Annotated in this window: 51 protein-coding genes, 1 tRNA gene and 1 riboswitch (2 of these 53 running past the window's edge); of the genes, 24 read left to right on the top strand and 28 right to left on the bottom strand. The window is 58.9% G+C overall.

From position 1 onward, the window contains the following. The 3 genes from POR16_RS05650 to POR16_RS05640 form a co-directional block, all read right to left on the bottom strand. Window positions 1-403, bottom strand: partial view of an MFS transporter gene (locus POR16_RS05650; RefSeq protein ID WP_005889276.1) — the beginning only. 938 nt of this gene lie to the left of the window's left edge; only the first 403 of its 1,341 coding nucleotides appear in the window; the start codon lies at window positions 401-403; the stop codon falls past the left edge of the window. A 27-nt stretch (window positions 404-430) separates the two neighbouring features. Then, window positions 431-1,312 (bottom strand): polysaccharide deacetylase family protein, encoded by an 882-nt coding sequence (locus POR16_RS05645; RefSeq protein WP_002554892.1) that lies wholly within the window; start codon window positions 1,310-1,312, stop codon window positions 431-433. 82 nt (window positions 1,313-1,394) lie between these two features. Then, window positions 1,395-2,768 carry an amidase gene (locus POR16_RS05640; protein WP_005889275.1) on the bottom strand — a complete coding sequence of 458 codons (1,374 nt, stop codon included), beginning with the start codon at window positions 2,766-2,768 and terminating at the stop codon, window positions 1,395-1,397. 344 nt (window positions 2,769-3,112) lie between these two features. Between POR16_RS05640 and POR16_RS05635 the strand changes: the two genes are divergently transcribed. After that, window positions 3,113-4,105, top strand: a complete 993-nt coding sequence (locus POR16_RS05635) for a GntR family transcriptional regulator (protein WP_032618786.1) — start codon at window positions 3,113-3,115, stop codon at window positions 4,103-4,105. A gap of 161 nt (window positions 4,106-4,266) precedes the next feature. Here POR16_RS05635 and POR16_RS05625 read toward each other — a convergent pair whose 3' ends face one another. Genes POR16_RS05625 through POR16_RS05610 form a run of 4 tightly spaced genes read right to left on the bottom strand, consistent with a single transcriptional unit; the run spans window position 4,267 to window position 8,581 of the window. Beyond that, window positions 4,267-4,689, bottom strand: a complete 423-nt coding sequence (locus POR16_RS05625) for a group I truncated hemoglobin (RefSeq protein WP_005889272.1) — start codon at window positions 4,687-4,689, stop codon at window positions 4,267-4,269. Further along, window positions 4,689-5,552 (bottom strand): DUF3034 family protein, encoded by an 864-nt coding sequence (locus tag POR16_RS05620; RefSeq protein ID WP_042932162.1) that lies wholly within the window; start codon window positions 5,550-5,552, stop codon window positions 4,689-4,691. Before POR16_RS05620 ends, POR16_RS05625 begins: the two co-directional genes overlap by 1 nt. A gap of 3 nt (window positions 5,553-5,555) precedes the next feature. After that, complete coding sequence (locus POR16_RS05615) at window positions 5,556-7,910, bottom strand: bifunctional diguanylate cyclase/phosphodiesterase (RefSeq protein WP_005889269.1); 2,355 nt, start codon at window positions 7,908-7,910, stop codon at window positions 5,556-5,558. Further along, on the bottom strand, window positions 7,907-8,581 hold the full coding sequence (locus POR16_RS05610; RefSeq protein WP_005889267.1) for a methylamine utilization protein: 675 nt from the start codon (window positions 8,579-8,581) through the stop codon (window positions 7,907-7,909). Before POR16_RS05610 ends, POR16_RS05615 begins: the two co-directional genes overlap by 4 nt. 181 nt (window positions 8,582-8,762) lie before the next feature. Here POR16_RS05610 and lon point away from each other — a divergent pair, with 181 nt between their 5' ends. From lon to cmoB, 4 genes are all read left to right on the top strand, one after another. Continuing rightward, window positions 8,763-11,180 carry an endopeptidase La gene (lon, locus tag POR16_RS05605; RefSeq protein WP_005889265.1) on the top strand — a complete coding sequence of 806 codons (2,418 nt, stop codon included), beginning with the start codon at window positions 8,763-8,765 and terminating at the stop codon, window positions 11,178-11,180. Between the two features lie 168 nt (window positions 11,181-11,348). Next, window positions 11,349-11,741 carry a protease inhibitor I42 family protein gene (locus POR16_RS05600; RefSeq protein WP_005889261.1) on the top strand — a complete coding sequence of 131 codons (393 nt, stop codon included), beginning with the start codon at window positions 11,349-11,351 and terminating at the stop codon, window positions 11,739-11,741. A 100-nt stretch (window positions 11,742-11,841) separates the two neighbouring features. Then, on the top strand, window positions 11,842-12,585 hold the full coding sequence (gene cmoA, locus POR16_RS05595; protein WP_005889259.1) for a carboxy-S-adenosyl-L-methionine synthase CmoA: 744 nt from the start codon (window positions 11,842-11,844) through the stop codon (window positions 12,583-12,585). Continuing rightward, a complete protein-coding gene (gene cmoB / locus POR16_RS05590; protein ID WP_005889257.1) occupies window positions 12,582-13,541 on the top strand; it encodes a tRNA 5-methoxyuridine(34)/uridine 5-oxyacetic acid(34) synthase CmoB in 960 nt (319 codons plus the stop codon). The genes cmoA and cmoB overlap by 4 nt, the downstream gene beginning before the upstream one ends. 8 nt (window positions 13,542-13,549) lie before the next feature. Here the strand turns inward: cmoB and pdxJ are convergent, their stop codons facing one another. From pdxJ to rpoE, 11 genes are all read right to left on the bottom strand, one after another. Continuing rightward, window positions 13,550-14,290, bottom strand: coding sequence for a pyridoxine 5'-phosphate synthase (gene pdxJ, locus POR16_RS05585; RefSeq protein WP_005889255.1), 741 nt, complete (start codon window positions 14,288-14,290; stop codon window positions 13,550-13,552). A gap of 85 nt (window positions 14,291-14,375) precedes the next feature. Beyond that, a complete protein-coding gene (gene recO, locus POR16_RS05580; protein WP_005889253.1) occupies window positions 14,376-15,059 on the bottom strand; it encodes a DNA repair protein RecO in 684 nt (227 codons plus the stop codon). A 59-nt stretch (window positions 15,060-15,118) separates the two neighbouring features. After that, a complete protein-coding gene (era, locus tag POR16_RS05575) occupies window positions 15,119-16,021 on the bottom strand; it encodes a GTPase Era (protein WP_005889251.1) in 903 nt (300 codons plus the stop codon). Beyond that, complete coding sequence (gene rnc, locus POR16_RS05570; protein ID WP_005620106.1) at window positions 16,014-16,703, bottom strand: ribonuclease III; 690 nt, start codon at window positions 16,701-16,703, stop codon at window positions 16,014-16,016. Before rnc ends, era begins: the two co-directional genes overlap by 8 nt. Further along, window positions 16,700-17,077, bottom strand: a complete 378-nt coding sequence (locus POR16_RS05565) for a DUF4845 domain-containing protein (RefSeq protein WP_005889246.1) — start codon at window positions 17,075-17,077, stop codon at window positions 16,700-16,702. The genes rnc and POR16_RS05565 overlap by 4 nt, the downstream gene beginning before the upstream one ends. A gap of 109 nt (window positions 17,078-17,186) precedes the next feature. After that, window positions 17,187-18,041: a signal peptidase I gene (gene lepB, locus POR16_RS05560; protein WP_005889244.1), complete on the bottom strand. Its 855-nt coding sequence runs from the start codon at window positions 18,039-18,041 to the stop codon at window positions 17,187-17,189. A gap of 9 nt (window positions 18,042-18,050) precedes the next feature. Further along, on the bottom strand, window positions 18,051-19,847 hold the full coding sequence (lepA, locus tag POR16_RS05555; protein ID WP_024671681.1) for a translation elongation factor 4: 1,797 nt from the start codon (window positions 19,845-19,847) through the stop codon (window positions 18,051-18,053). A gap of 171 nt (window positions 19,848-20,018) precedes the next feature. Continuing rightward, window positions 20,019-21,443: a DegQ family serine endoprotease gene (locus tag POR16_RS05550; RefSeq protein WP_234778656.1), complete on the bottom strand. Its 1,425-nt coding sequence runs from the start codon at window positions 21,441-21,443 to the stop codon at window positions 20,019-20,021. Between the two features lie 292 nt (window positions 21,444-21,735). Then, window positions 21,736-22,695: a MucB/RseB C-terminal domain-containing protein gene (locus POR16_RS05545; protein WP_005889240.1), complete on the bottom strand. Its 960-nt coding sequence runs from the start codon at window positions 22,693-22,695 to the stop codon at window positions 21,736-21,738. Between the two features lie 8 nt (window positions 22,696-22,703). Beyond that, window positions 22,704-23,294 (bottom strand): anti sigma-E factor RseA C-terminal domain-containing protein, encoded by a 591-nt coding sequence (locus POR16_RS05540; RefSeq protein ID WP_005889238.1) that lies wholly within the window; start codon window positions 23,292-23,294, stop codon window positions 22,704-22,706. 33 nt (window positions 23,295-23,327) lie between these two features. Further along, window positions 23,328-23,909, bottom strand: a complete 582-nt coding sequence (gene rpoE, locus POR16_RS05535; protein WP_005889236.1) for an RNA polymerase sigma factor RpoE/AlgU — start codon at window positions 23,907-23,909, stop codon at window positions 23,328-23,330. 496 nt (window positions 23,910-24,405) lie between these two features. Between rpoE and nadB the strand changes: the two genes are divergently transcribed. Beyond that, window positions 24,406-26,022: an L-aspartate oxidase gene (gene nadB / locus POR16_RS05530; RefSeq protein ID WP_005889234.1), complete on the top strand. Its 1,617-nt coding sequence runs from the start codon at window positions 24,406-24,408 to the stop codon at window positions 26,020-26,022. On the opposite strand, the gene POR16_RS05525 is transcribed toward nadB, so the two are convergent. Together POR16_RS05525 and POR16_RS05520 are read right to left on the bottom strand one after the other, a co-directional pair. Continuing rightward, a complete protein-coding gene (locus POR16_RS05525; RefSeq protein ID WP_005889233.1) occupies window positions 25,991-26,455 on the bottom strand; it encodes a protein YgfX in 465 nt (154 codons plus the stop codon). The two genes, nadB and POR16_RS05525, sit on opposite strands and share 32 nt — an antisense overlap. Next, window positions 26,439-26,693 (bottom strand): FAD assembly factor SdhE, encoded by a 255-nt coding sequence (locus POR16_RS05520; RefSeq protein ID WP_005889231.1) that lies wholly within the window; start codon window positions 26,691-26,693, stop codon window positions 26,439-26,441. Before POR16_RS05520 ends, POR16_RS05525 begins: the two co-directional genes overlap by 17 nt. 152 nt (window positions 26,694-26,845) lie before the next feature. On the opposite strand from POR16_RS05520, the gene ygfZ reads away from it, so the two are divergent. Together ygfZ and POR16_RS05510 are read left to right on the top strand one after the other, a co-directional pair. Continuing rightward, entirely contained in the window at window positions 26,846-27,787 is a 942-nt protein-coding gene (gene ygfZ, locus POR16_RS05515; protein ID WP_042932204.1) for a CAF17-like 4Fe-4S cluster assembly/insertion protein YgfZ, read from the top strand. 114 nt (window positions 27,788-27,901) lie between these two features. Beyond that, window positions 27,902-28,723 (top strand): HDOD domain-containing protein, encoded by an 822-nt coding sequence (locus POR16_RS05510; protein WP_005889227.1) that lies wholly within the window; start codon window positions 27,902-27,904, stop codon window positions 28,721-28,723. Window positions 28,724-28,734: 11 nt separating this feature from the next. Here POR16_RS05510 and POR16_RS05505 read toward each other — a convergent pair whose 3' ends face one another. Continuing rightward, window positions 28,735-30,117 carry a sensor histidine kinase gene (locus POR16_RS05505; protein ID WP_005889224.1) on the bottom strand — a complete coding sequence of 461 codons (1,383 nt, stop codon included), beginning with the start codon at window positions 30,115-30,117 and terminating at the stop codon, window positions 28,735-28,737. Next, window positions 30,110-30,781, bottom strand: coding sequence for a response regulator (locus tag POR16_RS05500; protein ID WP_005889222.1), 672 nt, complete (start codon window positions 30,779-30,781; stop codon window positions 30,110-30,112). The genes POR16_RS05505 and POR16_RS05500 overlap by 8 nt, the downstream gene beginning before the upstream one ends. A 468-nt stretch (window positions 30,782-31,249) precedes the next feature. Between POR16_RS05500 and POR16_RS05495 the strand changes: the two genes are divergently transcribed. The 4 genes from POR16_RS05495 to POR16_RS05480 all read left to right on the top strand — a co-directional run bounded on the left by POR16_RS05495 (window position 31,250) and on the right by POR16_RS05480 (window position 35,297). Then, window positions 31,250-32,233, top strand: coding sequence for a Bug family tripartite tricarboxylate transporter substrate binding protein (locus POR16_RS05495; protein WP_172678978.1), 984 nt, complete (start codon window positions 31,250-31,252; stop codon window positions 32,231-32,233). A 62-nt stretch (window positions 32,234-32,295) separates the two neighbouring features. Continuing rightward, window positions 32,296-32,754: a tripartite tricarboxylate transporter TctB family protein gene (locus tag POR16_RS05490; RefSeq protein ID WP_005889220.1), complete on the top strand. Its 459-nt coding sequence runs from the start codon at window positions 32,296-32,298 to the stop codon at window positions 32,752-32,754. A 1-nt stretch (window position 32,755) separates the two neighbouring features. After that, window positions 32,756-34,270: a tripartite tricarboxylate transporter permease gene (locus POR16_RS05485; protein ID WP_005889219.1), complete on the top strand. Its 1,515-nt coding sequence runs from the start codon at window positions 32,756-32,758 to the stop codon at window positions 34,268-34,270. After that, the gene (locus tag POR16_RS05480) at window positions 34,263-35,297 is read left to right on the top strand and encodes an AbrB family transcriptional regulator (RefSeq protein ID WP_005889218.1); all 1,035 of its coding nucleotides are present in this window, start codon (window positions 34,263-34,265) and stop codon (window positions 35,295-35,297) included. Before POR16_RS05485 ends, POR16_RS05480 begins: the two co-directional genes overlap by 8 nt. A gap of 29 nt (window positions 35,298-35,326) precedes the next feature. Here the strand turns inward: POR16_RS05480 and ung are convergent, their stop codons facing one another. After that, the gene (ung, locus tag POR16_RS05475) at window positions 35,327-36,019 is read right to left on the bottom strand and encodes a uracil-DNA glycosylase (protein ID WP_005889217.1); all 693 of its coding nucleotides are present in this window, start codon (window positions 36,017-36,019) and stop codon (window positions 35,327-35,329) included. Window positions 36,020-36,177: 158 nt separating this feature from the next. Next, window positions 36,178-36,579 carry a hypothetical protein gene (locus tag POR16_RS05470; RefSeq protein WP_162010126.1) on the bottom strand — a complete coding sequence of 134 codons (402 nt, stop codon included), beginning with the start codon at window positions 36,577-36,579 and terminating at the stop codon, window positions 36,178-36,180. 489 nt (window positions 36,580-37,068) lie between these two features. Beyond that, a riboswitch (guanidine-I (ykkC/yxkD leader) is annotated at window positions 37,069-37,171 on the top strand. Window positions 37,172-37,234: 63 nt separating this feature from the next. Between POR16_RS05470 and POR16_RS05465 the strand changes: the two genes are divergently transcribed. The 11 genes from POR16_RS05465 (at window position 37,235) to POR16_RS05415 (ending at window position 51,570) form a co-directional block, all read left to right on the top strand. Then, window positions 37,235-38,302: a putative urea ABC transporter substrate-binding protein gene (locus tag POR16_RS05465; protein WP_024671693.1), complete on the top strand. Its 1,068-nt coding sequence runs from the start codon at window positions 37,235-37,237 to the stop codon at window positions 38,300-38,302. Between the two features lie 27 nt (window positions 38,303-38,329). Then, a complete protein-coding gene (locus tag POR16_RS05460; protein ID WP_005889214.1) occupies window positions 38,330-39,145 on the top strand; it encodes an ABC transporter permease in 816 nt (271 codons plus the stop codon). Beyond that, window positions 39,142-39,924 carry an ABC transporter ATP-binding protein gene (locus POR16_RS05455; protein ID WP_005889213.1) on the top strand — a complete coding sequence of 261 codons (783 nt, stop codon included), beginning with the start codon at window positions 39,142-39,144 and terminating at the stop codon, window positions 39,922-39,924. The genes POR16_RS05460 and POR16_RS05455 overlap by 4 nt, the downstream gene beginning before the upstream one ends. Beyond that, window positions 39,921-40,646 carry an urea amidolyase associated protein UAAP1 gene (locus tag POR16_RS05450; RefSeq protein WP_005889212.1) on the top strand — a complete coding sequence of 242 codons (726 nt, stop codon included), beginning with the start codon at window positions 39,921-39,923 and terminating at the stop codon, window positions 40,644-40,646. The genes POR16_RS05455 and POR16_RS05450 overlap by 4 nt, the downstream gene beginning before the upstream one ends. A gap of 11 nt (window positions 40,647-40,657) precedes the next feature. After that, the gene (locus POR16_RS05445; RefSeq protein WP_005889211.1) at window positions 40,658-41,275 is read left to right on the top strand and encodes an urea amidolyase associated protein UAAP2; all 618 of its coding nucleotides are present in this window, start codon (window positions 40,658-40,660) and stop codon (window positions 41,273-41,275) included. 109 nt (window positions 41,276-41,384) lie between these two features. Further along, entirely contained in the window at window positions 41,385-44,984 is a 3,600-nt protein-coding gene (gene uca, locus POR16_RS05440; protein ID WP_122381062.1) for an urea carboxylase, read from the top strand. Between the two features lie 35 nt (window positions 44,985-45,019). Continuing rightward, entirely contained in the window at window positions 45,020-46,834 is a 1,815-nt protein-coding gene (gene atzF / locus POR16_RS05435) for an allophanate hydrolase (RefSeq protein WP_005889208.1), read from the top strand. 132 nt (window positions 46,835-46,966) lie between these two features. After that, on the top strand, window positions 46,967-50,287 hold the full coding sequence (locus POR16_RS05430; RefSeq protein ID WP_122235433.1) for a dermonecrotic toxin domain-containing protein: 3,321 nt from the start codon (window positions 46,967-46,969) through the stop codon (window positions 50,285-50,287). A gap of 41 nt (window positions 50,288-50,328) precedes the next feature. Continuing rightward, window positions 50,329-50,562 carry a cysteine-rich CWC family protein gene (locus tag POR16_RS05425; RefSeq protein ID WP_080268047.1) on the top strand — a complete coding sequence of 78 codons (234 nt, stop codon included), beginning with the start codon at window positions 50,329-50,331 and terminating at the stop codon, window positions 50,560-50,562. 38 nt (window positions 50,563-50,600) lie between these two features. Continuing rightward, window positions 50,601-51,293, top strand: a complete 693-nt coding sequence (locus POR16_RS05420) for a pseudouridine synthase (RefSeq protein WP_005889200.1) — start codon at window positions 50,601-50,603, stop codon at window positions 51,291-51,293. A gap of 203 nt (window positions 51,294-51,496) precedes the next feature. Then, window positions 51,497-51,570, top strand: a tRNA-Gly gene (locus tag POR16_RS05415). 588 nt (window positions 51,571-52,158) lie between these two features. Here the strand turns inward: POR16_RS05415 and POR16_RS05410 are convergent. The 4 genes from POR16_RS05410 to POR16_RS05395 all read right to left on the bottom strand — a co-directional run bounded on the left by POR16_RS05410 (window position 52,159) and on the right by POR16_RS05395 (window position 56,529). After that, window positions 52,159-53,361 (bottom strand): pectate lyase family protein, encoded by a 1,203-nt coding sequence (locus POR16_RS05410; protein WP_234887638.1) that lies wholly within the window; start codon window positions 53,359-53,361, stop codon window positions 52,159-52,161. A 194-nt stretch (window positions 53,362-53,555) separates the two neighbouring features. Further along, window positions 53,556-54,002 carry a GNAT family N-acetyltransferase gene (locus POR16_RS05405; RefSeq protein WP_005889193.1) on the bottom strand — a complete coding sequence of 149 codons (447 nt, stop codon included), beginning with the start codon at window positions 54,000-54,002 and terminating at the stop codon, window positions 53,556-53,558. Between the two features lie 26 nt (window positions 54,003-54,028). Further along, window positions 54,029-55,177, bottom strand: coding sequence for an L-threonine dehydrogenase (yiaY, locus tag POR16_RS05400; RefSeq protein ID WP_005889191.1), 1,149 nt, complete (start codon window positions 55,175-55,177; stop codon window positions 54,029-54,031). Window positions 55,178-55,308: 131 nt separating this feature from the next. Next, window positions 55,309-56,529, bottom strand: a complete 1,221-nt coding sequence (locus POR16_RS05395; RefSeq protein ID WP_005889189.1) for a class I SAM-dependent methyltransferase — start codon at window positions 56,527-56,529, stop codon at window positions 55,309-55,311. A 295-nt stretch (window positions 56,530-56,824) separates the two neighbouring features. On the opposite strand from POR16_RS05395, the gene POR16_RS05390 reads away from it, so the two are divergent. Next, window positions 56,825-57,671, top strand: the 5' portion of a protein-coding gene (locus tag POR16_RS05390) for an alpha-xenorhabdolysin family binary toxin subunit A (RefSeq protein ID WP_024671703.1). Its footprint extends 374 nt past the window's final position; 847 of the gene's 1,221 nt are visible here — the first part of the coding sequence; it begins with the start codon at window positions 56,825-56,827; its stop codon lies off the right edge, out of view.

The following is a 57,671-nucleotide window of genomic DNA, read 5'->3' as shown; positions in this document are numbered from 1 at the left end:
CGTTGACTGTTTCTTCCGCATACCCCAGACCGCCCAGCGAGCGGATCAGGATCAGCGGCGATTTGCCCCACGCCCCACCGATAGCCGTGAGCGCCGAGCAGATTGCCGAACCGCTCACGGTGAAAATGATACCCACGCGCCGTCCCAGGCGATCTACCAGCGGACCGATGGCCAGCGCCACTACCGCCGTGCCGACCGCGACCAGCGTCGCGATTTCGGCCTGCTCCACTTCACTCCAGCCGAAATGCCGACCGATTTCCGGCAACAGCGTGCCAAACAGAATGAAGTCGTATACCGCAAACACCCACGCGAAAAACGCAATCCATGTGGCGAACCGTACTTGGTCAGGAGTCAGTTGCTCAGGCTTCCAGCCGTTCAGGTCAAGCTTATTGTATATGGACATGAGTGACGCCTCGGACAGGGCAATGGATCAGCGGGTACGGGGATTGCGACGCACGAAGTCGTCGGCAATCTCGTCGAACGTTACGAACTTGACGCCAGCATGGCTTTGAATGTGCTCGATCAAGCGCTCCAGCATCAGCAGCACTTGCGGGCGACCAGACACGTCCGGGTGAATGGTCATGGTGAAAACGGCGTGTTCGTGCTCGCGATAGACCCAGTCGAACTGGTCGCGCCACATTTCTTCCAGGTGCCGCGGGTTGACGAAGCCGTGGCTGTTGGGTGCTTTCTTGATGAACATCATTGGCGGCAGGTCATCCAGATACCAGTTGGCCGGGATCTCTACCAGATCGGTTTCTTCGCCACGCACCAGCGGTTTCATCCAGGTATCCGGGTGCTGGCTGTAGTCGATCTTGGTCCACTTGTCGCCGACGCGAACGTAGTACGGATGAAAGTCGTTGTGCATCAGACTGTGGTCGTACTTGATGCCTTTCTTGAGCAACAGCTCGTTGGTCACGTTGCTGAATTCCCACCACGGCGCGACATAGCCAGTGGGACGCTTGCCGGTCATCTGCGTGATCAGATCGATGGATTTGTCGAGAACGATCTCTTCCTGTTCCGGGGTCATGGCGATCGGGTTTTCATGGCTGTAACCATGCACGCCGATTTCATGCCCGGCGTCGGCCACGGCTTTCATCTGCTCGGGGAAAGTCTCCATCGAGTGCCCGGGAATGAACCAGGTAGTGCGCAGGCCATACCGTTCGAACAGTTTGAGCAGGCGTGGCGCGCCCACTTCGCCAGCGAACAGCCCGCGCGAGATATCGTCAGGTGAATCCTCACCGCCATACGAGCCGAGCCAGCCTGCGACTGCATCGACATCCACACCAAACGCACACAGAATTTCTTTGGCCATCTTGGTTCTCCCGCTGGTTTATCAGAGCGGCATCACGGCAGTTCGCGCGCGTGCCGGTTTGCAAGGGTTCAACGGCATCAGTTCACACGGAGTTGAGCAACGCCTCGACCGCCAGTGCGGCGCGCAGCAGACGCGCGTCCTCCCCGGCCGGAGCACTGAGCAACAGACCGGTGGGCAAGCCCGCCGCATCGACGCCGCTGGGCAGCGATACGCCTGGCATGTTCAGCAGGCTGCCGGACATGGTCAGGCGCAGCGTGGCCAGGTTGGTTTGCACGAACAACTCGTCGTCGGCCAACAAGGGCGCCAGCGGCGGAGCAACATGGGCGACGCTTGGGGTAAGCAACAGCGCACCATCGAGTTCGGCGGCCAGTTGCTCCTGCAATTGCTCACGCGCGTTATACAAATTGACCAGCAGACTGGCCGGCATATGCCGCGCAGCTTCCAGGCGCTTGCGGACCCTTGGGTCAAGCTGGTCTGCGGCGTCGCTGTCCAGCAACGGCTGATGCAGCGCAAAAGCCTCTGCAGCGCCCAGCCAGCCGTGCTGCCGGATCAACAGCAAGGTGGCCTGAAACGCCTGGCAGGGCCGCACTTCAATCAACGCCCCGCCGGCATGCAGGATGCCGATGGCACGCAGCAGATTGTCACGCACCGCGGGCTCGACCCGTTCGTCATCCAGCACGGCCTTGTCGACCAGAAATCGCTGGCTGGCAAGGCTGCGCGGTATCAGCGAAGAAGGTTTGCTGCGCGCACAAAGCAGGTCATCGATGACCAGTGCATCGCGCACACTGCGGGTCAACGGGCCGATGCTGTCCAGCGTCAGAGCAAGCGGAAACACGCCGTCGCGACTGTAACGGCGGCTGGTGCTGCGAAACCCCACCAAGCCATTGAACGCAGCAGGAACACGAATCGAACCTGCGGTGTCGGTGCCCATCGCAATCGGCACGATCCCGGCAGCCACCGCGACCGCTGAACCCGAGGAAGACCCGCCCGGGATGCGCGGCGTGCTGTCGCTCAGCGGGTTGATCGGTGTGCCGAAATGGGGATTCAAGCCCAAACCGGAATAGGCGAACTCGCTCAGGTTGGTCTTGCCCAGGCTGACCATCCCCGATCGTGCCAGCAGGCCGACACTCGGGGCGTCCAGCAACGCCGGTGACAGGTTATTGCGTACGGCTGCACCAGCAGTGGTCACGCTGCCGGCCACATCGAAGAGGTCTTTCCAGGCGATCGGCACACCGTCAAACGGGCTCAATGGCTGCCCCTGCTTCCAGCGGGCGGCAGAAGCCTCGGCTTCGCGGCGCGCGCGGTCGACACTCATGGAAATGAACACGTTATCGACCTGCGTTGCCTGCTGCAGCGCCATGTCCAGAACCCGCAGGGGATCACTGCGACCCTTGGCGAAATCCTCTGCCATTGCACAGGCATCCTGGCGAATCGTGGCACTCCCGGTATCGATCATAAAGCCGCACCTTGAAAATGTACTTATTCATAAAATGTACATTTATTAGAGGCAGGTTTCGTGCCAATCTGTGCGGTAACAGGCCTTCGCGGCGGGACTTTAGCCCTCCATCGAGCTGGAACGCGCGTGCTAGAACCTCTCCTTGCTGGCAGCTGTGCTGTTTGGAACCGGACTTGCAGGCGGATCAAACGGTCATAAAGAAATAATGTATCTTTTACAAAAGGTACATTTCAGTGCAAAAAAGTAACGGTGGCCCCATGAGCGAGCATCAGGACGTAGCCCAAGGTGACAACGATGCATCTGTGCGAGAATCGTCCGTCAGCCGCCAGAAGTGTAAGAAAGCAATGTCAGAAGAGGACCCGCGCACCGCATCGCGCTACGCCATGATCCGTGAAGTACTGCGTAACGCCATTGTTTCGGGAGCGGCCGCCAAGGGACTGGTATTGCTTGAAGCACCGCTGGCGGAGCTGTTCGGCACCAGCCGGGTGCCGGTGCGCAAGGCGCTCAACCTGCTGCATGAAGAAGAGCTGATCAGCCGTTTCGATGGCCGAGGCTATCTGGTCAATCCGCAAAGCGAGCACGTCGAGCCGTTGCGGCTGAGCCTGAGCCACAAGCAGTTCGGTCTGGACAGCACTGAAGAGCTGGTCGATACCCGCCCGCTTGGCGAGCGCATTCATGATGAGATTGGCGCGGCGCTGTCAGCCTGTATTGCGTTTGGTCATTACCGTCTGGATGAACAGAGTGCCGCGCAGCATTACGGCGTCAGCCGCGCCGTGGTGCGTGAGGCTCTGATGCGTTTGCGTGATCGTGGTCTGGTGGAAAAGGAGCCCTACTCGCAATGGCTGGCAGGACCGCTGACTGCACGGGAAATCACCGAAGACTACGAGCTGCGCGCGTGTCTTGAGCCCGAGGCCTTGCGCCAGACTGCGCCGCAGCTGAGTCGCGAAACCCTGGAAGCGATGCTGGCCAGAGTCATACGGGCTCAGAACACAGAGCTCTGCAGCCTCGAAGAGATCGAGCGCCTCGAGGATGATTTGCATCAGCAATGCCTGGCGGGCCTGCAAAACCGCAAGATCGCAACCCTGATCAGTCAGGCGCAGAGCCCGATGATCGTCAACCGGATTTTTTACCGCTTGCTGGACATCGGCGCAGACGAAGCGATGCTGGCCGAACACAGACTGATCATCGAGCTATTGCTGCACGGCGCTTTCGACGCAGCGGCGTTGAACCTCAGGGAACACCTGCAACGCGCCCGGCAACGTATGCTCCAGCGCTTGAAAGTGCTCTCGGTGTTACCGGAACAGGAAGTGCCGGAGTATTTGACGCGGCTGAGTTGAGGCGAGGCTGGAGACTATCGTCCCCGCGCTCCAGCGTGGTGATGCCGTTCTGGACGCTCTGCGTCCGATCCTGAATGTGCGGCGTGCCGTCGAATTGTGACGCAGAGCTTCACTGACTGCGTACCAACGAACTGATTCGAGAGGCATGCCACTAAGCCATGTTACTTATCGAGGACCTCGCCGCGCATCGGTGCCAGACGGGCGATCAGGCGGTTCTGGGCAGGGACCGGGACGTTTTCGGTGTCCATCGCCGCGATCAGGTTCTCGACCAGCGCGTTGAAGTCGCTGGGGGTGAGGCTCTGCCCCTTGTGCGCCTCGGCCATGCTGTCACCCGTGTAATGGCACGGACCGCCCGCCTCGACACAGAGTTGTTCGACCAGCTTGTCGCGCAAGCGCACAATGTTGACCTTCTTGAAGTGCCCGACAATGCGCCCATCCTTGGCAATGTTAAGCAGCATACCTTCAACAATGCGCTGGATGCCGGCACGCTGACCCAGATCCTGATAGAGGCTGTCATCCTTGGGCGGCTGCTGGGCGCACCCTGCCAGTACCGTCAACATCAGGCAAATCAGCAGGCGCTTCATCAGAAACTCCCCTGCACGGACAGATACGTGCCGTTCTGGTTTTCCAGCGTGGCGATTTCGCCCAGGTGGGCGTAGGCCAGCACAACCGATAGATGCTTGTTGGGGAAATACCCGACAAACAAATCGGCCCAATCGGTTTCACCTGCAATTGACAGGTTATCCGGCTTCTCACGGTACTCGACGCCCATCGCCCAACGAGGGTTGAACAAGACGGCGACGGAGCCCTCCTTAAGTACGCTGCGGCTGTCACGCCGATCACCGCCGAAGCCCAGCAGACCCATTTCATTGGCGCGGCTGTAACGCAGACCACCGTTGACCACCACGTTGTAGCCAAATGCGGCACCCATGAACAACCGACTGGCCGTCAGGTAACCGTCGACATCAGAATCGCGCTGAGCGCCCGCCAGTCTTGGGATCAGAAAATTAGTCTGATGCTTGTACTGCAACCCCAAAGACACCTGCGGCAGGCTGTCATAGATCAAGTCACCAAACAGCCGCAGCTTGACCCCGAACACGTCCTGGCTGAGGTTATCGTCAGGCAGGCGCAGTGAGCGCTGCAGGGTGCTGATGTCGAAGCGCTGATGCGCGTAGGAAAACTCGACCCTGTTGCCGTAGCCGACAGCCAGGCCCGCCACATCCAAGTGGTAGTCGGGCAGATCGACATGCGTGGCAAAGGCCGTTGCGCCCCACTCGCCTTGCTCACTGTAGCCAGCGATAACCGCCCAGGGCGTGATACCACCGCCCGCGCTGCCTTCGATGCTGGATGCACCGCCCGTTGCGATCAGGCGCCCGTTGTCAGCCAGCGCAAACGGCGCAACAGCTCCCAGAACACAGCCCAGCACTAACGGAATTCTATAGGACATAATTCAGTTCACCTTGAAGCCAGGTGCTCCCTCGGACTGGGTCATCCACGCCTCAAAGGCGACAGCCGTCAACGGACGGCTGATCAAATACCCCTGCGCCGTGTCACAGTGCCAGCGCCGGAGCAGGTCCAGGCTGTGCTGATATTCAACGCCTTCGGCCACGACCTTGAGCCCCAGGTTGTGGCTCATTTCAATGGTCGCTCGCACGATAACTGCATCTTCACTGGTTTCATCCAGGTCGCGAACGAAGGATTGGTCGATTTTCAATTCCTGCACCGGCAGCCGTTTCAAATGCGCCAGCGATGAATAGCCGGTGCCGAAGTCATCGATTGACAGACTGATGCCACAGTCACGCAGGCGGTGCAGAACGATCAGCGCTTTTTCCGGCTCGCTCATGACGGCGCTTTCGGTGATCTCGAATACCAGCTGCTCTGCAGGTACACCATATTGCTTGATCAAGCGCACGACATAGCCAGCCAGATCGCCGCTTAACAAGTCATCTGCGGAAATATTGACCGAGACCTGCAATATCAGCCCACGCTGGCGCCAGTCGGCCAGCTGCCGAAATGCTTCTTCAATGACCCAGTCGGTAAGCAGATGAATACTGCCGGTACGCTCGGCCAGCACAATGAATTCAGCAGGCGAGACATTGCCGAAGCGCGGGTGCATCCATCGCAGCAAGGCTTCGGCCTGACGTACATAGCCCTGACGGATGTCCAGCTTGGGCTGATAGTGCAGCGTCAGTTCGCCGCGCTGAGGGGCTTTGCGCAAGTCACGGATAAGGCAGATCTGGCGCTGGTGAGCAAGGTCGCGACCGTCCTCATAGATTTGCAGACGACCTGGCAGCAAGGCTGCGTCCTTGCGTGCAATTGCAGCACGATTCAACAGCTCCTGGGCTGAACCGCCATGCTCGGGATAAACCGTGATGCCGATGCAGCATTCAAGGGTGAGCTCTTGATTATCGATGCGCAGCGGTTTGTTGATCAGGCGTTGTGCGGCGTCGGCCATACCCACGGCGCCATCACTGGCCGTGTTGTCCAGCAGCAAGAGAAATTCATTAGCGCTCAACCGGGCAAGCGTATCACCGGACCGCACAATGCCTTGCAGGCGCAAGGCAACCTGACGCAACAATTGCTCGACGCCCTCTGCATCAGCGCTTTCGTTGATCGTCGTCAGGTTCTCGATACTGAGATACAACAAGGCAAACTGACGCTGGACTGCAATCAGACTACCTACTCGCTCGATGACCAGTGCGCGGTTGGGCAGCCCGGTCAGGTTGTCGTGCAACGCGTTGTGCGCCAACTGTCCCTCACGCATGGCAATGCCGTGCTGCATGGTGTTGATCGCGTCGGCAAGCATGCCCAGTTCGTCGCTACGGGCCATGTTAACCGGCGTCTCGTAGTCACCGTCACCAATGCGCTTGGCAGCAATGGCCAGCGCACGCACTGGCAACGAGACGCTTCGGGCCAGCGCCAGCGTACCGATCAACGACGCCAGTACAGCGGCCATGGATATCCAGAAAATCTTTTCATCCAGCGGTGCAAAGGCCTGAAAGGCCTTGTCCAGAGGGCTTTGCAACAGTGCGATAACTTGTCCGTCGCCAGCATTTCCGGTGTTGGCAAGCATCAGGGTCTGACTAAGGAAGTTCAGATTCGCCTGTTCGGTGATACGCATCTGTCCGCCAGAGGAGCTTCTCATCAACTCGACCAACCCCTCATGCAGTGCGGGTGGCTGAGTACTGATCAAGTTGCCCGATTTACCGTTCTCTACAGCAAGAAAAGAGACTTCCAGACCGCTGAGCGAGCGCAGCTCTTCGGCAATGTTGCTGTCGATGGCAAAACCCATGACCACCCGACCGATCGGCAGGGGGGCCAGCACGGTACTTTCAACCAGCAGATGAGGTATACCGCCACCGGGAATAATAAGTACTGACTGACCAGCGCGCTTGGCGTTGCGTAGCGCCTGGTCGTAAATGAATATGGAGCCTTCAGGCACTTCAGCCACGGTGCTCGCACGGACGATACCGTCCATGCTCAGCAAAAACATCTCACTGGCATTGATCCGCTTGCCGTGGTTCATCAATACCGATCGAATGGTCGATGCATCAGAGCTGGCCACCGCATCGCGAAAACCGAAATCGGTCGCCAGCAACTGCACGCCGTCACGTAACCGCTTGCCGCGCAGGTCCATCAAGCGTTCAAACACACGACTACCAACTTCCAGCTGCGCCTGGGCCTGAGTGCGCACAGCATCCCCGGTGGCCAACTTGACCGCGAGAAAGACGGCGCACACGACGATCATCAACAGGGCAATCAGAACCCCGGCGATACGCGCCTGAAAGCTGATTTTAAGCTTCATTCATGGGCGGCCTTGTGGAAGGCTTCGCCGAACCCACCGGGCGCGGGTTTGGCGGGTTTGTCATCGGGACTCACCTCGACATTCAGCTTGAAGTGCTGAACCAGGCCTGTCGCGGGCACGTCGAACTCGTCGCCTGACACCGGCTGCATGTCTTCGATCTTCGGGTGCCAGAGCGTGGCGGCATAATGACCGGCGGGCAGTTGGTCCAGCTTCAACAGGCCATTGCTGTCAGTAACGCCGAACCATGGCTCGTCGGTCACGTAGATATAGCCAACCATCCAGTCATGAATGTTGCAGCCGAGCACTACTACGCCAGGCTTGTCGAACAACAGCGGAGCTGAAGGGGTGCCTTCATAAAGACGCAATTCAAAGCGCTTGGCCGGAGAAAACGAATAAACCTGATGGCGAATGTTATCGCTATTGGGAAATTTGACTTGAGTACCCGAGTGAACGGCCAGTACGTGAGGTGCAAACTCCTGCTCACGCTGATCCATCGCGGCCTGAAGCGCTACCGGTGCAGTGCCGGCTGGCCCCTGCAGAGTCACCACCGCATCCGCGAGAGGTTTGCCCTGACTGTCGATTACTTGCGCCGTAAAGGTAGCGGCCGATGCCGTCACAGCTGATGCCATCCATAATCCGGCCAGCAGCGCTGAAAAAAATCCGTTGGTCATACCTGATTCAACCCAAAGCGGCAGTGCCGCGACTAAATAAGCCAGCGCCGTACAGAGCTGACTGCCTCCATGCCACGAGATGTCGGTTTTAATTGCCCCTTTACAGACTATCGACCGAAACTATTGAAACCTGAGGATCGCTGCCCCATCTAAGAGCCATGTTCAACTTCTCAGGTGCCCCATGAGCGACCAGCAGACAGACTCGCCAGATTTGCCCAACGACGAAGACGAGCACGACGTGTCTCTGAGTTCCGACAGCACCTCGCTTGCCTTGCCCGGCCAGAACCTGCCCGACAAGGTTTACATCATTCCTATCCACAATCGCCCGTTCTTCCCGGCGCAGGTTCTGCCGGTCATCGTCAACGAAGAGCCCTGGGCCGAGACCCTCGAGCTGGTCAGCAAGTCCGAACATCACTCGCTGGCGCTGTTTTTCATGGACACCCCTCAGGAAGATCCGCGCCACTTCGACACGGCTGCGCTTCCCGAGTATGGCACTTTGGTGAAAGTTCACCACGCCAGTCGTGAAAACGGTCGTCTGCAGTTCGTGGCACAAGGGCTGAGCCGGGTGCGTATTCGCACCTGGCTGAAGCATCATCGTCCGCCGTATCTGGTGGAAGTCGAGTACCCGCAACAGCCCAACGAGCCCACTGACGAGGTGAAAGCGTATGGCATGGCCCTGATCAATGCGATCAAGGAACTGCTGCCGCTGAACCCGCTGTACAGCGAAGAGCTGAAGAACTACCTCAATCGCTTCAGCCCCAACGATCCTTCGCCGCTCACGGATTTTGCCGCTGCGCTGACCTCTGCAACCGGTGTCGAGCTGCAGCAGGTGCTTGACTGCGTGCCGATGCTCAAGCGCATGGAGAAAGTCCTGCCAATGCTGCGCAAGGAGGTCGAGGTTGCGCGGCTGCAGAAAGAAATCTCTGCCGAGGTGAACCGCAAGATCGGCGAGCACCAGCGTCAGTTCTTCCTCAAGGAGCAGCTCAAGGTCATCCAGCAGGAGCTCGGGCTTAGCAAAGACGACCGCAGCGCCGACATTGAGCAGTTCGAACAACGTCTGGAAGGCAAGACCTTGCCCCCGCAGGCGAGCAAGAAATTCGACGAGGAAATCGGCAAGCTCAAGGTGCTGGAGACCGGCTCGCCGGAATACGCTGTGACGCGCAATTATCTGGACTGGACCAGCTCGTTGCCGTGGGGTGTCTACGGCGCTGACAAGCTGGACCTCAAGCACGCGCGCAAGGTGCTCGATCAGCACCACGCCGGGCTGGATGACATCAAGGCGCGGATTCTCGAATTCCTCGCCGTCGGCGCCTATAAGGGCGAGATCAGCGGTTCGATCGTATTGCTGGTCGGCCCGCCGGGTGTGGGCAAGACCAGCGTCGGCCGCTCTATCGCCGAATCACTGGGTCGCCCGTTTTATCGGCTGAGTGTGGGCGGCATGCGTGACGAGGCCGAAATCAAGGGCCACCGCCGCACCTACATCGGTGCCCAGCCGGGCAAGCTGGTGCAGGCGCTGAAAGATGTCGAAGTCATGAACCCGGTCATCATGCTCGATGAGATCGACAAAATGGGCCAGAGCTATCAGGGCGATCCTGCCTCTGCGCTGCTGGAAACCCTGGACCCGGAACAGAACGTCGAATTCCTCGACCATTATCTGGACCTGCGCCTGGACCTGTCCAAAGTGCTGTTCGTGTGTACCGCCAATACCCTGGACTCGATCCCCGGTCCGCTGCTCGACCGTATGGAAGTGATTCGCCTGTCCGGCTATATCACTGAAGAAAAACTGGCGATTGCCAAACGTCACCTGTGGCCCAAGCAACTGGCGAAAGCAGGCGTCGCCAAGAACAAGCTGACCATCAGTGACACTGCCTTGCGTGCCGTCATTGAAGGCTACGCGCGGGAAGCCGGTGTGCGACACCTGGAAAAGCAGCTCGGCAAACTGGTGCGCAAGGCTGTCGTCAAATTGCTCGATGCGCCCGACTCGGTGATCAAGATCGGTCCGAAAGACCTTGAAGCCTCACTGGGCATGCCCGTGTTCCGTAGCGAGCAAGTGCTATCGGGTGTCGGCGTGATCACCGGCCTGGCCTGGACCAGCATGGGTGGCGCAACCCTGCCGATCGAAGCGACCCGCATTCACACCTTGAACCGCGGCTTCAAGCTGACCGGGCAATTGGGTGATGTCATGAAGGAGTCGGCAGAAATCGCCTACAGCTACGTCAGCGCCAACCTGTCGAAATTCGGTGGCGACGCGAAGTTCTTTGATGAGGCGTTCGTGCATGTACACGTTCCCGAGGGCGCAACCCCGAAGGACGGCCCCAGCGCGGGCGTGACCATGGCCAGTGCCCTGCTGTCACTGGCGCGTAATCAGGCGCCGAAGAAAGGTGTCGCCATGACCGGCGAACTGACACTGACCGGGCACGTGCTACCCATCGGTGGTGTGCGTGAAAAGGTCATTGCATCCCGTCGCCAGAAAATCCACGAACTGATCCTGCCGGAGCCCAATCGTGGCAACTTCGAGGAACTGCCGGATTACCTCAAGGAGGGCATTACCGTGCACTTCGCCAAGCGCTTTGCGGATGTAGTGAAAGTGCTTTTCTAGAGGTTGATGCAGCGCGGCCACCCGCGCTGCTTCTCGTTCCTGCGCCCCAGCGTGGGAACGTAGCTCTGGACGCGCTGCGTCATATCCCGATCAGGACACCTGCCGTACTCCCCCATAAAACCCTGATCGGTTATCCTTGCGCATCGTTTCGCAATACCGGAACTTGCCATGACTCCTGCCCGTTTTATTGCACCGTTAAGCCTCGCGCTGCTGACGGCCTGTGCTCAGACGCCGAAAAGCATCGTTTCCATCGACTCGCAAAGCGACTGCCCTCTGGCACTCAAGACCGGCCAGACGCTGATCCTGACACTGCCCAGCAATCCAACCACCGGCTTTCGCTGGCTGACCCAGAACCCCGCGCAGAATATCCTGCGAAGCCTGGGCCCTGAGGTGTACGCCAATGCCGAAACCAAGGAAATGGTCGGCAGCGGCGGGCAATCCGTGTGGCGCTACAAGGCAACCGACGCCGGGACCGGAAGGCTGATGATGACCTACCAGCAGCCTTGGGCGCCGGAAGTCCCACCGGAGCAGACATTCGAGTGCGCAATCACGGTGGACTGACGCATTGTCCACCGCAGGTTAGACAACACGCACTGCACCATGCATCCCGGCGACAACTTGGCTAGAATGCCCGCCTTTCAAAGCCTTCGCCGGAACTGCCGTGAGCAAAGAACCCGACCGTATTTTCGCCCAGCCTCTGGCCCAGGTGCCTGATTTCGCCTTCAACGAAGACGTCGTGCGGGTATTCCCGGACATGATCAAGCGCTCGGTGCCCGGTTACCCGACGATTGTCGAGAACCTCGGCGTGCTGGCCGCGCAGTTCGCCCAGCCGCGCACCGTTCTGTATGACCTGGGGAGTTCTTTGGGCGCGGTCACTCAAGCGTTGCGTCGGCATGTGCGCGGTGAAGGCTGCGAGGTCATCGCGATCGACAACTCCAGCGCGATGGTCGAACGCTGCCGTGAATACCTCAACGCGCAGAACTCTATGTTTCAGGAGTTGCTGCCAGTACAGGTCGTCGAAGGCGATATCCTGGCACTGGAGTTCAAGCCCGCCTCGGTGGTGGCGCTGAACTTTACCCTGCAATTCATCGCCCCCGAACAGCGTCTGGCCCTGCTTGGCCGTATTCGTGACGCGCTGGTGCCAGGCGGTGCGCTGATCCTCTCGGAGAAACTGCGTTTCAACGATGAGCAGGAACACGCGCTGCTGACTGACCTGCACGTTGCCTTCAAACGCGCCAACGGCTACAGCGATCTGGAGATTTCCCAGAAACGCAGCGCCATCGAAAACGTCATGAAACCCGACAGCCTTGAAGAACACCGCCAACGCCTGCTCGCCGCCGGTTTCTCCAAGGTGGTGCCGTGGTTTCAGTGCCTTAACTTTGCCTCGTTGATTGCCCTGCCATGATTGATCTCGCCCCCCTTGTCCGTCGTCTGGCGGGCACCCCTCTGGCTGAATGGGCCAATGGCCTGCAAGCACAACTCGACACCAAAATGAGCAAAGGCCACGGCGACCTGCAGCGCTGGCAGAGCGCGCTCGACGCCCTGCCGGACCTGCAGGCCGACAAGGTAGACCTGACCGACAGTTTCACCCTGCAAGCCGATTGCGACGGTGAAACCCGCACCGTGCTGCGCAAGGCGTTGCTGGGCTTGTCGCCGTGGCGCAAGGGACCGTTCAACGTGTTCGGCGTGCATATCGATACTGAATGGCGCTCGGACTGGAAGTGGTCACGGGTATCTCCGCACCTCGACCTGAAGGGCAAGCGTGTTCTGGACGTCGGTTGCGGCAACGGTTACTACCAGTGGCGCATGCTCGGCGCGGGCGCCGACTGTGTGATCGGTGTGGACCCTAACTGGCTGTTCTTCTGTCAGTTCCAGGCCATGCAGCGCTACCTCCCCGACCTTCCCGCCTGGCACCTGCCCTTCGCACTTGAAGACCTGCCGGCCAGTCTGGAAGGCTTCGACACAGTGTTTTCTATGGGCGTGCTGTATCACCGCAAATCGCCGATCGACCATTTGCTGGCACTTAAAGACTGCCTGGTCAAAGGTGGCGAACTGGTGATGGAGACCTTGGTGATACCGGGCGACGTGCATCAGGTACTGGTGCCTGAAGACCGTTACGCGCAAATGCGCAACGTATGGTTTCTGCCATCAGTACCTGCGCTGGAGCTGTGGATGCGTCGCGCAGGGTTCACCGACGTGCGCTGCGTCGACGTCAGCCATACAACGGTGGAAGAACAGCGCAGCACCGAGTGGATGCGCTTTCAGTCACTGGGCGACTACCTTGACCCCGCTGACCACAGCAAAACCGTCGAAGGCCTGCCCGCGCCGATGCGTGCGGTGATCGTGGGACGCAAGCCTTGATGAATCGCTTATCTGGCAGCCGCGACAATCAGCGCTTTCATCTCTGACACCGCTGCCTTGAAGCCAACGAACAGTGCATGGGCCACCAGTGCGTGACCGATGTTCAGTTCGTTGATGCCCTTGATCGCAGCCACTGCCTCGACGTTGTGATAGTGCAGGCCGTGACCGGCGTTGACTATAAGCCCCTGAGCGAGGCCAAACGCCACACCATCGGCAACCCGTTGCAGTTCTTCGGCCACTTCGGTGGGGGTCTGTGCATCGGCATAACGGCCGGTGTGCAGTTCGATGGCTGGCGCGCCGACACGTTTTGACGCGGCGATCTGGCGTTCGTCAGCATCGATAAACAGCGAGACCTCACAGCCGATCCTTGCCAGCCGCTCGACCGCCGCCTTGATCCGCGCCTCCTGCCCGGCAACATCCAGCCCGCCTTCGGTGGTCAGTTCCTGGCGTGTTTCCGGCACCAGGCAGATATGCGCAGGACGAATGCGCTCGGCAAACGCGAGCATTTCTTCTGTCACGCCCATTTCGAAGTTCATGCGGGTCTGCAGCACGTCCTTGAGCAGCAGCACGTCGCGCTCCTGAATATGTCGGCGGTCTTCACGCAGGTGAACGGTAATCCCGTCTGCGCCCGCTTCTTCGGCGTCCAGCGCCGCTTTCACAGGGTCCGGGTAACGTGTGCCGCGGACCTGACGCAGAGTGGCCACGTGATCAATGTTCACGCCAAGAAGGATGCGGGTGCTTTGGGTCACGGTTGTCTCCAGAAAATGTGCGAGCTGATTGCTTGAAACTCGGGGCTATTTGAAACCGACAGATAAAGCAGAGCATAAAGCCTGATCACGGCTTGCGAAACAGTTCACGACTAACCAGCGGCCGCCCGCCGAGATGCACGGCCAGCGCCTGACGCATCAGACGTTTGGCCGCCGACAAGGCACCCGGAACACTCCAGTCGGCCTCAGACATCGCCAACAGCTCGGCGCCTTGAAACAGACCGGGCTGGAGCAGGTAAACGCGCTCGAGGCCGGCATCCACTTGCAGGCGGTACATGCCATCGACCGCCAGCGGATCACCATTGATATCGGCGTCCATGGCAAAGCCGTAGCCGAGGTCATCCAGCAACCGCCATTCAAACGAACGCAGCAACGGCTCCAGCGGACGGCCAAGCGCAAGCGCAATCAGCGTAGCGGCATAGTGATCGAACACAGCAGGGTGCGGGTCTTCGGCGGGTAGCAGGCGAATCAGCAATTCGTTGAGGTACATGCCACTGAACAGGGCTTCGCCGGTCATCCAGGTCGCAACGCCTGCACTTTCCATGCGACCGACATTTTTCAGTTCGCCGCGACCACGAAACTCGACTTCAAGCGGCACAAACGGACGTGCCAGCGAGCCAGCCTTGCCTTTGGCACTGCGCAACACGGCACGCAGGCGGCCCTGCGGGGTCAGGAAATCGACCAGTGCGCTGTTTTCACGGTACGCACGGCTATGGAGCACATAAGCAGGTTGGCCGGTGGGGGTGCTCATCAGGCGGGCTCGGAAGAGAAAGGTTCGCCCGGCCGCAGAAGGTTCGGGCGAAGGACAGCTTAAAGGTCGGCGTAGCCCAGAGAGCGCAGTGCGCGCTCGTCATCGGACCAGCCACCCTTGACCTTGACCCACAGGTTGAGCATGACCTTGGAGTCGAACAGCAGCTCCATGTCGCGACGGGCATCACTGCCGATACGCTTGATGCGGTCGCCCTTGTCGCCAATGATGATCTTCTTCTGCCCGTCACGCTCGACGAGAATCAGAGCGTGAATGTGCAGCGTACGACCCTGCTGCTTGAACTCTTCGATTTCGACGGTGATCTGGTAAGGAAGCTCGGCACCCAGTTGGCGCATGATCTTCTCGCGAACCAGCTCGGCAGCCAGAAAACGGCTGCTGCGGTCGGTAATCTGATCTTCAGGGAAAAAGTGATCGTTCTCTGGCAGATGGGTAGCGATCAGGCTTTCCAGCGCTTCCAGGTTATGCCCGTGCTGTGCCGAGATCGGCATGATGGAAGCATTCGGGAGTTGGCCTTGCAGCCACTCCAGATGCGGCATCAGATCACTTTTGTCTTCGATGCGATCAGTCTTGTTGATCGCCAGAATGACCGGGCCTTCCACGTACTGAACTCGCTCCAGAACCATTTGGTCCTCGTCGGTCCAGCGAGTGCGGTCGACCACGAAGATCACCACATCGACGTCTTTCAACGCCGCCGAAGCGGTCTTGTTCATGTAGCGGTTAAGCGCTTTTTCGCCATTCTTGTGCATGCCGGGGGTGTCGACATAGATCGCCTGCACGGCGCCCTCTGTCTTGATGCCCAGCATGTTGTGGCGGGTGGTCTGCGGCTTGCGCGAGGTGATCGCCAGCTTCTGACCCAGAATATGGTTGAGCAGCGTGGACTTGCCTACGTTAGGACGGCCGACGATGGCAACATAGCCACAGCGTGTTGCGGTTGTATCATTCATGACCGTTCTCCACGCCCAGGGCGATAAGTGCTGCTGCGGCGGCTACCTGTTCGGCAATCCGGCGGCTGACACCCTGTCCTCGGCTTTTTTCATTCAATAGGTTGATCTCGCATTCGACGAAAAACGTCCGGCAATGCGGCTCGCCCTGGATATCCACCACCTCGTAACGCGGCAAATCACAGGCCCGCGACTGAAGAAACTCCTGCAGTCGGGTCTTGGGGTCCTTGTTGGTGTCCACCAGCGTAAGGCTGTCGAACTCGGTCGTCAGCCAGGCCAGCACGCGTTCGCGCGCCGCTTCCATGCCTGCGTCAAGATAGATCGCCCCGATCAGCGCCTCGAGGGCGTCGGCCAGGATAGATTCACGACGGAAACCACCGCTTTTCAGCTCGCCAGAGCCAAGACGCAGGTACTCGCCCAGATCGAAGCCACGCGCCAGCAGTGCCAGGGTTTCGCCCTTGACCAGACGCGCCCGCAAACGTGACAGCTGCCCTTCGCGCGCCTGAGGAAAACGCTCGAACAACGCCTCGCCCGCTACAAAGTTGAGAATCGCATCGCCGAGAAATTCCAGCCGCTCATTGTTGCGACCGGCAAAACTGCGATGGGTCAGGGCCAGGATCATCAGCTCCTGATCCTTGAAGGTATAGCCGAGCTGACGCTCAAGGCGGCTCAAGGATACGCTCACGGTTTACCCACACTGAATTGCTTGTCGAACTTCAACACCAGATCGATGTTCTGGAACCAGGGTTCACGCTGCTCATAATTCAAATGAGCCTTGAACGCATTGTTCTCCACCGTCACTTTCAACGCCTTGTTCAAATCTATATCCCGAATACTGTTGACCTGCATGTTCTTACCGACATAACCGTAAAATTCGTCGACCGTGGTGATGTCCAGGGTCTGATTGGTGTCGACCGCTTCGATGATTTTTTTCATCGTCATATAGTCGAGGTAGTGCGGAACCAGCTTGAAGGCCGTGGTGGTTGCAAACGCGACCAGCGCCAGAACCAAAAGCCATCCCACGAACGAAAAACCTTTTTGAGAACCAGAGAACTTCATGTTCGACCTCAAAGGTGGACAGCCTGCCCGAGCGGGCCGGCGAATCGTTCAGCGGTTTCCCGTCAGCCCGAAATGACAAACGGCGCTGCTTATGGCAGCGCCGCATCGATTACTTGATCAACCCTACGCGTGCAAAATTAGGGAAGTGGCTCAACTTGGGTTCCGGCCAGCTCATCCAGACAGCGAAGGCCTTGCCCACGATGTTCTTGTCCGGAACCATGCCCAGCTCGTCCTTGGGAATGTTGGGATCATCCCAGTAACGACTGTCATTGGAGTTGTCGCGATTGTCGCCCATCATGAAGTAGTGCGCGGCCGGCACTGTCCACTCGCTGTCAGGCGGCGCACGGTAACGGCTCATTTCCTGGCGGATCTGGTGCTCTACAGCGCCCAGTTGCTCGTCGTAAAGTTCAGCGCTGCCCAGTGTACCGGGCTCGGTGCCGATCAGCTTCTTGGCCACCAGCTCGCCATTGATGAACAGGCGCTTGTCGCTGGTGTAGCGGATGCGATCACCTGGCAGACCGACCACGCGCTTGATGTAATTGACGCTCGGGTCGCTCGGGTAGCGAAAGACCATCACGTCGCCACGCTGCGGATCACCGATCTCGATCACTTTCTGGTCCAGAACCGGCAGGCGAATACCATACGCGAACTTGTTGACCAGAATGAAATCACCCACATCCAGCGTCGGCTTCATGGAACCCGAAGGGATCTGGAACGGCTCGACCAGAAACGAACGAAGCACCAGCACGATGAACAGCACCGGAAAGAACGATTTGCCGTATTCAACCAGCAACGGCTCCTTGTTCAAGCGCTCGACGACAGCAATGTCAGGTTCTCCGACGCTTCCCTGATAGTTGGAAATGGCGACCCGGCGACGAGGCGCGAGGATGACCAGATCAATCAGTGCAAGCACGCCACAGACGAAGACAGCGATGACCAACAACAGCGGGAAATTTAGTGACATAGGACCTGACTATTCCAACCTGAGCACGGCAAGGAAGGCTTCCTGTGGAATTTCCACGTTGCCGACCTGCTTCATGCGTTTCTTACCGGCCTTTTGCTTTTCCAGCAATTTACGCTTGCGGCTGACGTCACCGCCGTAGCATTTGGCCAATACGTTCTTTCTAAGCGCCTTGACGGTAGTCCGGGCCACGATCTGACCGCCAATGGCGGCCTGAATTGCCACGTCGAACATCTGTCGAGGGATCAGCTCTTTCATCTTCTCGGTCAACGCACGTCCTTTGTAGTGCGCGTTGTCACGGTGAACGATCAGCGCCAGTGCATCGACCTTCTCGGCGTTGATCAGCACATCGAGCTTGACCAGGTTAGCCGATTGGTAACGATCAAAATGATAATCCAGGGAAGCATAACCGCGGCTGACAGACTTGAGACGATCGAAGAAGTCGAGAACGACTTCGTTCATTGGCAAATCGTAGCTCACCTGAACCTGGGTGCCGAGGAACAGCATGTCATGCTGAACGCCGCGCTTTTCGATGCACAACGTAATGACGTTGCCCAGGTGCTCCTGCGGCACAAGAATATTTGCCCGAACGATGGGTTCGCGCATGTCTTCGATGGCCGACAGGTCCGGCAGCTTCGACGGGTTGTCGACGTAGACTGTCTCGCCGGTCTTCAGCAGCAACTCGAAGATAACGGTGGGTGCGGTGGTGATCAGGTCGAGGTTGTACTCGCGCTCCAGACGCTCCTGGATGATCTCCATATGGAGCATGCCCAGGAAGCCACAACGGAAGCCGAAGCCCAGTGCGTCCGAGCTTTCAGGCAGATACTGCAGCGAAGAATCGTTCAGCGTAAGCTTTTGCAGCGCCTCGCGGAAGTCTTCGAAATCGTCCGAACTGACCGGAAACAGGCCCGCGTAGACCTGCGGCTGAATACGTTTGAAGCCGGGCAGCATGTCCACATCAGGCGTGGTGCTGAGGGTCAGGGTATCGCCGACAGGCGCGCCGTGAATGTCCTTGATGCCTGCAATGATGAAGCCTACTTCACCGGCTTTCAGATCAACGGTTGCCGTGTGCTTGGGGTTGAACACCCCGACGCTGTCGACCAGATGCATCTTGCCGGTGGATTTGACGAGGATCTTGTCACCCTTGCGTACGCGGCCATGACGCACACGCACCAGCGACACAACGCCCAGGTAGTTGTCGAACCACGAGTCGATGATCAACGCCTGCAGCGGATCTTCGATGTTGCCGGTCGGTGGCGGAATGGTCGCTACCAGACGCTCGAGCACCTCATCCACGCCCATGCCGCTCTTGGCGCTGCACGCCACGGCATCGGTGGCATCAATGCCGATGATCTTTTCGATTTCTTCCTTGACGCGGTCCGGGTCAGCCTGGGGCAAATCCATCTTGTTCAGCACCGGCATGACCTCAAGGCCCTGCTCGATGGCGGTGTAGCAGTTGGCGACCGATTGGGCTTCAACGCCCTGACCGGCATCGACCACCAGCAATGCACCTTCGCACGCGGCGAGAGAACGGCTGACTTCATAGGTGAAGTCCACGTGCCCCGGGGTGTCGATGAAGTTCAGCTGGTAGGTGATTCCGTCTTTGGCCTTGTAGTACAACGTAACGCTATGGGCCTTGATGGTGATCCCGCGCTCGCGCTCGAGATCCATGGAGTCGAGCACCTGGGCTTCCATTTCGCGCTCGGACAAGCCGCCGCACATTTGAATGAAGCGGTCGGCCAGCGTCGACTTGCCATGGTCAATGTGGGCGATGATGGAGAAATTGCGGATATGACTCAAATCACTCACGGATCAACACTCAAAAAGGTTGCAGGCAGATTGCCCGCCGAAAAATAGCCGGGAATTGTACCTGAACTAAGCAAGAGGCGTCACGCTCGCAGGCACCCGGATCGGGGCAGTGCAAACAATCAGCCACAAAAAAGGGTGGCCGCAGCCACCCTTCCCGGTCACATCAGCCCGTTACTCGGACAGTTTGAAGGTGATAAAGGTCGCACGACCCTGACGCAGGACGCGCATCGAGACCGAGCGATCCTTGGGCAGGCTTTTCGCCACATCGGTAAATTGCTTGCCGGACATGATCGCCTGATTGTTCAGGTGAGTGATCACGTCACCCGGCTGCAAACCGATCAGGGACGCCGGACCGCCAGTGACTTCCTTGATTGCCACGCCACCTTTGATGTCCAGGTTTTTTTTCTGCTCGGCGGTCAGTTCGATCACCGAAACACCCAGACGATTGCTGCTGCGCTCGGCACCGGAGCCCGGGATGTCACCCATCTCCTGACCTTCATCAGGCAGCGCGCCCACGGTCACCGTCAGCTTTTGACGCTTGCCGTCGCGAATCACTTCAAGCTCGGCCTTGCTGCCGTCCTTGAGATTGCCGATCAAGTGCGGCAGGTCAGCCGACATGATGACTGGCTGGCCGTTGGCGCTGAGAATAACGTCGCCTACCTGCAAACCACCCTTGGCAGCCGGGCCATCTTCAAGCACCTGTGCAACCAGTGCGCCGGCAGGCTTGTCCAGACCGAACGATTCAGCGAGGTCCTTGTTCACTTCCTGAATGACTACGCCCAGCCAGCCACGGCTGACTTTGCCACTGGCCTTGAGCTGGTTGGCCACATCCATCGCGACATCGATCGGAATGGCGAAAGACAGCCCCATGAAGCCGCCGGAGCGAGTGAATATCTGCGAGTTGATCCCGACCACTTCGCCAGCCATGTTGAACAGCGGACCACCCGAGTTACCCGGATTGATCGCCACGTCGGTCTGAATGAAAGGCACATAGGTATCGTTTGGCAGACTGCGACCCTTGGCGCTGACGATACCTTTGGTCACCGAATGGTCGAAACCGAACGGCGAACCTATCGCGAGCACCCACTCGCCCACTTTGAGCGTGTTCGAGTTGCCCAGCTTGGCAGTCGGCAGGTCTTTGCCCTCGATTTTCAGGACCGCAACGTCGGTACGCGGATCGGTGCCCACCAGCTTGGCTTTCAGCTCGCTGCGATCGGACAGGCGCACCAGAATCTCATCGGCGCCATCGATCACGTGGTTGTTGGTCAGAACATAGCCATCAGGGGAGATGATGAACCCCGAACCCAGCGATTGAGCCTCACGCTGGCGATCCCCCTTCCCCACTCCCGGCGGGCGGGAACCCGGCGGCATGCTGCGTTCGAGAAACTCGCGCAGCACTGGCGGCAAGCCTTCCAGATCAGGCATCTGCTGATTGGCAACGGCGCGGTCCGGCAATTTCTGACGAGTACTGATATTCACCACTGCAGGCGATGCCTGTTCGACCAGACCGGTAAAGTCCGGCAGGTTCTCGGCCTGAGCCGTGGCGACCTGACCGAGCATCAGCACGGCGGCAATCAATGAGAAATAAGACTTCATGCGTGGTATCGACATACGGCTCCCGTTGGTAACGAGCAAATTAAGCAGTACAGAGCAACTGACTCAGCAACCTTGAGCAGTAACGCTCATTCCAGAGTCAGATATAGGGCCCACGAACGACAAAGGCCAGAGCTGCGAGGCTGTGACCTATAGAAAAAAATCGGATTTTTTGCAACTCGCAAACCTCACCAAACATTTCAGTATCTCGCGCAAGGCCAGTTTGACTGCGGTCTGGCGGCTCATTGAACCGAAGATGAAAACTTTTACATCCCGCGACCGGGCTGCTTCAAGTCTATTTCTTTGCTGACTCTTCATCACCGCGCATCGACAGCGCAATACGCTCAGCGGTACCCATCGGCACTTCTCCGACGACCGTCATCATCATGTCGCCCTGAGGCGTAGTGAGACGACGTGAGACTGCCACGGTAGGGCCTAGCTGAGTGCGAATATCCGACGAAGAACTGCCTTTCACCGCTTCAATGAACACCGAGAAGCTCGCCAGGCCATCGCCATACGTCAGACGAGTCACTGGTGACTGGCTTGCGCCGTCCTTGCGGACACCGCTACTGCTTAACTCAAAACCTGGCGGCAGCCAGTCAGAATGCCAGGCCACAGGGCTGGTAGCAGGCTCAGGCTTGGCTTTCGGAGCAGATACGGCTTTGCAATCGGCACTGGCATTGAGCGCCTGCTCGGTCAAGACACTGGCTGTATCGAGGTCGGTGAACTGGAAACGCTCAAGCAGTTGCCCTCGTTCGCTCAATAAGAGTGATTTGAGCAAGAGCCCGGTTTCGTTATCCAGATGCAGCTCGAGACCGTATCGGTGCTGATCTTTGGGCGTTACTGCAACGATTGTCGTCTGGCGACCGGCCACTCTGGATTTGCCGACTATTTTCATGTCGTACCAGGCAGAAAGTCTTTTGACATCAAACGCGCGAGAGGTAGAGACAGGCGGGTTGACGACACCCGCTTCAAGCGTACCGCTGACGCACTGAGTAAGCCCGCCAACACGTACCACTTCTTGAGCAGAGCCATCGAGTTGCAGCAAACGCTCCTGAACCTTGCCATCCGCTATGCGGTGCCAGATCCGGTGCGTAGAAAAACTACCGTTACGTTCGTAGACGAACGTACCCTGATAGCTTTGTTGCTGGTCAACCCTGGCAAGACGATTGATTGCGTCTTGCGCATCATCAGCGTGTACCGGGAGGGCAAGCCATCCACCAAATAGTAGCGGCAGCAGAGGGACGGCTCGCATGATCCTCCTTAACGGTTTTCCAGGCTCGCAGCGCGTGCATATGGCAGCGCGCTTTCAGTGCCTTTCAGCGCAGCTTCCTGTGCATGCTGACGCAGGTAACCCGGCAAACGCTGATCGGCTTCGCCAGCGCCCTGCAGTACACCATTGGCCATCGGACCAGGTGCTTGCTCGGCACTTTCAGTGTAACCGGCCAGAACTGCAGGACCCTTGACTTGCGGGACCGTCAGGTTGGCAGGCTGCTGAGTCTGCTGAGCAAGTTGCGCCCCTGCAATGTCGTCCTGATTGTACAGACGGACACCAGCAAGAACGGCAACAGTAACCGATGCTGCTACAGCCAGGCGACCCAGCGTACGCCAAGGACCACGTGCAACCTTCAGCGGGCTGACTTCATCGGCGATAGCGGCAGACACAGCAGCCGAAATATCCAGATGAGGGAGCAACAGCTCTTTGTGCATGGCTGCGCGGGCAACCTGATAACGCGACCAGGTGGCGCGAGTGTCGGCATCGTCAATGGCATTTAATACCCGACGTAATTCCAGTTCGTCCGCTTCGTTATCCAATACCGCGGACAGCGATTCCTGCAGGGCTTCACGACTCATGGCGGGTTCCTCTCTTGGGCTATCGCCGCTGTCTCAGGATTCCTGCAACAACGGCTGCAGGGCTTTATCGATGGCTTCCCGAGCGCGAAAGATCCGAGAGCGCACGGTACCAACAGGACACTGCATGACGCTCGCAATGTCTTCATAACTCAGACCATCGAATTCACGTAAAGTTAGTGCGGTACGTAAATCTTCCGGGAGAAGCTGGATGGTCCGATGGACGGTGCCCTCGATCTCATCCCTTAGCAATGCGCGCTCCGGCGACTCGATGTCCTTGAGGCCATGATCGCCATCGTAGAACTCCGCGTCTTCAGACCTGACATCGCTATCCGGTGGACGACGACCTCTCGACACCAGATAGTTTTTCGCCGTGTTAATGGCAATGCGATACAGCCATGTGTAAAAAGCACTGTCACCGCGAAAGTTTCCGAGCGCCCGATAAGCCTTTATAAAAGCCTCTTGCGCAACATCCTGAGCCTCATGGGTGTCGTGCACAAACCGCACGATCAACCCTAGAATTTTGTGCTGATATTTCAACACCAACAGATCAAATGCTCGCGTGTCGCCGGCTTGTACCCGCTCGACAAGCTGCTGATCCTCTTCCTGGGTTAGCATGAACACTCCTCGTTAAGCTTGAAGGAGCGTTGCAACTGATATTTCTCAGGCTCGCAAACATAGACTCGGGCTTTTCGCAAAAGTTCTCCCCCTTCCAGCAAGTTTCCTGCAGACCATCATAAACGCCTGCACGAAAAACGCAGCGCGACAAAGTCGGCTGCGCGAATAATCTTGTCGTCGGCTCGCAGTTGATGATCACTTATCTAACCCTGCAAAACGACGCTGTTCCTTTATAGGCAACCTGCTATTGAGTCTGGTTCTCATGAAAAAGTTCCATATACACAATTGCAGGGGTGAGCAGCACATTGTACGAAACGCCCTGAAATCAATGCACTGGCGCATGTCCAGTGACGATTCAAAGGGAAAACAATATGCAGGACGCTCAGGACTGGAGCACAATCCGGACCCGCCGTGGTCTCACATTGCCATGTAGGCGCGGCTATTGTGCCGTTACACCCATACTTATACTAGTAGCCGCCAAGGGCAGAATTCATAGATGAGTCGATATTTTCAGCACGACGTACTGGTAATTGGCAGTGGCGCTGCCGGATTGAGCCTGGCGCTGAACCTCCCCGACCACCTGCGGATTGCAGTTCTGAGCAAAGGAGATCTGTCCAATGGCTCGACCTTCTGGGCGCAGGGTGGAGTGGCGGCGGTGCTGGATGACACAGATACAGTGCAGTCCCACGTTGAAGACACGCTGAATGCCGGCGGCGGCCTGTGCGACGAGGACGCTGTTCGTTTTACGGTCGAGCACAGCCGCGAAGCGATTCAATGGCTGATCGATCAGGGCGTCCCGTTCACCCGCGACGACAAAGCAGAGGCCGATGAAAGCAGCTTTGAGTTTCACCTGACCCGTGAAGGCGGCCATAGCCACCGCCGAATCATCCACGCTGCAGACGCAACAGGAGCGGCGATTTTCCGGACGCTGCTGGAACAGGCACGCAAGCGACCCAATATCGAGCTGCTGGAGCAACGCGCCGCGATTGATCTGATCACCGAACGCCGCCTTGGGCTCGAAGGCCAGCGTTGCCTGGGGGCCTATGTTCTGGATCGCAACAGCGGCGAAGTGGACACTTATGGTGCGCGCTTTACCATTCTGGCTTCGGGAGGCGCCGCCAAGGTCTACCTGTACACCAGCAACCCGGACGGCGCGTGCGGCGACGGCATTGCGATGGCCTGGCGCTCCGGTTGCAGGGTGGCAAACCTTGAGTTCAACCAGTTCCACCCGACCTGCCTGTATCACCCGCAGGCCAAGAGCTTTTTGATCACCGAAGCGCTGCGCGGTGAAGGCGCACACCTCAAGCTGCCCAACGGCGAGCGTTTCATGCCGCGATTCGACGAGCGCGCAGAACTCGCCCCTCGCGACATCGTTGCCCGGGCAATCGATCACGAAATGAAGCGGCTGGGCATCGATTGCGTCTATCTGGACATCAGTCACAAGCCGGAAGCATTCATCAAATCGCACTTCCCGACCGTCTACGAGCGCTGCCTGGAGTTTTCCATCGACATCACTCGCCAGCCGATCCCAGTCGTCCCGGCAGCGCATTACACCTGTGGCGGCGTGATGGTCGACAGCAACGGGCACACCGATGTGCCAGGCCTGTACGCTATCGGCGAGACCAGTTTCACCGGCCTGCACGGTGCCAACCGCATGGCCAGCAACTCACTGCTGGAGTGCTTCGTCTATGCCAGATCGGCGGCGACGGACATCGAGCAGCAACTGGCTGATGTGCGCATGCCAACCGACCTGCCAGCCTGGGACGCAAGCCAGGTCACCGACTCGGACGAAGACGTGATCATTGCCCACAACTGGGATGAATTGCGGCGCTTCATGTGGGATTACGTCGGTATCGTGCGCACCAACAAACGTCTGCAACGCGCTCAGCACCGCGTGCGATTGCTGCTGGACGAAATTGACGAGTTCTATAGCAACTACAAGGTCAGCCGCGACCTGATCGAGCTGCGCAACCTGGCTCAGGTCGCCGAACTGATGATCCGCTCGGCCATGCAGCGCAAAGAGAGCCGCGGCCTGCATTACACGCTGGACTACCCTGACCTGCTGCCCGAAGCATTGGACACTATTCTGGTGCCGCCCACTTACGCCGGCTGAATTTGAGGCGCACACGCAGGCGTCGATGAATGTCGGAGCTCAGCGCGTCACCCGGTATGCAACAGCTTTTTATCGATCGGGATGGCCTGCCGTTGACGATCAAGCGAAAGCGCAATACCACCACCGGCGGCAGTGCCAGGCTGTCTGGGCATAACTGCACTGGCTGCCAGCCGCTACGCTCGCTCCACAAATGCCAGCCCTGTTGATCGCGCCTCAGCGCACGGAACGCTGTAGGGTGGCTGAACAGAACTGACCTGGGCAGCGACCATGCTGCATGCGCCATACACATCAGCACCCCTGCCATGACAAGCCACCAGTCGATGTCCAGCCACAACAGGGCGCTCAGCGCCAACACCTGAACAGCAAGATAAGCGGTCAGCAGCAGGCGCGACGCCTGCCAGTGACACTCGAAGTAATCATTCAGGCTGGACACGGTCCAGAATCATGCGAACCATACGCTGCAATTCAGCGTCCTCGGACTCGGCGCGCTGCATGAACCAGCCGAACATGTCCTGATCCTCACAGGTCAGCAGACGACGATAAAGATCGCGATCCACGTCGTTCAGATGCGGGTAGACCTCGCGGACAAATGGCACCAGCAGCACATCCAGTTCAAGCATGCCACGGCGGCTGTGCCAGTAAAGGCGGTTGAGTTCAACGTCTTCGACCATGGAGCGCTCCTCAAAGTAGGCTGCAAGTATACAGCCGCAAGACAGTCACGCGAATATCGCAATGGTCGCAGCAGTTTTCATGTACCCGTATGCATAACCTCGACTCGGCACTATGATGTGTCCCCGGACTTTTTTCCCAATCTGCGATGACCATGGCCCACACAGCTTTTTTCTGCACGCTATCCCATGAGGGCGTTCTCGCCGTTCGCGGCGTGGATGCCGGCAAGTTTCTTCAGGGGCAGTTGACGTGCAACCTCAATTACCTGAATGAAGACAGGTCCAGCCTCGGTGCGCGCTGCACGCAAAAAGGCCGGATGCAGTCGAGTTTTCGCATCGTCTTCGACGGCGACGGTTGCCTGCTGGCAATGGCCAGCGAGCTGATCGAGGCGCAATTGCTGGACCTGCGCAAATACGCAGTGTTCTCCAAATCGAAACTGACGGATGAAAGCTCAGCCTGGGTGCGCTTTGGTCTGCAGGACGGGGATGGCGCACTGGTCAGCCTTGGCCTGGATCTGCCTCAGGAGACCGATGCGGTCGTACGAAGCCAGGACATGCTCGCGATTCGCGTCTCCCCTGCCCGCGCCGAACTCTGGGTGCGTGCCGAACAGGCCGACGACATCAGATCGCGACTGGCTTCACAGCTGGCAGAGGGCCCGCTGAACGACTGGCTGCTGGGTCAGGTACGCGCCGGCATCGGTCAGGTGTTCGGCAGCACCCGCGAAGAGTTCATCCCGCAGATGATCAACCTGCAGGCGGTCGGCGGTGTCAGCTTCAAGAAAGGCTGCTATACCGGTCAGGAAATCGTGGCGCGCATGCAATACCTCGGCAAACTCAAGCGCAGGCTTTACCGGCTGACCCTGCAGGGCGATCAGGTCCCGGAGCCCGGTACAGCAGTGTTTTCCCCTGTGCATGCCAGCGCCGTGGGCAATGTCGTCATTGCTGCGCAGGCTGGTCAGGCAGTAGAACTGCTCGCTGTGTTGCAGGGCGACGCTGCCGAAAACGGTCGCATACACCTCGGCTCGCCCGAGGGTGCAGCATTGCAAATGAGCGACCTGCCCTACCAGCTGGACAGCAGACTCGAAACTCTGCGCTGAGCCCGACGAACACATTCAGGTTCCTACTGTCTTTAGAGCGATCCAGCGTGCACGCCGGCGTCCTCCGGGGCGCGTGAATAACGCTGGACACCCCCAACGGCTGCGAGAAGCAACATGAGCAAGATGGCTGACGAGGTGCAGAGGAACTTGATCAAGGCCATCGACAGAGATGCCTTGTTTCTGCCTACCCTGCCGGAAGTAGCACTGAAGATTCGCCTCGCCGCCGAAGACACTGAAATCAGTATTTCGGCCCTGAGCAAAGTCATCGGCAGCGACACAGCACTTTCTGCGCGCCTGATAAAGGTCGCGAACAGCCCCCTGCTGCGCCCGAATTTCGAAGTCAGCGACGTCAACACGGCGATACGGCGTCTTGGCGTCAACTACACCTGTAACCTGGCCATCGGCCTGGTCGTCGAGCAGATGTTCCACGCCAAATCACCTGTGATCGAGCAGAAGATGCGTGACATCTGGAAGCAAAGCCTGCAGGTCGCCGGTATCAGTTACACCCTGTGCCAGCGCTATACCCAGCTCAAACCCGATCAGGCGACGCTCGCCGGGCTGATTCACCTGATCGGCATTCTGCCGATCCTGACTTACGCTGAAGACCATTACGAGCTGCTGTCTGATCCGATCAGCCTCAACCACGTAATCGACAGCATTCATCCGGTCATTGGCGAGCGCCTGTTGCGCTCATGGGACTTTCCCGAGCCACTGTCATGCGTGCCGGGCCAATTCCAGAATTTCTCACGCATCTCCAGAACACCGGACTACACAGACCTGGTCCAGGTCGCGACAGTACACATCCACAAGAACACCGAGCACCCCTTCAGCCTCATCGAAATGACCGATCTGCCGGCCTTCAGCCAGCTAGGGCTTGCCAGGGCCGGTGATTTGCTGGATGCGCAGATGGACGAAGCCAAGAGCATGCTTTACTGACCTTGTCCGCCTCAGGACAGGGCAAAACTGACGCGTACCTTGAGCCCCCGCTCGGCACCGTCATGCAATGTGATTCTGGCCAGATGCGCGCGGCAGATCTCTCCCACGATGGCCAGACCAAGCCCCGCGCCGCTGCCCTGCTGGCCGCGACGGTAAAAACGTTCGAACACCCGCTCACGTTCATCAGCCGGGATGCCGGCCCCGTCATCTTCGACCTCAAGCACACCGGGCGCATAAACCCTCAGCACCACATTGCCGCCATGTGGCGTATGGGCCAGGGCGTTGTCTATCAGGTTGCTCAGCAACTCGTTCAACAAGGTCGGCTCGCCCCGCAGCCAGACCGGCTCGTCCGCCTCCAGCGCCAGTGCGACACCGCGCGAGTGAGCCAGCGGCGCCATCGCCATGCCCAGCTCCCGGGCCAACTGGCTGAGGTCCAACTGCTGTGCCCCGCCTTCGGCAATTGCTCTGGCACCGTTTTCAATGCGTGCCAACGACAACAGTTGATTAGCCAGGTGCGTGAGTCGATCTGTGCCGAGTGCAGCCGACTCCAATGTGTTACGCCATTGTTGCGGGTCACGCTCGCGCAGGCCAAGCTCGACCCGCGCTTTCAGGGCCGCCAGAGGTGTGCGCAACTCATGCGCGGCGTCGGCAATGAACTGCGCCTGACGCTCGAATTGCACGCGTAATCGTTCGGTAAAGTGATTGAGCGCGCCCACCAGAGGGCGCAGTTCGTGCTGCACTTCGACCATGGGCAGCGAGCGCAGATCGTCCGGCTGGCGCTCTTCGACCGCAGTGCGCAATCGCTCCAGAGGACGCAATGCCGCGCTGACCGTAAACCAGACCAGCAACAGCGCACCGCCACCCAGCATGCCCAGACGCAACAAAGTGTCGGCCATCAGACTGCGCGCCATGTTCTTGCGCGCTTCCTGGGTTTCTGCGACGCGGATTTCGGCAGTGCCGTTCATGCCCGGGTCGGTCACTGGCTTGAGAAGGCTGACCACCCGCACGTCCTGGCCCTGATAGATGCCGTTATAAAACTTGGCCAGGGCCGGATAATCATCGGTGCGCAGGGTGCCGGGGGGCGGCGACGGCAGGTTTTCGTAACCCGAAATCAGCTTCTGGTGAATGTCGTTTACCTGATAGTAGATGCGCCCTTCGCTGTCGTAGGCAAAGGTGTCCAGCGCCACATACGGGATGTCGGCGCTCAGGGTTCCGTCACGCTGAGTCAACCCCGCCGCGATGGTACGGGCCGAGGCCAGCAGCGTACGATCATAGGCGGTATCGGCCACTTCGCGACCGTTCCAGTAAGCGCTCATGCCGCTGGCCAGCATCAGCACCACCAGCAGCAACGCCAGATTCCACAGCAGCCGCCAACGCAGGCTGTCGTTAATCATCGCGGCTTTCAAGCAAATACCCCAGGCCCCGGAAAGTCACGATGGCCACAGAGTGCCCATCGAGCTTCTTGCGCAGCCGATGAATATAAATTTCGATTGCGTCAGGGCTGGCTTCTTCATCCAGGCCGAACACCTGCGCCGCCACTTGCTCTTTACTCATTACCCTGCCAGGTCGTGCGATCAGCGCTTCCAGCACTGCCTGTTCGCGAGAGGTCAGAGTCAGTAGTTCGTCGCTCAGCGTGAAACGCCGCGTGTCCAGATCGTAGACCAACACCCCGCAACGCTGCTGTCGTTCGCCGCCCAGCACGCTGCGACGCAGCAAGGCCTTGACCCTGGCCTCGAGTTCGGAGAGTTCGAAAGGTTTGGCCAGATAGTCGTCGGCACCAAGATTCAGGCCATGAACCCGATCCTTGACGTCGCTGCGAGCTGTCAGCATCAGCACCGGGAGGTTTTTACTGCGTGCCCGCAAGCGGGCAAGAACTTCAAAACCGTCCATGCGCGGCAGCCCGACATCGAGAATGGCAACGGCATACTCCTCGCTGCTCAGCGCCAGATCGGCGGCTACGCCATCGTGCAGCACATCAACGGTCAAACCCGCTGCCTTGAGCGCCTGCGCGACACTTTCAGCCAATTGCAGATGATCTTCCACGAGAAGAACACGCATCGCCGTCTCCCGATAGTCACGGTTATTGTCAGTGTGTGTGGCAGCGGAGTTTACAGACAGACCGCCAGCTGTGAAGCACAGAAACGACTCATATCCCTGGAATGGCGAATCGAAAGCCAGCTGAAAGGTTTGTGAAAGGTTGGTCGTTTAGCATCGCGATACGGCCCGACCAAAGGGTACGTATAAAGCAGGCGCCCGGATGCGTCTAAAAAATAAAAACAATAAATCAGTAAACGGAGTCACACATGTCCAAGCCAGCCCAGGCTCGACCGTTCGTTGATCGCCTTTCATCCGCGAATGGCTCACTGCGAACACTCTCCCGATTGCCCCCTTCTCGAATCGCCAGCACCACCTTCCGTAACCGCGATATTTTTCTGTCAGCGAACGGTGTCCCGTCGTACCCCTGACGAAAACGATTGTTGCCAGCTTCTTCTCTGATCAAAACACCCAAAAACAAAAAAATGGAGACTGAACATGAGATTTTCCCTGCGCCACATAGCGGCCACCGCCGGATGCATGCTGATTGCCAGCCAGTTGCTCGCTGAGCCAAGGCGCCCGGAGTGCATCGCTCCCGCGTCACCAGGCGGAGGCTTCGACCTGACCTGCAAGCTGATACAAAGCGCGCTGATCAACGAGAAGATTCTGACAACCCCCATGCGCGTGACCTACATGCCCGGCGGCGTCGGTGCAGTGGCCTACAACGCCGTGGTAGCTCAGCGCCCGGCAGATGCAGGCACGCTGGTCGCCTGGTCCAGCGGCTCATTGCTGAACCTGGCGCAAGGCAAATTCGGCCGTTTCGATGAAAACGCCGTGCGCTGGCTCGCCGCCGTAGGCACCAGTTATGGCGCTATCGCAGTCAAAAGCGACTCGCCCTATAAAAACCTCGACGACCTGGTCAAGGCGCTTAAAGCCGACCCGAGCAAAGTCGTGATCGGCTCCGGCGGTACGGTAGGCAGTCAGGACTGGATGCAGACTGCCCTGATCGCCAAAGCCGCTGGTATCAACCCGCGTGCTTTGCGCTACGTTGCACTGGAAGGTGGCGGCGAAATCGCCACCGCGCTGCTCGGCGGTCATATTCAGGTAGGCAGCACCGACATCTCCGACTCCATGCCGCACATTCTGAGCGGTGACATGCGCCTGCTTGCCGTGTTTGCCGACAAGCGCCTCGACGAGCCGGAAATGAAAGACATCCCCACCGCCAAGGAACAGGGCTACGACATCGTCTGGCCGGTGGTGCGCGGTTTCTACCTCGGGCCAAAGGTCAGCGACGAAGACTACAACTGGTGGAAAGCCTCGTTCGACAAGATTCTGGCCTCGGAAGACTTCGCCAAGCTGCGTGACCAGCGCGAGCTGTTCCCGTTCGCCATGACCGGCGCGGAGCTGGACACCTACGTCAAGAAGCAGGTAGCCGATTACAAATTGATGGCCAAGGAATTCGGCCTGATTCAGTAATCGAACACACTTGACTGACTATCAGTGGCGCCTGCACAGCGGGCGCGACTCAGGAGCTTCTCATGGTCATACAACGTATTTTCGCTGCCGTGCTGTTGTTAGCATGCGCAGGCCTGGCCCTCATGGCCTGGCCTTATCAGGCGCCATTTTCCTACGAACCGGTCGGCCCTCGCGCCTTTCCCTTGCTGATGCTGGGGCTGATGGGCATCGCCCTGCTGTATCTGTTGATTCGCCCTACAGCCATTGTCCACACCGAGGAGGAACCTGCGCTGGATCGCGAAACGCTGGTCAAGATCGGCCTGTGCATTGTGTTGCTGCTGATCTTCGCCGGGTTGTTCGAACCGCTGGGCTTCATTCTCAGCAGCATTCTGATCGGCATTCCCATGGCGCGCCTGTACGGCGGACGCTGGCTGCCCAGCGTCGTGGTGGTGATTCTGATGAGCGTCGGCCTTTACCTGCTGTTCGACAAGGCCATGGATGTCCCCTTGCCTTTGGGCCTGCTTCGCGTTCTGGAGAACTGACATGGATACTTTCAGCTACCTGGGCCAGGGCTTCGGCGTCGCGCTCACCCCGTACAACCTGATCACTGCGCTTTCCGGCACGCTGATCGGCACCGTCGTCGGCCTGCTGCCGGGGCTGGGACCGATCAACGGCGTGGCGTTGTTGATCCCTATAGCCTTTGCCGTGGGTCTGCCGCCCGAGTCGGCGCTGATTCTGCTTGCGGCTGTGTATCTGGGTTGTGAATACGGCGGACGGATCAGTTCGATCCTGCTGAACATTCCGGGCGAGGCGTCAACGGTCATGACCACCCTGGACGGTTACCCGATGGCCCGCCAAGGGCTGGCCGGGGTGGCCTTGTCGCTGTCGGCGTGGAGCTCGTTCATCGGCGCGTTCATCGCTACCTGCGGCATGGTGCTGTTCGCGCCGCTGCTCGCCAAATGGGCGATTGCTTTCGGCCCGGCGGAGTATTTCGTGCTGATGGTGTTTGCGATTGTCTGTCTGGGCGGCATGGCCGGTGACAGGCCACTCAAGACGTTCATCGCTGCACTGATAGGCTTGTTTCTCTCCGCAGTAGGCATAGACGCCAATAGCGGGGTGTACCGTTTCACAGGCGATAACATTCACCTGACGGATGGCATCCAGTTCGTGGTGCTGGTCTTGGGGTTGTTTTCGATCAGCGAAATTCTGCTGCTGCTGGAAAAAACCCATCGAGGTCAGGAGGCGGTCAAAGCCACCGGCCGCATGATGTTCAACTTCAAGGAAGCAGCCTCGGTTTTTGCAGTCAACATTCGTTGCGGGCTGCTGGGGTTTATCCTGGGCGTACTGCCGGGCGCCGGTGCAACGCTGGCCAGTGCGGTCGCCTACATGACCGAAAAACGCATCGCCGGTGCCAGTGGCAAGTTTGGCCAGGGTGACATGCGCGGTCTGGCCGCCCCGGAAACCGCCATCGGCGCCACGGCCTGTGGTGCGCTGGTGCCCATGCTGACGCTGGGCGTTCCTGGCTCCGGGACCACGGCAGTGATGATCGGCGCGTTGTCGCTTTACAACATCACGCCCGGCCCGATGTTGTTTCAGCAGCAACCGGATATCGTCTGGGGCCTGATCGCTTCGTTGTTCGTCGCCAACATCATGCTGGTGATTCTCAACATCCCGATGATCCGCATCTTCACCCGTATCCTCGCCGTGCCGAACTGGGCGCTGGTGCCGGTGATCGCGATCATCACCGGCATCGGTGTGTATGCGGTGCACGCCACTACGTTTGACTTGTTCCTGATGGTCGGCATCGGCATCTTCGGTTACATCCTGCGCAAGCTGGACTTTCCACTGTCGCCGATCCTGCTCGGCTTCATCCTTGGCGGCCTGATGGAACAGAACCTGCGCCGCGCCCTGTCGATTTCCAACGGCGAGCTGGGGATTCTTTGGGCCAGCCCGATCACCCTCGGCGTCTGGGTGGTGACCGTGTTCATGCTGCTGTTCCCGCTGATCCGTATCTGGCGCAAGCGCGCCAAACAGCAGGCTGCTGCGACGCATGGCTGATTCGTCCTTGCGTCAATGGTGGGCAACGCCACTGGTCGGCCTGCTGGGCGGTTACCTCGCCAGTCAGGTCGGCTGGCCGCTGCCGTGGATGGTTGGCTCGTTACTGGCAATCATCCTGGTACGTTGCCTGACGCCTTGGCAGCTCGGGCAAGTTCCAGGCGGCCGAAAATGCGGTCAGCTGATCGTGGGAATCGGCATCGGCCTGCATTTCACCCCGGTGGTCATCGAACAGGTACTGGAGCATTTCGGCCTGATTTTCATCGGTGCACTGGTCACCAGCCTGTCGTGCCTGGTGGGCGTCTGGTTGATGCTGCGCACCGGAGAAGACCGCCCGACTGCGTTTTTCTCAAGCATGCCGGGCGGTTCCGGAGAGATGGTCAACCTTGGCGCGCGCAACGGCGCCAGGCTCAGCAGTGTCGCCGCTGCGCAAAGCCTGCGGGTGCTGGCGGTGGTGTTGTGTGTGCCGGCGATTTTCAAGTACTTGCTGGGTGATGGAGCGCCCGCATTACACAGCACTGTTGTCGATTGGCGCTGGCTGGCATTTCTACTGCCAGTCGGGGCGGCGCTGGCCTGGCTGTGGCAGCGTCTCAAACAGCCCAACCCGTGGCTGTTCGGCCCATTGCTGCTCAGCGCGGTGGTGAGCGTGGTATGGGATCTGAGAATCGGCTTGCCCAATGGTGCCAGCCAGCTCGGCCAGTTGCTGATCGGCAGCGGGCTGGGTTGTCACTTCAATCGGGAGTTCTTCAGGCGTGCACCGTCGTTTCTGGCCCGTACGCTACTCGGCACTGCGCTGACCATGTTGATCGCAGCGCTGGCCGCATTGGGCCTCAGCGCCCTCACAAATCTGGATTTACGCTCGCTGACGCTGGGCATGATGCCCGGCGGCATCGCCGAGATGAGCCTGACCGCCGAGGTGCTGCAGTTGTCAGTGCCACTGGTAACGGCCATGCAGGTCATGCGCTTGCTGTTCGTGCTGTTTCTGGCCGAGCCGCTGTACCGACGCTGGAACAAACGGCTGGCCGACTGAGCGACTCAGTCAGTTCGCAAGCCCCCCACTCAAAGCGCAGGCAGTCGCCAGTTGATCGGCGCCAGGCCGTTTTGCTCAAGGTACTTATTGGCACGCCCGAAGTGCCCGTTGCCCAAAAAGCCTTTATAGGCAGAGAGCGGTGAAGGATGGACGGACGTCAACACCAGATGCTTGGTCGCATCGACCAGCTTCTGCTTGCTTTGCGCATGAGCGCCCCACAACAGAAAGACCAGATGCGGTTGATGCTCACTGACCACCTGAATGATTCGGTCGGTAAAATGCTGCCAGCCTTTCCCCGCATGAGAAGCAGCGTTTGCGCGTTCGACCGTCAGGGTAGTGTTGAGCATCAGCACGCCCTGATCAGCCCACGATTGCAGGCAGCCATGATTCGGAATATCGATATTCAGGTCGCGCTTGAGCTCTTTATAGATGTTGACCAGCGATGGCGGCGTCGGCACGCCCGGTTGAACCGAAAAGCACAGACCGTGTGCCTGATTGGGACCGTGATACGGGTCCTGACCGAGGATCACCACTTTCACGTTATCCAGCGGCGTCGAGTTCAGCGCATTGAAAATCAGCGGTCCGGGCGGATAGATTTCCTTGCCGGCCGCATGCTCCTGACGCAGAAACTCACGCAATTGAGCCATATAGGGTTGTTCGAATTCGTCACGCAAGGCTTCTTTCCAGCTTGGCTCAAGCTTGATGCGGTCGTCGCTAGTCATGGTTACATCCGCTAAAAACAATGCGCGGACACTAGGAAAGCCCGGCAGCAAAGTCAATGCTGGATGCGCGATGCGCGTCCAGGGCCGGAAGCAAAACTTACATAAAGGCATGCCGACGCGGTGCGTCGGCAGCAAGACTAGACAGGGTGAGGTTTCAGCTACCGATGGCCGCCACGGCCATCGCCGCGCCCGCCTCTGCCGTGGTCGCGACCATCGCGGCCATCTCGCCCGCCACGACCGCCGTGGTCATCCCAGCCGCGATTGCCACGGTCCCCGCGAAAGCCGTCATTACGTCCGAAACCGCCATTACCACCAAACCCGTCATTGCGGCGGAACCCGTCATGTCTCCAGCCATAGCCCGGTGGACGCCCCGGCTGGTAGTAGCGCGGCACAGGGGGTGGCGCGTAATAGCGCGGTGCCGGAGCGTAGTAACGCGGTTGTTCGTAATAGCGTGGTTGCGGTGCTACGTAGATGCGCCGTTCCTGGTAATACGTTGTGTTATAGCCGTTGTCATACGCGTAAGCGCTGCCGCGAACAACGGTAGTCGGTTGTGTGTACACGTCGGATTCATAGTAACCAGGGCCTGCGTAGCAACCGGCAAGGAAAAGGGTCAGCAACGTGATGAGCAAAGGTCTTCGATACATGGCGGCCTCCTGGACCGCGATTGGCACAAACCAGCGACGCTGGTCGGCGTCCACCAAACAGGCTGGCGGACAGAAAATCAGACAGCGAAAAGCCTTTCTAGTGCCCTTTACGCGCTTTTTATAAAGCCGCGTGAAGCGTGTAGATCCGGGCTGGAATGGCCGTGAAACAAAGACTTGCGGAGCGGTTTGAGCGTTCCGCAAAGATGCTACAAAACATTTCACTCCATCAAACATGCTCGCGCTTCATCCCGGTGCATACCGCACCAGCAAAAGGCAGCCTCATTCCTGCAGGCCAGTAACGATTTGCCATGCAGCCTTCAAAATCAAGGCGTGCAAAGAGTTGGCACAACTCTCGCTTGATAACTCACGTGCAGGAGTCAACACAGGTTCGCGGCACCACAATTTGCAATAGCCGACTAGGGTTCCGGCTTGCCGACAGGCAAGTGGCTGGTCCGAGAGTTGGCGACCTCCAGTAGAGGTTACACGGCGGGACAAAAGCCCGGGAGACAGGGACACCAGTGGTGTCACGTTGCTCCTGGCCGCCTTTTTTCACTACTGGAGATTTCTCGACATGCAAAAGCCTCGTCTTTTCGGTCTGCTCACTGCAGGCCTGCTTGCTGCGTTGAGCCTCTCGGCGAATGCCGCCCAGAAAGATCATTTCAACGTTTGCTGGACCATCTACGCAGGCTGGATGCCGTGGGAATACGCAGGTAGCCAAGGCATCGTCGACAAGTGGGCGAAAAAGTACGGCATCAAGATCGATGTCACCCAGCTCAATGACTACGTCGAATCCATCAACCAATACACCGCCGGCCAGTTCGATGGCTGCACCATGACCAACATGGACGCCCTGACCATCCCGGCTGCGGGCGGCGTGGAAAGCACTGCACTGGTCGTCAGCGACTTTTCCAATGGCAACGACGGCGTGGTGATCAAGGGCGAAGGCAAGAAAGTGGCCGACCTCAAAGGCATGGACGTCAATCTGGTTGAGCTGTCGGTTTCCCATTACCTGCTGGCCCGCGCGCTGGACAGCGTCAAGCTCAGCGAAAAGGACCTCAAGGTCGTCAACACCTCGGATGCCGATATCTCGGCAGCCTTCAACACCGATGACGTGCAGGCGGTTACCACCTGGAACCCGATGCTGTCGGACATCAAGGCCAAGCCTGGCGTGACTGAAGTGTTCAACTCCAGCCAGATCCCTGGCGAGATCATGGACATGATGGTCGTCAACACCCAAACCCTGAAAGACAACCCGGCACTGGGCAAAGCCCTGACCGGCGCATGGTTTGAAGTAGTCGGCCTGATGAACGCCAAAAACGCCCAGGCCAAGGCCGCTCTGGAACACATGGCCAAGGCGTCAGGCACTGACCTGGCCGGTTTCCAGGCGCAGCTGGACACTACCAAGCTGTTTGCCACGCCCAAGGAAGCGCTTGAGTTCGCCACCAGCAGCCAGTTACCTGAAACCCAGCGCAAAGTCGCCGACTTCTCATTCGCCCACGGCCTGCTCGGCGAAGGCGCGCGCGACGCGAACGCGGTCGGCATGTCGTTCGCAAACGGTGTGATCGTCGGCGACAAGGCCAACCTCAAGCTGCACTTTGACCCCAGCTACGTGCAGATGGCCGCCGACGGCAAGTTGTAAACCACGCTCAGTAGAAAGGTCATTGCCATGCGTTTGATAAACCGCCATCCGGATCGCGCCGGTCGCCTGATTCTGGTGATCCTGCCGTTTGCCCTGCTGCTGTTCGCCTACTTCATGGGCTCGGCCACAAGGCTTGCGGAGAACCCTACCGACAAGCTGCTGCCCAGCGCAGTGCAGATGGCCGATGCGGTCAAACGCGTAGCGTTCACCGCCGACGCTCGTACTGGCGACTACCTGCTGTGGCAAGACTCTGCGTCGAGCCTCAAGCGACTTGCTATCGGCTTGGGCATCAGTGCGCTGCTGGGGCTTTGTCTGGGTATCGCGGCGGGCATCCTGCCGCTGTTCAGCGCGCCATTGTCGCCCTTGCTGACAGTGCTTTCGATGGTTCCGCCGCTGGCGATTCTGCCGATCCTGTTCATCGTTTTCGGTCTGGGCGAGCTGTCGAAAGTGATGCTGATCGTGATCGGCATCACGCCAATTCTGGCCCGCGACCTGGAACAACGCGCCCGGGAAATCCCGGTCGAGCTGCTGATCAAGGCGCAAACCCTGGGTGCCACGACCTGGACACTGATCCTGCGGGTGGTTCTGCCGCAATTGCTACCGCGCCTGTTGATCGCCCTGCGCCTGGTGCTCGGCTCGGCGTGGCTGTTCCTGATCGCCGCAGAGGCCATCGCGTCGACTGACGGCCTGGGCTACCGGATCTTTCTGGTTCGGCGCTACCTGGCGATGGATGTGATTCTGCCCTATGTGGTGTGGATCACCCTGCTCGCCTGGCTGATGGACTGGGGCCTGAAAGCTCTGACCCGACGCGCCTTTCCCTGGTACGAAGGAGCCCGCGCATGAGTTTTATCAGTGTGCGTAATGTCTGGCAGCAATACGACGATCAGGTGGTGCTTGAAGGCCTGAATCTGGACGTCGCCGAGGGCGAGTTCTGCACCCTGGTGGGCGCATCGGGTTGTGGCAAATCGACCTTCCTGCGCTTGCTGTTGGGCCAGGAAACCCCGAGCCGCGGCCTGATCACGCTGGACGGCCAGGCGCTGCTCAATGAACCGGACGCCAGCCGGGGCGTGGTCTTCCAGCGCTACTCGGTGTTCCCGCACCTGTCGGTACTCGACAACGTGGCGCTGGGCCTTGAGCTGCCACGCGCAGCTTGGCTCGGCCGGCTGTTCGGTCAGGCCAAACGCGAGGCGCGTGAGCAGGCCGCGCAGCTGTTGAGCAAGGTCGGCTTGGGCCATGCGCTGGAAAAGTACCCGACGCAGCTGTCCGGCGGCATGCAACAACGGCTGGCGATTGCTCAGGCACTGATCATGAAACCTCGCGTTTTGCTGCTGGATGAGCCGTTCGGCGCGCTCGACCCTGGCATTCGCAAGGACATGCACCATTTGCTGCTGGAGCTGTGGCGTGAGACAAAACTGACCGTATTCATGGTCACCCACGACCTGTCCGAAGGCTTCAACCTCGGCACCCGCCTGCTGGTGTTCGACAAGGTGCGCCACGACCCGCATGAACCGGGGGCATATGGCGCGCGCATCACCTATGACATCCCCCTCAACAGCGAACGCCGCGCCGAACGCGCTGCCATCGATTCGCTGATCAACGTTTCAGAGGAGCCCGTTCAATGACTGACTCGACCACGCTGTACCCGGTTTTTGCCGAAGAACTGCTGCCCGGTGGCGGCCATCGCTCGTTTGTCCTCAAGCGCGGCGAGTTGTTGCGCCTGACCGATTTGCGCGGCAACGCCAACGTCAGCCTCACCCTGCTCAACGCTCACGAAAAGAGCGAGCGTCTGAACCTGCCGGACAGCCTCAAATGCCAGCACACCGCCAGGCTCAGTAACGGCCACTGCCTGTACTCAGACATGGGTCGCATACTGGCCGCGATCGTCACCGACACCTGCGGCTGGAGCGACAGCATCGGTGGCGTGCTCAACGCCCAGGAAGTCGCTGAAAAATACGGCCAAGGGCGTTATCAGGAACTGCGTAACGGTTTCTTTCGCAATGGCGTCGATAACCTGCTCGTCGAGCTGGGCAAATGGGGTCTGGGGCTGTCCGACCTGCTGATGACCCTCAACCTGTTCAGCCGCGTCGATGTGGACGAAGCAGGAAAGCTGCATTTCGCCCCGAACAATTCGAAAGCAGGTGATTACATCGAGCTGTATGCGCCGATGGACACGCTGGTGGTGCTCACCGCGCTGCAACACCCGATGGACCCCAACCCAGAATACGCTCCACAACCGCTCAAACTCGGCTGGATGAAAGCCGACGCCAGCATTGCCGAGCACTGCCGCACATCGCGCCCGGAAAACGAGCGCGGCTTTATCAACACTGACCGCCTGTTCGCCTGAGGAGCCTCGTCATGAACTCACATAATCATCACTCCTGCGACGCGACCATTGCGGCTGGCGAACCGTTTCTGGCCGAAGTAAAGGCCGGACAGACCGTGCGCATTCTCGACCTGGAGGGCAATCAGGCGGTCGACACACTGTTTTTCAGCCTCGCCAACCCGCGCGAACGCTACGACGTGCAGCGCACCCTGCGCCGGCAAAACAGCGTTTACCTGACCAAAGGCAGCGTGCTGTTTTCCAACCTCGGCCAGCCGATGCTGACCATTGTCGATGACACCTGCGGTCGTCATGACACGTTGGGTGGCGCGTGTGCCCAAGAGAGCAACACCGTGCGTTACGCTCTGGAAAAACGCCACATGCACAGCTGCCGCGACAACTACTTGCGCGCCTGCCTGCATGACGGTCGCCTGACCAAGGCCGACATCGGCCCGAACATCAACTTCTTCATGAACGTGCCTGTGACAGCCGAAGGCGGCCTGACCTTTGAGGACGGCATATCCGCGCCCGGCAAGTACGTCGAGCTGCGCGCCGAAATGGACGTGATCGTGCTGATTTCCAACTGCCCGCAGCTGAACAATCCATGCAACGGCTATAACCCGACGCCTGCGCACCTGCTGATCCGCGACTGACCCGGCACCCGCCGCCAGCAACGGACGACCGTTGCGTAGATTGATCAATAGCGGGACGGCCCGCTTCCCATCACGAAACCGAGTGCGACTGGGTTTCCGGGGTTATGCCATGTTCGACAAACTGCTGATCGCCAACCGTGGCGCCATTGCCTGCCGCATCCTGCGAACCCTGCGCACCTTGCAGGTGAAAGGCGTGGCGGTGTATTCCGAAGCCGACGCAGCCAGCCTGCACCTGATGCAGGCCGACGAAGCCCACAGCCTGGGCGAAGGCGGCGCGGCCAGTACGTACCTGGCGGTGGACAAGGTCCTCGCCATTGCCAAAGCCTCTGGCGCCAGAGCTATTCATCCCGGCTACGGCTTTCTCTCTGAAAACGCTGCGTTTGCCCAGGCCTGCGAAGACGCCGGTATCGCCTTCGTCGGCCCGACGCCCGAGCAACTGCGGGTGTTTGGCCTCAAGCACACCGCCCGTGCGCTGGCCAGGCAACACGGCGTGCCCCTGCTGGAAGGCACCGAACTGCTCGACAGCCTGGAGTCAGCCCTTTCTGCGGCTCGTGCCATCGGCTACCCGGTGATGCTCAAAAGCACCGCTGGCGGTGGCGGCATCGGCATGCGCGTGTGTCGCAGTGCAGAGGAACTGACCGATTCATTCGAGGCAGTCAAACGTCTTGGGCAGAACAATTTTAGCGACGCGGGTGTGTTCATCGAGAAATACATCCAGCGCGCCCGTCATCTGGAAGTGCAGGTGTTTGGTGACGGCCAGGGCGAAGTGCTAGCCCTCGGCGTGCGCGACTGCTCGGTGCAGCGCCGCAATCAGAAAGTACTGGAAGAAACCCCGGCCCCCAACCTGCCAAAGGGCATGGCCGATGAGCTGTGCGCGGCGGCGATCAAGCTGGCCAGAGCGGTCAGTTACCGCAGCGCCGGGACTGTTGAATTCGTCTTCGACAGCGAAGACCAGCGCTTCTATTTTCTGGAAGTGAACACGCGCCTGCAGGTCGAACACGGCGTCACCGAGCAAGTGTGGGGCGTCGATCTGGTCAGCTGGATGGTGCAACTCGCGGCGGGTGATCTGCCGCCGCTCAGCCAGTTGCAGGCAAGCCTCAAACCCGTCGGTCATGCCATTCAGGCGCGACTGTATGCCGAAGATCCGGGCCGCGATTTCCAGCCTTGCCCCGGTTTGCTGACAGCGGTGAATTTCCCCCCAGCCGATGGCCATGCGTTGCGCATTGACACCTGGGTGGAAGCCGGTTGCGAAATACCACCGTATTTCGACCCGATGATTGCCAAGCTGATCAGTTGGGCACCAAACCGCGATCAGGCCAGTGCCGGCTTGTCCGCAGCCCTTCATGAGACCCGCCTGTACGGCGTCGAGACCAACCGCGATTACTTGCGCCAGATCATCGCCGACACGCCCTTCGCCAGCGGTCAGCCGTGGACGCGCTGCCTGGAAGACCTCCTGTATCAAGCCGATACGTTCGAGGTGCTGAGCGGCGGTACGCAGACCAGCGTTCAGGATTACCCCGGCCGCCTGGGTTATTGGGCAGTCGGTGTGCCGCCGTCAGGACCGATGGACAGCCGCGCCTTGCGTCAGGGGAATCTGTTGCTGGGCAATGCCGAAGGATGCGCCGCGCTGGAAATCACCATGAGCGGGCCGTTGCTGCGCTTCAATACCGACGCGGTGATCGCCGTGACCGGCGCGCATATTCCGATCACGCTGAATGGCGAGCCCTGCGCCATGAACACCGCACTGCTGGTGCGCGCCGGTTCGACCCTTGCATTGGGGACCATAGCCGGTGCTGGCGTACGCAGTTACCTGTGCGTGCGTGGCGGGCTGGACGTGCCGGATTATCTGGGCAGCAAAAGCACCTTTACCCTAGGCCAGTTTGGCGGCCATGGCGGCCGAGCTTTGCGGGCGGGTGATGTGCTGCATATCGCGGCATTGGTCGATCGCAGCTCAGGCCAGCAGATTGCCGACGAACACCTCGACGAGCTGAAAAAAGTCCGCCAGATAAGAGTGATCTACGGCCCTCATGCAGCCCCGGAATACTTTACTGAAACCTACATCGAAACGTTCTTTGCGACCGACTGGGAGGTGCATTTCAACTCCAGCCGTACCGGTGTGCGCCTGATCGGCCCCAAACCTGAATGGGTGCGGGCGGACGGTGGCGAGGCAGGTCTGCACCCCTCCAACATCCACGACAACCCATACGCGATAGGCGCGGTGGATTTCACCGGCGACATGCCGGTCATCCTCGGCCCTGACGGCCCTAGCCTGGGTGGTTTCGTGTGCCCGGTGACCATCATCGAAGCGGATTTGTGGCAGTTGGGGCAATTGAAGGCCGGAGACAAGGTCCGGTTTTATCCGGTGAGTGTCGAGGCGTGTCATGCGGCAGTGCACTCAACCCTCCCCCAAGGTCCCGTAAACATCTGTGGGAGCGAGCTTGCTCGCGAAGGCGAACTGCCCAGCCCGATCATTCTCGACATCGGTCACGACGACAAACGCCTGGTAGCGCGGCTGTCCGGCGACACTCACCTGCTGCTGGAAATCGGCGCGCCGGAGCTGGATCTGGTGCTGCGCCTGCGCGGCCACGCCTTGATGCTCGCACTGGAAGCCAAGGCCCTGGCAGGCGTGATCGACCTGACGCCGGGCATTCGCTCGCTGCAGGTCCACTACTGCCCCGAACAACTGCCGCTTCGGCAACTGCTCGACATTGTTGCCGGAGAGTGGGACGCCGTGTGTGCAGCGAAAGACCTGCAAGTGGCGTCGCGCATCGTCCACCTGCCCCTGTCGTGGGATGACCCGGCCTGCCAGTTGGCCATCGAGAAATACATGACCACCGTGCGCAAGGACGCGCCCTGGTGCCCGAGCAATCTGGAGTTCATCCGCCGCATCAACGACCTGCCCAATCTGGATGAAGTACAGCGCACAGTATTCGATGCCAGCTACCTGGTCATGGGGCTGGGCGATGTGTACCTGGGCGCACCGGTCGCCACGCCTCTGGACCCTCGGCATCGGCTGGTGACCACCAAGTACAACCCGGCACGCACCTGGACTGCTGAAAACTCTGTCGGTATTGGCGGCGCCTACATGTGCGTATATGGGATGGAAGGCCCCGGCGGCTATCAATTCGTAGGCCGCACGTTGCAGATGTGGAACCGCTACCGCGATGTCGCCGCCTTCGAAGGCAAACCGTGGTTGCTGCGCTTCTTCGATCAGATCCGTTTCTACCCGGTCAGCGCCGACGAACTGTTACGCATCCGCCGCGACTTTCCACTTGGGCGCTTTGCCCTGCACATCGAACACAGCACCCTGAACCTGGCCGATTACCAGTCCTTCCTGGCACGTGAAGCAGACGACATTGCGGCATTCCGTGCGCAGCAGCAATCGGCGTTCAACGCCGAACGCGAACGCTGGATCGCCAACGGTCAGGCGGATTTTCAAAGCGATGAAGGCGTTGCACCTGATATCGAAGAACTTCCCCTGCAAGCAGGCCACCAAGGCATCGACAGCCATATTGCCGGCAATCTATGGCAAGTACAGGTGCAGCCTGGCGAACGGGTCGAAGCAGGCGATGTGCTGGTGATTCTGGAGTCGATGAAGATGGAAATCCCCCTGCTAGCGCCTGTCGCAGGCGTGGTCAGGGAAGTCCGGGTGCAGCCAGGTTCCGCAATCCGCGCGGGACAGCGGGTCGTGGTACTGGCAGCAGACTGAACCGATCAACTTTTCAACTTCATTGGAATTTCGTCATGACCGACACAACATTGCCGAACGACCTTCGCCTGGACACCGTGCGTGGCGCCTATCAGGCCGGTGATCTGACGCCCCGCCAATTGATTCTGGCACTGCGCGAGAAAGCCGAAGCGCTCAATCCCGTCTTTCACCTGTTCATTCACTTGCTCAGCGTGGATGAACTGGAACCCTACCTTGCGGAGCTGGAAAGTCGTGACCTAAAGGACCTGCCCCTGTACGGCGTGCCCTTCGCGATCAAGGACAACATCGATCTGGCCGGCATTCCCACCACCGCCGCCTGTCCGGATTACGCCTACACACCCGAGCGCTCGGCGACCGTCGTCGAGCAGCTGATCACACTGGGTGCGGTGCCGATGGGCAAGACCAATCTCGACCAGTTCGCGACTGGCCTGAATGGCAGCCGCTCGCCCTATGGCGCTTGCCCCAATAGCGTTCTCCCGGACTATCCATCCGGCGGTTCAAGCTCTGGTTCTTCTCTGGCGGTTGCGCTGGGTGTCAGCAGTTTTGCTCTGGGCACCGACACCGCAGGTTCGGGACGAGTGCCTGCAGCGCTGAACAATCTGTTGGGCATGAAAGCCAGCAAGGGCTTGATCTCCACAGCCGGAGTAGTGCCCGCCTGCCGCACACAGGACTGTGTTTCCACCTTCACTGCCACGGCCAGAGAAGCCAGTCAGTTGCTGGGGCTGGTCGCAAGGTTTGACCCACGCGATGAGTACAGCCGTCGCAACCCGCAGTGGAACGACGCCTCGGCGTTCGGTGCACCTCGCCCGTTCCGTTTCGGAGTTCCCCGAGCCGAAGACCTGGAGTTCTTTGGTTGTGCTGAAGGCCCGTTGCTGTTCGGCGATGCCGTCAACCGCCTCACTGCGCTGGGCGGCGAAGCAGTCACCGTGAACCTGTCGCCCTTTCTGGAAGCTGCACGGTTGCTGTACGAAGGCCCGTGGGTGGCCGAACGCTACAGCGTCGCCGGGCCGCTGATGGAAGAGCGCCCCGAGGCTGTGCTGCCGGTCATTCGTGCGGTGCTGGCCAAAGCAACCGCAGTCAGCGGAGTCGATACCTTTCGCGCGCAATATCGCCTGCAAGCGCTGAAAATGATCTGTGACCAGGCGTTGGAAGGGCTGGACTGCGTGCTGACGCCAAGCATTGGTCGTCCGGTAACCTCGGCAGAACTGAGCGCCGGGCCCGTGCTGCGAAATTCGGAACTGGGTTATTACACCAACTTCGTCAACCTGCTCGACTACGCCGCTATCGCCGTGCCCGGCGCCTTCATGAGCAATGGTCTGCCGTGGGGCGTGACGCTGTTCGGGCGAGCGTTCACTGATCAATACCTGCTTAGCCTGGCCGATGCCTTGCAGCGACAAAGCGCCCTGCCGCTGATCGGGGGCGAGGTACCGTCGCTACCGACCCCGACCAATGCCGCTCGCAATGACATGGCCAGGCTGGTGGTATGCGGCGCGCATCTGGACGGTCTGACCTTGAACTGGCAGCTCCGGCAGCGTGGCGGCCATCTGTTGGAGGCCACACAAAGCTCAGCCGATTATCGCTTGTATGCATTGGCTGGCGGCCCGCCGTTCCGGCCCGGCATGATGCGCGTGGCCGGGGGTGGCGTGGCGATCGCCGTTGAAGTCTGGGAGCTGCCAAGCGCCGAGCTGGGCTCGTTTCTGAGCGGTATCCCGGCACCGCTCGGGTTGGGCAAGGTGCAGTTGACCGACGGGCGCTGGGAGACCGGTTTCATCTGCGAGGCCTATGGCCTGGAAGGCTCGCGCGACATCAGCCATCTCGGTGGCTGGCGCGCATACCTGCAGCAACTTTAAGCAGACAAGGCGGTGTGCCCCAGCGCACCGCCTTGCCTCTTTTGGCGTGATCGCAAGCTGCGGTACATACCTATGACCTCCCGCGCTGCAACTCCCGGAATAATGGCCACTCATTTATTTTGACCGCACGTCATGAACCCTATCTGGAGTCCGCTTCGCCAGGACACACTGTTCCATCCGTCTGCTTTCCTGCTTGAGCAGCCCAGCGTTCTGCGGCCCGAGCACAGTAGCGACAGGCACGACACACTGAACGCATCGCCAACATTCACCCTGCCGACGGCCTATTCACCGCTCGCTCAAACCCCATTGCCGCCGGTATCGGAAGAGCGCGGGCCGGAAGACATCGCTTCGCACATCGAACGTCAACTTAAAGCCATGCGCGACAGCCCTGGCTTCCGGTTGATTGCCGACTCGGCATTGCTTCTGAAAGCCTGCCAGCTGGACATGGACTTTCCACCGCCCCGCCAACACTACGTTCGTGAGCAACTGATCACGTTGCTCATGCACAAGAGTGGCAACGTGCTCGATCCGGACACCTTGCAGATCACGTTCAGCAGCGATGACCTGCCCGCTGTGGACGATCAGGGCCAAGAGCATTACAGCGTCAGTCTGTCGTTGACTGACGTGGCATTGACCAGCTTCGAACCGGAACATTTTCTGGCCCTGTATCGCAGCGTCATTACCGACACACCCATATCCGAAGACACGCCCTCGCTGATGACAAGGCAGGTTTTCAAATGGATAGGCGATATGCCTCTGGATCATGATTACAGCGCCATCCTGGAAGCTTTCCGGGTACGGCACGAAGCAACCTGGCGCACACTGGCGCGGCTGGCTTTTCTCGACAACCTGGCCCGACAGCACACCCACCGACATATCAGTCGGGACGGCTATCGGCTTGCACTGGACGCCTTGGGCATGAGCCGGTTTCCCCTCGACGGGCATGTGCTGGAAGATAGCGGACGAGGCGAACTGACCGAGGTCCGATTACTCTCGTTGAACGGCGAGCAGGTGCCCGGGATATTTCAGGTCAGGTCGAAAACCACCTCACACTGTTTCATTCACATACTGGGCGCCAAGGGCAAGATCGCCGAGTACATCAGCGATGATCCGACACACATGCCCCAGCGGTTACTGGCAGCCATGAACGCGTCCGGGCTGTACGGCCACGCGCTGCTTGCACTGCAACAACATGCAGCGATGGTAGCCGATGCTCCGCTGATCGAAGGCGATCTGTTCACTGCTCTCACGCAGGCTTCCTTCACGGCGATTCTGAACGGCAGAAACACCTGCGCCACCATCGATCTGCTCAGACCTGTGGCGCGCAGCCTTGCGCTGGCAGGCGCTGCAGACCTCTGGCAGACACAACCGGACATTCTCGAACAAATACCGGTCGCCTCGAAAATGGCTGCACACATCATGGCGAACTATTTAAAGGACCACCACGGGCTTACCCTCAACCCTGAGCATGTGTTCATCGCCTATAAGCCCGGCCATTCGAACCGGCCACTGGGCGTACCCCGCGTGGCGCCCATCCATGTTCACACCCCCGACGAAAAACCGGTCAGCCTGACCGAAGCGCTGACGGATCATTACCGGGTCGATCATCCGGCTGGCTATGTCGATCACGGCGGCGGCACCGAAGTCTTCTTCGACCCCTCCGGGCTGGGTAACCGTGAGCAGGGCCAGATCCTGAAAATCAGTCCACAGGCGCTCGAGAACTACATAAGCGGCTTCGGTTTTCTGAACTGGATGACTCAGCGCATCCACGACTTCTGGGACCAGCAGCACAGCACTATCGAACGAGCATTCAGATCATCGTTCATCGCGCAGCTACTGATCAGCCTGAAACGCGGCAAACTCAGGCGCAGCAGCTTCGATCTTGTCGTGGAAACACTTGCGCCCGCTGCGCAACATCAATGGCGGGCCCTCGGTTTTTTCGTTCAGGGCTCATTGATCGACGGGCTGGTGCATCAGTACACCGGTCTGCTGGTGCTCGAACTACCGGGCGCACGGAAGGTGCTCTATCAGGCAGGCCACGCCGAGGGGTTTCTGGAGTTTGTCGACGACACGGCACTGGCATTGCACCTGACCCGTAAAACGGCTGATCCGGAGTGGCGTGAAACGGTCATGCGTTACGTTCCTCTCAGCCATCAGCAACGCCTGAATTACCTGTTCAAACTGTGGGGCGGTGCCCAGGCTCCCAACCCGCCTGCGTCGATACTGCGTCCCTGGACCGACGCGCTCTACAACCCTGACACGCGCCAGGCCATGCGCCACTCGCTGTGTGAAAAAAGACTGTCAAACACGCCATTCGCTTTTTTGCACCAGCGCCTCAGGCAAAACGCACTGGATGACGCAGAAGAACAGATCACTACCTCGGCGCAGGTTTCACTGGCTGACTGGACAGAACGGCTGCTGCATTTACAACGCTTGCTGGTGCCCATGTCCTTGTTACTGACACCCGCCTTTATTGCCTCGCTGGCGACCGAGGTCGGCCTTGCCTCACTCGCTATCGCCGCAACGCAGTTACCGGGCAGGCGCCACGCAGAGAAAAATCACGCTTTACTGGCTACGCTGTCGCTGGGGCTGTTGCAGCGGGCTCCGCAAACGCCACGCATGCTGCGCTCATTAAGCAGGATCGCCAAACCAGCCGCGAGCAAAAGCCAGGCCGCCTTAACTGCTATAGACAGAGCGCTGCGCAGGCACGTGGTGAACCCGCGCCAGACCCGACTGGAGAAATTCTTCCACACCGACGCGCTTCTGCGACGCTGGACGGTCACCACGTCCCTATCGCCAACCCTCTTGCCGATACATGCTTGGAAGCTGGGCCGAAGGTTTCTGTTGTGGACGTCCGACAGAGGCCAAGCGCGGACTCTGGTGGTCAGCACCCACGGGTATTACACACCGTGGTCGCGTACAGTAGGAATCCCCAACGGTACCGAAATTCGCACCTACGCGCCGCATGGCTACGAACTGGTAGACCCGCAACTGCATCGCGTCGTCAACAAGAATGCCAGGCCATTCTCCCACTCGAACACGGCGGTGCATTCAGTGATGCCGCACACGTCGCTCGAGCCCCTGTTCATTACCGACAAACTCATTGCCGGGACGTCGCTACCCGGCAGGCTTAAAAATTACAGCCTGTCCAAGTTCCAGAGTGCAACCGACGAGACTTATGACGAGATAGCACGCGTGGTAGGCAACTCTCGGGCATCGCCCTTGCAGGGCTGGTTGCCGCCGACGCCGATGGACGTGCTGACGGTGCGCAACCGTTTCGGCATGACGCCGCCATCGCTGGCCGATCTGTTCAACAGCCTGTCGGCTCAAGGCATTCATTACGACCGAATATTACTGGTGCACTGCCGATGTGCCGCATTCTCGGCCTTGCTGAGTCGCGCACCCGTCTATCATGCCCCGACAGCGGGTTCGGTGATTGCTAATATGGCCTGAACCCAGCGACCCCATCATCAAGCACGGCGCCTTCCTAAAAAATGACAACCGCCCTAACCGACACAGCGCTGTGCCCTGCGTGTGGCTTCAGCAACCGATGCAGCCTGGCCGACCCGCGCACTGCAGATCAGCCATGCTGGTGCTTTTCCGAGAGCATTGACCCGGCGCGCCTTGCTGCATTGCCAGAAGAAGCTCGCAACAAGGCCTGTCTTTGCCCACGTTGCGCCGGAGTCGAGGGAGCAGCGCTCGGGCAACCCATTGGTCAGGGCACGTAGTAAGATGCGCAACCGCTCTCACTTGCCTCATTCCTGCCATGCGTCTTGATCGTTTCCTCAGCAACCTGCCGCGCTTCAATCGCAAGAGCGTACGCCTGGCCCTTGCCAGCGGTCGCGTTCAGGTAGACGGACTGACGACGAGTGACCCGCATCACGAAGTACGCGAATTCAGCTGTGTGATGTTCGACACAGAAATTCTTCAGCCAGGCAAAGCCGCGCGTTACTTCATGTTGCACAAACCGCCAGGCTGCGTCAGTGCAACTACCGATGCGCAGCACCCGACAGTGCTTGATCTGCTGGACGAGCCTGACAAACACGAGCTGCACATCGCAGGACGCCTGGACTTCAACACCACCGGGCTGATGCTGATCACCAACGACGGGCAATGGTCACGACGACTGACTCAGCCGCAGACCAAAATGCCCAAGGTGTATTACGTCGAGACCGAGCAACTCATTGACGACCGTTATGTGCTGAAATTCGCCGAAGGCCTGTATTTCTCATTCGAAAACATCACCACACAACCGGCGCAATTGAACGTGCTGGGACCCCGCAGCGCACACCTGAGCATTGTCGAAGGCCGCTACCATCAAGTGAAACGGATGTTCGGCCACTTCGACAACAAAGTGCTGCGGCTGCACCGGGAAAGCATCGGTGCACTGACCCTGGACCCAACCCTCGCAGCCGGCAGCTACCGTGCGCTGCACGCGGCAGAAATCGACCTGTTCTAAACATCGTCACCGTCTGGTGGATTGAACACACGACGCCGAGCATGTGCCCACCCAGAAAACAACTGCCGAGGCCTGTCTGACAGAGCATGTCGGTGTGCTTTTTGTTAAGGCAATCGAGGGGAAAAGCATTGCGCAGAGAAATTAGCGCTTCAAATCGAGGCAGGGTTCTGGTACAAAGTCAGCCGCTCAGCATTGAGCTCAGAGCGGGTATAGTTTAGTGGTAAAACGAAAGCTTCCCAAGCTTTAGTTGAGGGTTCGATTCCCTCTACCCGCTCCATATTTTTTGCCCCCCTATCCCATCTGCAATCTCGTGACATCAATCAGCATCCAGTTGCTCTCAGTCTTACTCTGCGGCGATGAGCAGTCTTGAAGGTATGCCTCTGTTTGCTCATGCGCTCAACAGAGCTCACATTCTGCTTCGAAAAGGCTTTTCACCCATTTCAATCTCAACGAAATTTGAAATGTCGGTCAAGTCGCCGCCCGAACTTATACACAATCCACTTACCCGGATTATCAAAGACCATGCCGCTCAGACAGACGCCTACCTTTAGCTTGCGCAGCCCTTTGATGCACAGAGACGCTACCTGCATTTCGACAAGTTACGTTTCAGATTTCCGAAATCGCTGGATGCAGCTCTGGCCTGGTCGGTCGTCAGGCAAGCCAGAAATCGCCAGCTTGTAACGGCTGTTTCTTTGGGAGAACCGCCAAGGCCCTGCGGTTTTCTTCATACGTGACCGATATAAAGGACAGCCTGGGATGTGCTTACAACAAGGCGGCAACCGTTCTGAATGGCTTGTTGGACCTCAAACTGTTCAGCAAGCAAAAAACCGGTAACGAATGGATTTACTCGATAGCAGATTTGAAATCATGGCAGTAGGTCAGCACTTACCTTACCCACACCAGCCTCTTTCGGGACTTCTTCCCTGGCCTCATCTGCCGAAACCGGCGTTATCAGGTACTGCCGGTAGTCGCTGAAAGCCTTCAGCGCAGAAACATCCTGAGGGCGATAGTCCTCGCCGCTTACCCGCTGCTGGTTGGCAACGCACGCTCTGCCGATCACGCGTGTGCAAGCGTCAGGTACAGCAAGAGACGCCGGATCAAACAAGGCAAATGCGGTGCCTGGCTGATCCACGTCGTTGAACAGTGGATGGGCGACGTTTTCGAAGTCGTTCCCTTCTACCAGCAAGTGCGAAGAATCGGTTCGCGACATGATCGCCCCTTGATAGGTCATGCGCTGAAAGACGTTGTTGACCAGTTGGGCACGGACTTCTGCATTGTGCATACCGCCGGCATGTGGCGCCCTGCCGGACGTATCGTGCACGTAGTTTCTTGATATCGTCAGCGTGTCCTGGCTGCCAAGGAACAGCCAGACCCAGTAATGATGACCGTCGCAGGTCGATGAATAAGGGGTGCGCCCGTCGAACTCATTGCTGGAGACGGTGACATGCGAAGCAGCGCCCCAACCGGTCACGATCATCTGTCGGCCGATACGTGCAAAGGTGTTGTGATCAATCCAGACACCGTCGGCCCTGTCGAGCGTGAGTGCGTCTCCGCCCCACACGACACTTGGGTTGATATCGGAAAGCGTCAGGTTGCGGACAATCACGTTATGCGCGCCGTCACCGATGAACAGCCCTGTGCCCAGAATGCCTGCGTTGCCGCCCTTCCCGATCAGGGTCTTGTTCGAGCCGATTTTCAGTGGTTTCAGGCCCGCATTGTCGTAAGTGACCATGACAGACGGCCTCGACTGGCAGAAGCCATTGGCACCGTTGAGTGCCAGTTGTTCTCCGCCATGCGGGCACACTTTCACCCTGCAGCCAGGCTCAGTGGTTTCGGCGCTGCCGTTGGTGACCACACTTCCACGAAAGTCGAAAAGGTGGTCCAGCACTACCACTCGCGGGGTGTCATCGGTGCAGGCGCCTCGTGAGTCATGAGACGCACAGAGTGCTGATCGAAGGTCATCCGGGGTAGCAGGATGCACAGCCGTTGCGGCCCCACCACCGGTGACACCCCTGGCGAAACCCTCGGGCCTGTCTGCCGCCTGCAGGCACTGCGACCCGGAAAGCATCAGCAGCAAGGCCAGTGTGCAGCGCGAAAGGCCGACCTTCGGGAAACCACCTGTCAACAAAGGCCAAGGCTTCATGGATCGACCTACCAGGCATATTCGCGGGAATCGCGAAGACAGCCTGCATGCTAAACGGGCGTCGGCCTGCCTGACTCACGTTCCTAGGCCTTCGTCAGCCTCTGTTCAGGCATCGGCAATCACGAGATCGCCAGTTCCATCTTGACGCTGTCGATTCCGCGTCCATGTCCATCGGCTTCAATGCCGGTCACGGCGAACCCCAGCGTCGAGTAGAACCCCTGAACGTGCTGGCTGCTATTGATAAAGGCACGCGTGACACCCGGCACTAGCCTCATGGCCTGCAGACGAGCCAGGGTCAGAAACCTGCCCAGTCCACTGCCGTGGCATTCTCTGTGAACCATGCCCCAGGTGAGTTCGGCAACGGAGGGGTCAGACAACACCAGGTAGCCCCCGCACGCCACAACCTCGGCATCACGTTCGACAACAAAGTAGTGCCCCAGCGGAGCCATCAGGAAACTGGAAAATTGCTCGCGCTCTACGGGATCAAAAAAGCGCGGGACGTTGCTGTCAAAAATAGCCAGACAGAGGTCCCGATGAGCGAGGGTGTATGGCCGAAGCATGTCCATGTGCAAGCCTGTTTTCTGGCGAATTATCAAAGTGCCTGACGGAATATATCCTGAATCTGCTCAATATCTGCAGGGCGCGGGTTGGTCAGGCCACAAGCATCTTTCAGGGCGTTGGCGGCGAGCATCGGGAAATCTTCTTCTTTGACCCCCAGCGCGGTCAGGCCCGCAGGAATATCGACAGCGGCGGACAAAGTGCGAATGGCATCGATTGCCGCCTGGGCGCCTTCCTCAGGGGAAAGGCCGCGAATATTATTGCCCATCGCATGCGCGATATCGGTCAGGCGTGCTGCGCTGACGCTCGCATTGAAGCGCTGCACATGAGGCAGCAAAACAGCGTTGCACACGCCATGCGGCAAATCATAAAAGCCGCCCAGTTGATGAGCCATCGCGTGCACATAGCCCAACGACGCATTGTTGAATGCCATGCCGGCGAGGAACTGCGCATAGGCCATGTTTTCCCGTGCTGTGATGTTGCTGCCGTTGGAAACGGCGTCGCGCAGGTTGTTGGCAATCAACGCCACGGCCTGCAATGCGCAGGCGTCGGTGATCGGGTTGGCAGCCGTCGAAACATAGGCCTCGATGGCATGAGTCAGCGCGTCCATGCCGGTGGCTGCCGTCAGCGATTGAGGCATCGCGACCATCATGTTCGGGTCGTTGACCGACAGAAGCGGTGTCACGTTGCGGTCGATAATAGCCATTTTTACGTGACGTACTTCGTCGGTAATGATGCAGAAGCGGGTCATCTCGCTCGCCGTCCCGGCGGTGGTGTTGATGGCAATCAGCGGCAACTGCGGTTTTGCCGAACGGTCGACGCCTTCATAATCGCTGATATGCCCGCCGTTGCTGGCGCACAAGGCGATGCCCTTCGCGCAATCATGGGGCGAGCCGCCGCCCAGAGAAATCACGAAGTCACACTGTTGCTCCTGCAGCATGACCAGGCCGTTTTCCACGTTGGCGATGGTCGGGTTGGGCCTGGCGCCGTCATACACCACCGAGTCGATGCCCTGTTCGACCAGCAAACCGGCGATCTGGCTCGCCACCCCGGCCTTGGCAAGCCCGGCGTCAGTGACGATAAATGCCTTGCGAAAGCCATAGTTGCGTATGGCTAGCATCGCTTCATCGATGCAGCCGGCGCCGATGATATTCACGGAAGGAATGAAAAAGGTGCTGATCATGATGGAAACCTCGAGGGCGACCGGGATGCAGGGGAGTAGCTCAAGCATCCGCCGAACGCGAGGCGCAACCATTGACCCAGAGCAATGAAACGATGATGCACGAGACCGCTGGTCGCTCAGGTTCGAATTTTTCAGCCTAGATGACCATCGGCCTGAAGCAGCGATTCCAGGCACTGCTCGGTGATGCCATAAAACGTTTTGAGTTCATGAATACGCGCGAGCAACAGGGCTTGGTTGACTGGCTCGGCACGTTTTACGGCGAGGATCATTTTGTTCTTGTTGGTGTGTTCCAACGAGATGAACTCGAAGACCTTGGTTTCATAACCACAGGCTTCCAGCAACAAGGCCCGCAGGCTGTCAGTGACCATTTCGGCCTGTTGCCCCATGTGCAGACCGTATTGCAGCATGGGTTTCAACAGCGTCGGGCTCTGAATCTGCAAGCGGATCTGTTTGTGACAGCATGGCGAGCACATGATGATGGACGCGCCGGAACGGATGCCCATGTGAATGGCGTAGTCTGTTGCGATATCACAGGCGTGCAGCGCGATCATCACATCCAGCGCGCTGGGCGCAACGGTACGCACGTCGCCATGCTGAAACGTCAGGCCAGGGTGTTCAAGACTCGCTGCGGCCTTGTTGCACAATGTGACCATGTCCTCACGCAACTCGACCCCGGTCACTTGCCCGTCAGCCTGCAACGTGTTGCACAGGTAGTCGTGGATGGCAAACGTCAGGTAGCCCTTGCCTGAGCCGAAGTCGGCGACCTTGATCGGCTGATCCAGCTTGAGCGGCGAGGAGCTCAATGCATGGGAAAACACCTCGATGAACTTGTTGATCTGTTTCCACTTGCGCGACATCGCCGGGATCAGTTCATGCTGGCGGTTGGTCACGCCAAGGTCGGTCAGAAACGGCCGGCTCAATTCCAGATAACGCTTCTTCTCTCGGTCGTGCCCGGCCGAAGGCGCAACGCGCTCCTGCTGAGCCTTGCTCTTGCACAGTGTGGTCTTGCCTTTCTTACTGTATTCCAGCTGCACTTCGTCGGTAAGCGACAGCAGGTGCGCGTTCTTGAACGACTCGGGTAGCAGACTGGCGATGACGCCCACCGCCTCATCCAGCGGAAAATTTCTGGTGATATCGCGGGTCTTGTAGCGATAGACAAATGACAGGCAAGGCTGCTCCTTGATCGTCAGCGGCTTGATGATGACCCGCTGCAGCTCGGCTTCGCTGCCCACATACTTGGCCAGGACCAGCTTGATGAGCGAGCTCTGCGAGAGGCTGGTGTCCAGCAGGTCGAGGAACTGCGTCCTGTGATCGGCAGCAGCCGTAAGTGTTGCAGGAGTAATGACTGACATTTTAAATGTGCCTCAAGCGTCCCGGCCGGGACTCGAAAAATCAGGAACGTATTTTAGGCGTGTCAGCGGTTGATGGGCACCCTTATTTTTGAAGGACTACACCCCCTGCTCGCCATTACCTACACAACAATGCGAACTGTACATAAACAGTAAAATATTCCCCGACAAACCAACAACATACTGATTGAACAAAACACAAACAGCCTTATAGTCTCCCTGACTGATTGAACACCGTCAGAACATACCTGTGGAGCTTCCTGCTCCACCAGAACAACCCGCACAAGGAACGTGCATTATGTTGAGCCACGCAGAACTACTGGAAAACGAGGACATTGCCCGGGTCACACTAAAACCCCGGGAATACCTGCAGGCCTTACTGAATGATGAAAAAAGCAGCGGTCGCGGTGCCGGGCTTATTCTAACCAAGGAAGATATCCTTAGTATAAAACGCTACGAACGGCACAGCCTTGATCTGCCCACGTCAATGACGCGAGTCGAACAGCAACTGGGTTTTACAAAAAGCGGGATACCTGGCCTGGAGCCCGAAGACCTGCTGATGACGTACCTCGCAACCAACGAGCATGGCCGAAGCTGGAAAGATATCGAGGACAGCATCAAGCTCAGCGGAACCACTATTGATCTATTTGCTGCCACGTTCTCGAATCAGGGTCGACAGATCATCGACGTCATCGACAGCATGAGTATTTCCAAGCGAATAGACCAGAAAGTTGCCAACGTGACCCTCGAGGAAATCCACAACACACCGCTGTTATCATTAAGTAAGGTCGACCAGGACGGCTGTATTGAACTGGCAGAATTTCTGAAAGATCTGGCGTCGAACATAGCGACCCATCAACAGTCTTCAGAACTACTGACTCAGAAAATCGACACCTTCAGCACCCGATTGAGCGTTGACCTCATTCCTGACATCAACGACAAAGTGAACCTGGCAAGCCGCTCTGACGTGGATCAGCAGGTCAAGAATCTGGAAGCAGATCTTGAGCAATTGACTGTCGAGATAGAGCAAAAGAACAAAGAGTACAAAACCGCCGTCAACAATATTGCCTGGGGTATTTTCGGGGGCCCCATCGGGGTCGCGATAACGGGAGGTATCTTCGGCAGTCAGGCGGAAAAAATCCGCA

Origin of the sequence: Pseudomonas coronafaciens pv. oryzae str. 1_6, from assembly GCF_000156995.2 — a bacterium.
Lineage (GTDB): Bacteria > Pseudomonadota > Gammaproteobacteria > Pseudomonadales > Pseudomonadaceae > Aquipseudomonas > Aquipseudomonas tremae.
Note: the sequence above shows the minus strand (reverse complement) of the source record. Positions and strands in the feature narration are given on the sequence as shown.

Bases quoted from the DNA above. Each gene is read 5' to 3' on its own strand.
- POR16_RS05625 (WP_005889272.1), bottom strand. From the start codon at position 4,689: ATGAAGCGCCTGCTGATTTGCCTGATGTTGACGGTACTGGCAGGGTGC.
- cmoB (WP_005889257.1), top strand. From the start codon at position 12,582: ATGATTGATCTCGCCCCCCTTGTCCGTCGTCTGGCGGGCACCCCTCTG.
- POR16_RS05460 (WP_005889214.1), top strand. From the start codon at position 38,330: ATGCGTTTGATAAACCGCCATCCGGATCGCGCCGGTCGCCTGATTCTG.
- recO (WP_005889253.1), bottom strand. From the start codon at position 15,059: ATGAGCACCCCCACCGGCCAACCTGCTTATGTGCTCCATAGCCGTGCG.
- POR16_RS05620 (WP_042932162.1), bottom strand. From the start codon at position 5,552: ATGTCCTATAGAATTCCGTTAGTGCTGGGCTGTGTTCTGGGAGCTGTT.
- POR16_RS05425 (WP_080268047.1), top strand. From the start codon at position 50,329: ATGACAACCGCCCTAACCGACACAGCGCTGTGCCCTGCGTGTGGCTTC.
- POR16_RS05640 (WP_005889275.1), bottom strand. From the start codon at position 2,768: ATGATCGATACCGGGAGTGCCACGATTCGCCAGGATGCCTGTGCAATG.
- ung (WP_005889217.1), bottom strand. From the start codon at position 36,019: ATGACTAGCGACGACCGCATCAAGCTTGAGCCAAGCTGGAAAGAAGCC.
- era (WP_005889251.1), bottom strand. From the start codon at position 16,021: ATGAATGATACAACCGCAACACGCTGTGGCTATGTTGCCATCGTCGGC.
- POR16_RS05395 (WP_005889189.1), bottom strand. From the start codon at position 56,529: ATGTCAGTCATTACTCCTGCAACACTTACGGCTGCTGCCGATCACAGG.
- ygfZ (WP_042932204.1), top strand. From the start codon at position 26,846: ATGGCCCACACAGCTTTTTTCTGCACGCTATCCCATGAGGGCGTTCTC.
- POR16_RS05465 (WP_024671693.1), top strand. From the start codon at position 37,235: ATGCAAAAGCCTCGTCTTTTCGGTCTGCTCACTGCAGGCCTGCTTGCT.
- rpoE (WP_005889236.1), bottom strand. From the start codon at position 23,909: ATGCTAACCCAGGAAGAGGATCAGCAGCTTGTCGAGCGGGTACAAGCC.
- POR16_RS05485 (WP_005889219.1), top strand. From the start codon at position 32,756: ATGGATACTTTCAGCTACCTGGGCCAGGGCTTCGGCGTCGCGCTCACC.
- atzF (WP_005889208.1), top strand. From the start codon at position 45,020: ATGACCGACACAACATTGCCGAACGACCTTCGCCTGGACACCGTGCGT.
- POR16_RS05420 (WP_005889200.1), top strand. From the start codon at position 50,601: ATGCGTCTTGATCGTTTCCTCAGCAACCTGCCGCGCTTCAATCGCAAG.
- yiaY (WP_005889191.1), bottom strand. From the start codon at position 55,177: ATGATCAGCACCTTTTTCATTCCTTCCGTGAATATCATCGGCGCCGGC.
- POR16_RS05520 (WP_005889231.1), bottom strand. From the start codon at position 26,693: ATGGTCGAAGACGTTGAACTCAACCGCCTTTACTGGCACAGCCGCCGT.
- POR16_RS05505 (WP_005889224.1), bottom strand. From the start codon at position 30,117: ATGATTAACGACAGCCTGCGTTGGCGGCTGCTGTGGAATCTGGCGTTG.
- POR16_RS05615 (WP_005889269.1), bottom strand. From the start codon at position 7,910: ATGAAGCTTAAAATCAGCTTTCAGGCGCGTATCGCCGGGGTTCTGATT.
- POR16_RS05405 (WP_005889193.1), bottom strand. From the start codon at position 54,002: ATGGACATGCTTCGGCCATACACCCTCGCTCATCGGGACCTCTGTCTG.
- POR16_RS05610 (WP_005889267.1), bottom strand. From the start codon at position 8,581: ATGACCAACGGATTTTTTTCAGCGCTGCTGGCCGGATTATGGATGGCA.
- POR16_RS05500 (WP_005889222.1), bottom strand. From the start codon at position 30,781: ATGCGTGTTCTTCTCGTGGAAGATCATCTGCAATTGGCTGAAAGTGTC.
- lon (WP_005889265.1), top strand. From the start codon at position 8,763: ATGAGCGACCAGCAGACAGACTCGCCAGATTTGCCCAACGACGAAGAC.
- POR16_RS05450 (WP_005889212.1), top strand. From the start codon at position 39,921: ATGACTGACTCGACCACGCTGTACCCGGTTTTTGCCGAAGAACTGCTG.
- POR16_RS05445 (WP_005889211.1), top strand. From the start codon at position 40,658: ATGAACTCACATAATCATCACTCCTGCGACGCGACCATTGCGGCTGGC.
- POR16_RS05430 (WP_122235433.1), top strand. From the start codon at position 46,967: ATGAACCCTATCTGGAGTCCGCTTCGCCAGGACACACTGTTCCATCCG.
- POR16_RS05480 (WP_005889218.1), top strand. From the start codon at position 34,263: ATGGCTGATTCGTCCTTGCGTCAATGGTGGGCAACGCCACTGGTCGGC.
- POR16_RS05635 (WP_032618786.1), top strand. From the start codon at position 3,113: ATGTCAGAAGAGGACCCGCGCACCGCATCGCGCTACGCCATGATCCGT.
- POR16_RS05540 (WP_005889238.1), bottom strand. From the start codon at position 23,294: ATGAGTCGTGAAGCCCTGCAGGAATCGCTGTCCGCGGTATTGGATAAC.
- POR16_RS05490 (WP_005889220.1), top strand. From the start codon at position 32,296: ATGGTCATACAACGTATTTTCGCTGCCGTGCTGTTGTTAGCATGCGCA.
- POR16_RS05455 (WP_005889213.1), top strand. From the start codon at position 39,142: ATGAGTTTTATCAGTGTGCGTAATGTCTGGCAGCAATACGACGATCAG.
- uca (WP_122381062.1), top strand. From the start codon at position 41,385: ATGTTCGACAAACTGCTGATCGCCAACCGTGGCGCCATTGCCTGCCGC.
- POR16_RS05645 (WP_002554892.1), bottom strand. From the start codon at position 1,312: ATGGCCAAAGAAATTCTGTGTGCGTTTGGTGTGGATGTCGATGCAGTC.
- POR16_RS05545 (WP_005889240.1), bottom strand. From the start codon at position 22,695: ATGCGAGCCGTCCCTCTGCTGCCGCTACTATTTGGTGGATGGCTTGCC.
- lepB (WP_005889244.1), bottom strand. From the start codon at position 18,041: ATGTCACTAAATTTCCCGCTGTTGTTGGTCATCGCTGTCTTCGTCTGT.
- POR16_RS05565 (WP_005889246.1), bottom strand. From the start codon at position 17,077: ATGAAGTTCTCTGGTTCTCAAAAAGGTTTTTCGTTCGTGGGATGGCTT.
- POR16_RS05410 (WP_234887638.1), bottom strand. From the start codon at position 53,361: ATGCTTTCCGGGTCGCAGTGCCTGCAGGCGGCAGACAGGCCCGAGGGT.
- nadB (WP_005889234.1), top strand. From the start codon at position 24,406: ATGAGTCGATATTTTCAGCACGACGTACTGGTAATTGGCAGTGGCGCT.
- POR16_RS05550 (WP_234778656.1), bottom strand. From the start codon at position 21,443: ATGAAGTCTTATTTCTCATTGATTGCCGCCGTGCTGATGCTCGGTCAG.
- POR16_RS05510 (WP_005889227.1), top strand. From the start codon at position 27,902: ATGAGCAAGATGGCTGACGAGGTGCAGAGGAACTTGATCAAGGCCATC.
- POR16_RS05600 (WP_005889261.1), top strand. From the start codon at position 11,349: ATGACTCCTGCCCGTTTTATTGCACCGTTAAGCCTCGCGCTGCTGACG.